Origin of the sequence: Pseudomonas sp. Root401 (assembly GCF_001425105.1) — a bacterium.
GTDB classification, from domain to species: Bacteria; Pseudomonadota; Gammaproteobacteria; order Pseudomonadales; family Pseudomonadaceae; genus Aquipseudomonas; species Aquipseudomonas brassicacearum.
This window is the reverse complement of the sequence record NZ_LMDO01000066.1, coordinates 1-55,397: the sequence shown is the minus strand read 5'-3', so window position 1 is coordinate 55,397 and position 55,397 is coordinate 1. Positions and strand designations below refer to the sequence as shown.

Annotated in this window: 57 protein-coding genes and 1 pseudogene; 24 read left to right on the top strand and 34 right to left on the bottom strand. The window is 60.6% G+C overall.

The features are described 5' to 3' along the window. Positions 1-79: 79 nt before the first annotated feature. Positions 80-421: a Grx4 family monothiol glutaredoxin gene (gene grxD / locus ASC85_RS30095; RefSeq protein WP_018614171.1), complete on the top strand. Its 342-nt coding sequence runs from the start codon at positions 80-82 to the stop codon at positions 419-421. 167 nt (positions 422-588) lie between these two features. On the opposite strand, the gene bfr is transcribed toward grxD, so the two are convergent. After that, positions 589-1,062 (bottom strand): bacterioferritin, encoded by a 474-nt coding sequence (gene bfr / locus ASC85_RS30090; protein WP_003178701.1) that lies wholly within the window; start codon positions 1,060-1,062, stop codon positions 589-591. A gap of 208 nt (positions 1,063-1,270) precedes the next feature. Then, positions 1,271-1,489: a bacterioferritin-associated ferredoxin gene (locus tag ASC85_RS30085; RefSeq protein WP_057452507.1), complete on the bottom strand. Its 219-nt coding sequence runs from the start codon at positions 1,487-1,489 to the stop codon at positions 1,271-1,273. A gap of 313 nt (positions 1,490-1,802) precedes the next feature. On the opposite strand from ASC85_RS30085, the gene ASC85_RS30080 reads away from it, so the two are divergent. Beyond that, on the top strand, positions 1,803-2,405 hold the full coding sequence (locus tag ASC85_RS30080) for a peroxiredoxin (RefSeq protein ID WP_003204949.1): 603 nt from the start codon (positions 1,803-1,805) through the stop codon (positions 2,403-2,405). Positions 2,406-2,595: 190 nt separating this feature from the next. Here the strand turns inward: ASC85_RS30080 and rnt are convergent, their stop codons facing one another. Beyond that, positions 2,596-3,273, bottom strand: coding sequence for a ribonuclease T (gene rnt, locus ASC85_RS30075; RefSeq protein WP_057452506.1), 678 nt, complete (start codon positions 3,271-3,273; stop codon positions 2,596-2,598). Then, positions 3,270-4,316 (bottom strand): dihydroorotase, encoded by a 1,047-nt coding sequence (pyrC, locus tag ASC85_RS30070; RefSeq protein WP_003204946.1) that lies wholly within the window; start codon positions 4,314-4,316, stop codon positions 3,270-3,272. Before pyrC ends, rnt begins: the two co-directional genes overlap by 4 nt. 191 nt (positions 4,317-4,507) lie before the next feature. Between pyrC and ASC85_RS30065 the strand changes: the two genes are divergently transcribed. Continuing rightward, entirely contained in the window at positions 4,508-5,485 is a 978-nt protein-coding gene (locus tag ASC85_RS30065) for a flagellar protein MotY (protein WP_057452505.1), read from the top strand. A gap of 128 nt (positions 5,486-5,613) precedes the next feature. Continuing rightward, entirely contained in the window at positions 5,614-6,831 is a 1,218-nt protein-coding gene (locus ASC85_RS30060) for an argininosuccinate synthase (RefSeq protein ID WP_003204943.1), read from the top strand. A gap of 316 nt (positions 6,832-7,147) precedes the next feature. Here ASC85_RS30060 and ASC85_RS34035 read toward each other — a convergent pair. Next, positions 7,148-7,405, bottom strand: a pseudogene (locus ASC85_RS34035) (hypothetical protein); the annotation flags it as partial. A gap of 470 nt (positions 7,406-7,875) precedes the next feature. On the opposite strand from ASC85_RS34035, the gene ASC85_RS30050 reads away from it, so the two are divergent. Then, positions 7,876-8,502, top strand: coding sequence for a response regulator transcription factor (locus ASC85_RS30050; protein ID WP_057452503.1), 627 nt, complete (start codon positions 7,876-7,878; stop codon positions 8,500-8,502). 55 nt (positions 8,503-8,557) lie between these two features. Here the strand turns inward: ASC85_RS30050 and ASC85_RS30045 are convergent, their stop codons facing one another. The 8 genes from ASC85_RS30045 to metG form a co-directional block, all read right to left on the bottom strand. After that, positions 8,558-8,740 carry a PA3496 family putative envelope integrity protein gene (locus tag ASC85_RS30045; RefSeq protein ID WP_003204937.1) on the bottom strand — a complete coding sequence of 61 codons (183 nt, stop codon included), beginning with the start codon at positions 8,738-8,740 and terminating at the stop codon, positions 8,558-8,560. Between the two features lie 107 nt (positions 8,741-8,847). Then, positions 8,848-9,486: an endonuclease III gene (nth, locus tag ASC85_RS30040; protein WP_057452502.1), complete on the bottom strand. Its 639-nt coding sequence runs from the start codon at positions 9,484-9,486 to the stop codon at positions 8,848-8,850. Further along, the gene (locus ASC85_RS30035) at positions 9,483-10,016 is read right to left on the bottom strand and encodes an Rnf-Nqr domain containing protein (RefSeq protein ID WP_057452501.1); all 534 of its coding nucleotides are present in this window, start codon (positions 10,014-10,016) and stop codon (positions 9,483-9,485) included. Before ASC85_RS30035 ends, nth begins: the two co-directional genes overlap by 4 nt. Next, a complete protein-coding gene (locus tag ASC85_RS30030) occupies positions 10,009-10,620 on the bottom strand; it encodes an RnfABCDGE type electron transport complex subunit G (protein ID WP_057452500.1) in 612 nt (203 codons plus the stop codon). The genes ASC85_RS30035 and ASC85_RS30030 overlap by 8 nt, the downstream gene beginning before the upstream one ends. Then, positions 10,617-11,603, bottom strand: a complete 987-nt coding sequence (locus tag ASC85_RS30025) for an RnfABCDGE type electron transport complex subunit D (RefSeq protein WP_057452499.1) — start codon at positions 11,601-11,603, stop codon at positions 10,617-10,619. Before ASC85_RS30025 ends, ASC85_RS30030 begins: the two co-directional genes overlap by 4 nt. Continuing rightward, entirely contained in the window at positions 11,590-12,609 is a 1,020-nt protein-coding gene (gene rsxB / locus ASC85_RS30020; RefSeq protein ID WP_057452498.1) for an electron transport complex subunit RsxB, read from the bottom strand. Before rsxB ends, ASC85_RS30025 begins: the two co-directional genes overlap by 14 nt. Further along, complete coding sequence (locus ASC85_RS30015; RefSeq protein ID WP_057452497.1) at positions 12,606-13,178, bottom strand: Rnf-Nqr domain containing protein; 573 nt, start codon at positions 13,176-13,178, stop codon at positions 12,606-12,608. The genes rsxB and ASC85_RS30015 overlap by 4 nt, the downstream gene beginning before the upstream one ends. A 130-nt stretch (positions 13,179-13,308) precedes the next feature. Next, positions 13,309-15,354 (bottom strand): methionine--tRNA ligase, encoded by a 2,046-nt coding sequence (gene metG, locus ASC85_RS30010; protein WP_057452496.1) that lies wholly within the window; start codon positions 15,352-15,354, stop codon positions 13,309-13,311. 308 nt (positions 15,355-15,662) lie between these two features. On the opposite strand from metG, the gene apbC reads away from it, so the two are divergent. Continuing rightward, positions 15,663-16,757 carry an iron-sulfur cluster carrier protein ApbC gene (gene apbC / locus ASC85_RS30005; protein ID WP_057452495.1) on the top strand — a complete coding sequence of 365 codons (1,095 nt, stop codon included), beginning with the start codon at positions 15,663-15,665 and terminating at the stop codon, positions 16,755-16,757. 189 nt (positions 16,758-16,946) lie between these two features. On the opposite strand, the gene ASC85_RS30000 is transcribed toward apbC, so the two are convergent. After that, the gene (locus ASC85_RS30000; protein WP_003204919.1) at positions 16,947-17,705 is read right to left on the bottom strand and encodes an SDR family oxidoreductase; all 759 of its coding nucleotides are present in this window, start codon (positions 17,703-17,705) and stop codon (positions 16,947-16,949) included. A gap of 164 nt (positions 17,706-17,869) precedes the next feature. Here ASC85_RS30000 and ASC85_RS29995 point away from each other — a divergent pair, with 164 nt between their 5' ends. From ASC85_RS29995 to groL, 4 genes are all read left to right on the top strand, one after another. Then, on the top strand, positions 17,870-18,601 hold the full coding sequence (locus tag ASC85_RS29995; RefSeq protein ID WP_057452494.1) for a HugZ family pyridoxamine 5'-phosphate oxidase: 732 nt from the start codon (positions 17,870-17,872) through the stop codon (positions 18,599-18,601). A gap of 66 nt (positions 18,602-18,667) precedes the next feature. Beyond that, complete coding sequence (locus ASC85_RS29990; RefSeq protein WP_014339863.1) at positions 18,668-19,144, top strand: FxsA family protein; 477 nt, start codon at positions 18,668-18,670, stop codon at positions 19,142-19,144. 244 nt (positions 19,145-19,388) lie between these two features. Next, positions 19,389-19,682, top strand: a complete 294-nt coding sequence (locus ASC85_RS29985) for a co-chaperone GroES (protein ID WP_003204913.1) — start codon at positions 19,389-19,391, stop codon at positions 19,680-19,682. Positions 19,683-19,732: 50 nt separating this feature from the next. Then, positions 19,733-21,376: a chaperonin GroEL gene (groL, locus tag ASC85_RS29980; RefSeq protein ID WP_053124505.1), complete on the top strand. Its 1,644-nt coding sequence runs from the start codon at positions 19,733-19,735 to the stop codon at positions 21,374-21,376. 212 nt (positions 21,377-21,588) lie between these two features. On the opposite strand, the gene ASC85_RS29975 is transcribed toward groL, so the two are convergent. Then, positions 21,589-22,332 carry a phosphatase PAP2 family protein gene (locus ASC85_RS29975; RefSeq protein WP_057452584.1) on the bottom strand — a complete coding sequence of 248 codons (744 nt, stop codon included), beginning with the start codon at positions 22,330-22,332 and terminating at the stop codon, positions 21,589-21,591. Between the two features lie 310 nt (positions 22,333-22,642). On the opposite strand from ASC85_RS29975, the gene colR reads away from it, so the two are divergent. The 5 genes from colR to ASC85_RS29950 all read left to right on the top strand — a co-directional run bounded on the left by colR (position 22,643) and on the right by ASC85_RS29950 (position 26,333). After that, the gene (gene colR / locus ASC85_RS29970; protein WP_057452493.1) at positions 22,643-23,326 is read left to right on the top strand and encodes a two-component system response regulator ColR; all 684 of its coding nucleotides are present in this window, start codon (positions 22,643-22,645) and stop codon (positions 23,324-23,326) included. Continuing rightward, on the top strand, positions 23,316-24,593 hold the full coding sequence (locus tag ASC85_RS29965) for a sensor histidine kinase (RefSeq protein WP_057452492.1): 1,278 nt from the start codon (positions 23,316-23,318) through the stop codon (positions 24,591-24,593). The genes colR and ASC85_RS29965 overlap by 11 nt, the downstream gene beginning before the upstream one ends. A gap of 126 nt (positions 24,594-24,719) precedes the next feature. Next, on the top strand, positions 24,720-25,388 hold the full coding sequence (locus tag ASC85_RS29960) for a class I SAM-dependent methyltransferase (RefSeq protein WP_057452491.1): 669 nt from the start codon (positions 24,720-24,722) through the stop codon (positions 25,386-25,388). Between the two features lie 4 nt (positions 25,389-25,392). Continuing rightward, the gene (locus ASC85_RS29955) at positions 25,393-26,103 is read left to right on the top strand and encodes a lipopolysaccharide kinase InaA family protein (protein ID WP_057452490.1); all 711 of its coding nucleotides are present in this window, start codon (positions 25,393-25,395) and stop codon (positions 26,101-26,103) included. A gap of 2 nt (positions 26,104-26,105) precedes the next feature. Next, on the top strand, positions 26,106-26,333 hold the full coding sequence (locus ASC85_RS29950; protein WP_013694093.1) for a hypothetical protein: 228 nt from the start codon (positions 26,106-26,108) through the stop codon (positions 26,331-26,333). Positions 26,334-26,674: 341 nt separating this feature from the next. On the opposite strand, the gene ASC85_RS29945 is transcribed toward ASC85_RS29950, so the two are convergent. From ASC85_RS29945 to ASC85_RS29895, 11 genes are all read right to left on the bottom strand, one after another. Then, positions 26,675-29,701 (bottom strand): multidrug efflux RND transporter permease subunit, encoded by a 3,027-nt coding sequence (locus ASC85_RS29945; protein WP_057452489.1) that lies wholly within the window; start codon positions 29,699-29,701, stop codon positions 26,675-26,677. Positions 29,702-29,714: 13 nt separating this feature from the next. Beyond that, positions 29,715-30,863 carry an efflux RND transporter periplasmic adaptor subunit gene (locus ASC85_RS29940; RefSeq protein ID WP_057452488.1) on the bottom strand — a complete coding sequence of 383 codons (1,149 nt, stop codon included), beginning with the start codon at positions 30,861-30,863 and terminating at the stop codon, positions 29,715-29,717. A 155-nt stretch (positions 30,864-31,018) separates the two neighbouring features. Beyond that, positions 31,019-32,116 carry a DUF1513 domain-containing protein gene (locus ASC85_RS29935; RefSeq protein WP_057452487.1) on the bottom strand — a complete coding sequence of 366 codons (1,098 nt, stop codon included), beginning with the start codon at positions 32,114-32,116 and terminating at the stop codon, positions 31,019-31,021. Positions 32,117-32,118: 2 nt separating this feature from the next. Then, complete coding sequence (locus ASC85_RS29930) at positions 32,119-33,183, bottom strand: imelysin family protein (protein ID WP_057452486.1); 1,065 nt, start codon at positions 33,181-33,183, stop codon at positions 32,119-32,121. Between the two features lie 28 nt (positions 33,184-33,211). Then, the gene (locus tag ASC85_RS29925) at positions 33,212-34,639 is read right to left on the bottom strand and encodes a di-heme oxidoreductase family protein (RefSeq protein ID WP_057452485.1); all 1,428 of its coding nucleotides are present in this window, start codon (positions 34,637-34,639) and stop codon (positions 33,212-33,214) included. A 303-nt stretch (positions 34,640-34,942) separates the two neighbouring features. Next, a complete protein-coding gene (locus ASC85_RS29920) occupies positions 34,943-36,283 on the bottom strand; it encodes a sensor histidine kinase (protein WP_057452484.1) in 1,341 nt (446 codons plus the stop codon). 65 nt (positions 36,284-36,348) lie between these two features. Continuing rightward, complete coding sequence (locus ASC85_RS29915; RefSeq protein WP_057452483.1) at positions 36,349-36,786, bottom strand: Spy/CpxP family protein refolding chaperone; 438 nt, start codon at positions 36,784-36,786, stop codon at positions 36,349-36,351. A 251-nt stretch (positions 36,787-37,037) separates the two neighbouring features. Further along, entirely contained in the window at positions 37,038-37,715 is a 678-nt protein-coding gene (locus tag ASC85_RS29910; RefSeq protein ID WP_057452482.1) for a response regulator transcription factor, read from the bottom strand. 7 nt (positions 37,716-37,722) lie between these two features. After that, complete coding sequence (locus ASC85_RS29905) at positions 37,723-38,133, bottom strand: hypothetical protein (RefSeq protein WP_057452481.1); 411 nt, start codon at positions 38,131-38,133, stop codon at positions 37,723-37,725. 107 nt (positions 38,134-38,240) lie between these two features. After that, entirely contained in the window at positions 38,241-38,540 is a 300-nt protein-coding gene (locus tag ASC85_RS29900) for a YciI family protein (RefSeq protein ID WP_057452480.1), read from the bottom strand. A 1-nt stretch (position 38,541) separates the two neighbouring features. Beyond that, entirely contained in the window at positions 38,542-39,138 is a 597-nt protein-coding gene (locus ASC85_RS29895; RefSeq protein WP_003204874.1) for a septation protein A, read from the bottom strand. 87 nt (positions 39,139-39,225) lie between these two features. Here ASC85_RS29895 and ASC85_RS29890 point away from each other — a divergent pair, with 87 nt between their 5' ends. From ASC85_RS29890 to rluB, 5 genes are all read left to right on the top strand, one after another. After that, positions 39,226-40,089, top strand: coding sequence for a PHP domain-containing protein (locus ASC85_RS29890; RefSeq protein WP_057452479.1), 864 nt, complete (start codon positions 39,226-39,228; stop codon positions 40,087-40,089). A gap of 13 nt (positions 40,090-40,102) precedes the next feature. After that, positions 40,103-40,732 (top strand): L-threonylcarbamoyladenylate synthase, encoded by a 630-nt coding sequence (locus ASC85_RS29885; RefSeq protein ID WP_053124883.1) that lies wholly within the window; start codon positions 40,103-40,105, stop codon positions 40,730-40,732. Between the two features lie 132 nt (positions 40,733-40,864). Next, positions 40,865-41,563, top strand: coding sequence for a segregation and condensation protein A (locus ASC85_RS29880; protein ID WP_164488504.1), 699 nt, complete (start codon positions 40,865-40,867; stop codon positions 41,561-41,563). Positions 41,564-41,574: 11 nt separating this feature from the next. Continuing rightward, the gene (gene scpB / locus ASC85_RS29875; protein WP_057452477.1) at positions 41,575-42,534 is read left to right on the top strand and encodes an SMC-Scp complex subunit ScpB; all 960 of its coding nucleotides are present in this window, start codon (positions 41,575-41,577) and stop codon (positions 42,532-42,534) included. 264 nt (positions 42,535-42,798) lie between these two features. Next, positions 42,799-44,034 carry a 23S rRNA pseudouridine(2605) synthase RluB gene (gene rluB / locus ASC85_RS29870; RefSeq protein ID WP_003204865.1) on the top strand — a complete coding sequence of 412 codons (1,236 nt, stop codon included), beginning with the start codon at positions 42,799-42,801 and terminating at the stop codon, positions 44,032-44,034. 273 nt (positions 44,035-44,307) lie between these two features. Here the strand turns inward: rluB and ASC85_RS29865 are convergent, their stop codons facing one another. After that, the gene (locus tag ASC85_RS29865) at positions 44,308-45,273 is read right to left on the bottom strand and encodes a hypothetical protein (RefSeq protein ID WP_057452476.1); all 966 of its coding nucleotides are present in this window, start codon (positions 45,271-45,273) and stop codon (positions 44,308-44,310) included. Positions 45,274-45,370: 97 nt separating this feature from the next. Next, a complete protein-coding gene (locus ASC85_RS32695; RefSeq protein WP_003178782.1) occupies positions 45,371-45,508 on the bottom strand; it encodes a hypothetical protein in 138 nt (45 codons plus the stop codon). Between the two features lie 657 nt (positions 45,509-46,165). Between ASC85_RS32695 and ASC85_RS29855 the strand changes: the two genes are divergently transcribed. Together ASC85_RS29855 and arfB are read left to right on the top strand one after the other, a co-directional pair. Further along, positions 46,166-47,587: an amino acid permease gene (locus ASC85_RS29855; protein WP_057452475.1), complete on the top strand. Its 1,422-nt coding sequence runs from the start codon at positions 46,166-46,168 to the stop codon at positions 47,585-47,587. Positions 47,588-47,907: 320 nt separating this feature from the next. Further along, on the top strand, positions 47,908-48,321 hold the full coding sequence (gene arfB / locus ASC85_RS29850; protein ID WP_018604539.1) for an alternative ribosome rescue aminoacyl-tRNA hydrolase ArfB: 414 nt from the start codon (positions 47,908-47,910) through the stop codon (positions 48,319-48,321). On the opposite strand, the gene ASC85_RS29845 is transcribed toward arfB, so the two are convergent. The 4 genes from ASC85_RS29845 to ASC85_RS29835 all read right to left on the bottom strand — a co-directional run bounded on the left by ASC85_RS29845 (position 48,318) and on the right by ASC85_RS29835 (position 51,196). Further along, the gene (locus ASC85_RS29845; RefSeq protein ID WP_057452474.1) at positions 48,318-49,517 is read right to left on the bottom strand and encodes an MFS transporter; all 1,200 of its coding nucleotides are present in this window, start codon (positions 49,515-49,517) and stop codon (positions 48,318-48,320) included. The two genes, arfB and ASC85_RS29845, sit on opposite strands and share 4 nt — an antisense overlap. Before the next feature lie 102 nt (positions 49,518-49,619). Then, positions 49,620-49,850 (bottom strand): hypothetical protein, encoded by a 231-nt coding sequence (locus ASC85_RS29840; RefSeq protein WP_003204855.1) that lies wholly within the window; start codon positions 49,848-49,850, stop codon positions 49,620-49,622. Positions 49,851-49,887: 37 nt separating this feature from the next. Beyond that, positions 49,888-50,031, bottom strand: coding sequence for a hypothetical protein (locus ASC85_RS32690; RefSeq protein WP_003204853.1), 144 nt, complete (start codon positions 50,029-50,031; stop codon positions 49,888-49,890). Between the two features lie 142 nt (positions 50,032-50,173). After that, complete coding sequence (locus tag ASC85_RS29835) at positions 50,174-51,196, bottom strand: transporter (protein ID WP_018604547.1); 1,023 nt, start codon at positions 51,194-51,196, stop codon at positions 50,174-50,176. Positions 51,197-51,455: 259 nt separating this feature from the next. Between ASC85_RS29835 and ASC85_RS29830 the strand changes: the two genes are divergently transcribed. Next, positions 51,456-53,081, top strand: a complete 1,626-nt coding sequence (locus ASC85_RS29830) for a methyl-accepting chemotaxis protein (RefSeq protein WP_057452473.1) — start codon at positions 51,456-51,458, stop codon at positions 53,079-53,081. Positions 53,082-53,161: 80 nt separating this feature from the next. Here ASC85_RS29830 and ASC85_RS29825 read toward each other — a convergent pair whose 3' ends face one another. After that, positions 53,162-53,467, bottom strand: coding sequence for a PepSY domain-containing protein (locus ASC85_RS29825; RefSeq protein WP_057452472.1), 306 nt, complete (start codon positions 53,465-53,467; stop codon positions 53,162-53,164). 121 nt (positions 53,468-53,588) lie between these two features. Further along, positions 53,589-54,716 (bottom strand): glycerophosphodiester phosphodiesterase, encoded by a 1,128-nt coding sequence (locus ASC85_RS29820; protein WP_057452471.1) that lies wholly within the window; start codon positions 54,714-54,716, stop codon positions 53,589-53,591. A 245-nt stretch (positions 54,717-54,961) separates the two neighbouring features. On the opposite strand from ASC85_RS29820, the gene ASC85_RS29815 reads away from it, so the two are divergent. Further along, positions 54,962-55,288 carry a DUF2025 family protein gene (locus ASC85_RS29815; protein ID WP_057452470.1) on the top strand — a complete coding sequence of 109 codons (327 nt, stop codon included), beginning with the start codon at positions 54,962-54,964 and terminating at the stop codon, positions 55,286-55,288. The last annotated feature ends 109 nt before the right edge of the window (positions 55,289-55,397 follow it).

The window sequence follows — 55,397 nt, the reverse complement described above, 5'->3', positions numbered from 1 at the left end:
GGAGCAGGTTCGGCTTTCCGTTACAATGCGTCACCGTGTCGACAACTTAAGTCGCAAAAGTTTTAAGCCGAGGTGCTCCATGGATATCATCGAAACGATTAAAGACCAGATTGCCAACAACACCATCCTGCTTTACATGAAAGGCTCGCCGAACGCGCCACAGTGCGGTTTCTCGGCCAAGGCTGCTCAGGCTGTGATGGCGTGTGGCGAGAAGTTTGCCTACGTGGACATCCTGCAGAACCCGGAAATCCGCGCCAACCTGCCCAAGTACGCCAACTGGCCAACCTTCCCACAGCTGTGGGTGGGTGGTGAACTGATCGGCGGTAGCGACATCATGACCGAGATGGCCGCTGACGGCTCTCTGCAGGCCACGATCAAGGCAGCTGTGGAAGCAGCAGCGGCGAACAAGACCGAAGCCTGATCCATGAGGTTCTGTTCACTACACCGGTTGTGGTGAACACGAACCCTTGTGGGAGCGAGCAAGCTCGCTCCCACAGTGGATTTAGGTGGGCCTGGAAACCCAGGTAATAAAAAGCCCCGCCTCTCGAAAGAGGGCGGGGCTTTTTAGTGGCTGGCTTTCGGGGAAGCTTACTCTTCACCCATCTGCGATTGCAGGTAGTTCTCAAGACCGACTTTGTCGATCAGGCCCAATTGGGTTTCCAGCCAGTCGATGTGCTCTTCCTCGGATTCGAGGATGTCTTCCAGCAGTTCACGGCTACCGAAGTCGCCAACGCTTTCGCAATGGGCGATAGCGGCCTTCAGGTCGGCGTGGCCGGTGCGCTCGATACGCAGGTCGCACTCAAGCATCTCGCGGGTGTGTTCGCCGATGTGCAGCTTGCCCAGGTCCTGGACGTTCGGCAGGCCTTCGAGGAACAGGATGCGCTTGATCAGCTTGTCCGCGTGCTTCATCTCGTCGATGGATTCGTGGTACTCGTGCTTGCCCAGCTTGTTCAGGCCCCAATCCTCGTACATGCGCGCATGCAGGAAGTATTGGTTGATCGCGACCAGCTCATTGGCAAGGATCTTGTTGAGATGCTGGATGACTGTAATGTCGCCTTTCATGATGAGGCCTGCCCTGTAATAGCTGTGTATAAGGCAGAGTTTGAGCCGCGCATTTACGAGTGTCAAACCTAAGTTATTGAATAATAAATGAAAATTAATCGGAATAAGAATGTTTGTGTTCCGCGTCTGGACGCTAAGCATTTGATTTACAGGCATAAAAAAACCGGACACTGGGTCCGGTTCCTTGAAAACTGTTTATTACGTGCTGTTACGCGGCGCTAAATTCTACCGGGTAGGAGATCGAGGCCTGTGCCGTTTGCACTTTGGCGAGGGTTTCACGAACCACTTCCTTGGCCAGGCAGGCACATTTGCCGCATTGGCTGGCTACGCCGGTGGCCTGGCGGACTTCGCGATAGCTGCAGCAACCTTCGTAGATCGCTTCGCGGATTTGCCCGTCGGTGACGCCAGTGCAGAGGCATACATACATAAGTGAGAACCGTCGCTGGTTGTGACTCAATTGGGATGGATCTTAATGTTAACGAGAATGATTGTCAAAGTGGTTTCTCAAGGTCTTGCGCCAGAACGTTGCCAGGCTGACGAACGGTTTATCCAGGACGACTGGTGCGGCATGAAGCGGGGCGGCGATTTTTCGATGCCACCGAAAAACCGTTGAAGACAGTCCAAATGCGCGGTGTATGATGATCGGCCCTTGCAAGCGGGTTCGTGTCACAGGGCTGTCGCCTGAGGGTGACAGGCTGGCCCGGACCTTGTTTTCACGCTATTACATCAGGAGATATCCAATGAGCGTACTCGTAGGCAAACAAGCCCCAGACTTCACCGTTCCAGCCGTCCTCGGCAACGGCGAAATCGTCGACAGCTTCACCCTGTCCTCGGCCATCAAAGGCAAATACGGCCTGGTGTTCTTCTATCCACTGGACTTCACCTTCGTCTGCCCGTCCGAGCTGATCGCACTGGATCACCGCATGGACGATTTCAAGGCGCGCAACGTCGAAGTGGTCGCTGTTTCGATCGACTCGCACTTCACCCACAACGCCTGGCGCAACACCCCGATCAACAATGGCGGTATCGGTCAGGTGAAATACACCATGGCTGCCGACATGAAGCACGAAATCGCCAAGGCCTATGACGTTGAGTCCGAAGGCGGCGTGGCCTTCCGTGGCGCGTTCCTGATCGACGACAAAGGCGTTGTCCGTTCGCAGATCATCAACGACCTGCCACTGGGCCGTAACATGGAAGAACTGATCCGCCTGGTCGACGCGCTGCAATTCCACGAAGAGCACGGCGAAGTCTGCCCGGCCAACTGGAAAAAAGGCGACAAGGGCATGACCGCTTCGCCTGAAGGCGTTGCTGCTTACCTGGGCGAGCACAGCGACAAGCTGTAAGCGCACACAGGCATAAAAAAACCGGCCCATGATGGGCCGGTTTTTTTATGGGTGTTGTAGGAGCTGTCGAGTGTAACGAGGCTGCGATCTTTCCTCAGCCAGTTGAATCTTGGGTGAAAGCCTAAGATCAAAAGATCGCAGCCTGCGGCAGCTCCTACAGGGCAGTCCCGCCTCGCCACAATGGCTCTCTCTAGTCGTTGAAATCCTGCCAGCCACCCATCTCTTTCCACCGGTTGACGATGCCGCAGAACAGCTCGGCGGTCTTCTCGGTGTCGTAGCGGGCCGAGTGGGCTTCACGGCCATCGAAATCGATGTCGGCAGCCTGGCACGCCTTGGCCAGGACGGTCTGGCCGTACGCCAGGCCAGCCAGGGTCGCGGTATCGAAGCTGGAGAACGGATGGAACGGGTTGCGCTTCATGTCCAGGCGCGCGACGGCGGCGTTGAGGAAGCCCAGGTCGAAGCTGCTGTTGTGGCCGACCAGGATCGCGCGCTTGCAACCATTGGCCTTGAGCGCCTTGCGCACGCCACGGAAGATGTCGGTCAGGGCCGTTTCTTCGCTGACCGCCATGCGCAACGGGTGATCGAGCTTGATTCCGGTGAATTCCAGGGCCGCCGCTTCGACGTTGGCGCCTTCGAACGGTTCGACACGGAAGAAGTAGGTGTGGTCAGGGAACACAAAGCCTTTTTCGTCCATGCCGATGGTGGTCGCGGCGATTTCCAGCAAGGCGTCGGTGGCGGAGTTGAAACCGCCGGTCTCTACGTCGACGACAACCGGCAGATAGCCACGGAACCGAGCAGCCATGGGGTGACGGGCGCAGCCCGAACCACCATTGCCGTCCAGTTCGTCGTCGAAATGATCTTCACTCACGCGTTTTCCTCCAGCAGGCGCCAGCGCAGTTTTTCACCGGCGCGCAGCGGGATGACAGCCAAGTCGCCGAAAGGCAGGCTGGCGGGGGCGGTCCACTCATCGCGGACCAGGGTAATACGATCGGTGTTTACCGGCAGGCCATAGAAACGTGGGCCATGCAGGCTGGCGAAGCCTTCGAGTTTGTCCAGCGCGTTGCGCTGTTCGAACGCTTCGGCGTACATCTCGATGGCGGCATAGGCGGTGTAGCAACCGGCGCAACCGCAGGCCGCTTCCTTGGCATGCTGTGCGTGGGGGGCCGAGTCGGTGCCGAGGAAAAACTTGGCGCTGCCGCTGGTGGCGGCGTCCAGCAAGGCTTCCTGGTGGGTATTGCGCTTGAGGATCGGCAGGCAATAGAAGTGCGGCCGGATCCCACCCACCAGCATGTGATTGCGGTTATACAGCAGGTGATGGGCGGTAATGGTCGCGCCGACATTGGCCGGAGCCTCGTTGACGAACTGCACGGCATCGCCGGTGGTGATGTGTTCGAACACCACCTTGAGCGTCGGGAAACGCTCCACGACGCGGCGCATGTGCTCGTCGATGAAGATTTTCTCGCGGTCGAACACGTCGACGTCGCCCCGGGTGACTTCACCATGGATCAACAACGGCATGCCCACTTCGGCCATGGCCTCCAGCGCCGGGAAAATCTTGTCGATGCTGGTGACGCCGGAGTCGGAGTTGGTGGTGGCCCCGGCCGGGTACAGCTTGGCGGCATGGACGAAGCCGCTGGCCTTGGCCTCGCGGATCTCTTCGGGCTGGGTGCGGTCGGTGAGGTACAGCACCATCAACGGTTCGAAGCGGCTGCCAGCGGGGCGTGCGGCGAGGATGCGCTGGCGATAGCCGTCGGCCTCGGCGGCGTTGCGCACTGGCGGAACCAGGTTAGGCATGATGATTGCGCGCCCGAAGGTGCGCGCGACATCGGCGACGGTATGGGTCAACACAGCACCATCGCGAAGATGAATATGCCAGTCGTCGGGACGCAGCAGGGTCAGGCGGTCGGACATTGGGGGGCTTCCAGGCGGGTCAAACTCTGGGGAATGCTACCGGAAAAGACCGATTCAGGCACCCGCTATCAAGTTCTGGCGCAACTTACCGATAGCTCCTACAGGTGTGCCACGAATCCGTGCAGTGCGCCGGACAGGCGTCATGCCTCCAGCATGCGTCGATCTTTGTGTAAAAGTCAGTGGAGCCTCCCGTGCGCCAGCGTTATCTAGCCTTGCTCAGTGTGTTTGCCAGCCTTCCCGCCATGGCGCTCACTTTCCAGACCCGTCTGGAGAGCATTGAGTGGACGGTCGAAGGCGACAAGTTCGAGTGCCGGCTGAGCCAGCCGATCACTGATTTTGGCAGTGGCGAATTCGTGCGCAAGGCGGGGGAGCAGGCCACGTTCCGCCTCAAGGCTTATAACCCGATGCTCGGTGGCGGCTCCGCAACGTTGCTCGCGGCCGCGGCACCGTGGCAGCCAGGACGCGGCGATATCAACCTGGGCTCGGTCAGGATCGGCAGCGGCGATGTGCTGTTCGACAGTTCCCAGGTACAGGCAGGCCGATTGATCAGCGGATTGATGGAAGGTCGCAGCCCCGTGGTTCGACGCAACACCGAGGATGGGCGCGTTTCTGAAGTCCGGCTGCTGCCCGTGCGCTTCAACAAGGCGTTCAACGATTACCAGGGCTGCGTGGCGAAACTGTTGCCGAAGAACTTTGAACAGATCAAGCAAACCCAGATCGGCTTCCCCGGCGAGGGGATTGAGCTGGACGCTCGGGCCAAGGCTCAGCTGCAGGTCATGCTCGACTTCATCAAGGCAGACCCGAGCGTCAATCATGTCGAACTTGATGGCCATTCCGACAACAGTGGCAACCGCCTGACCAACCGTGAGCTGTCACGCCGCCGGGCCCTGGCGGTCCAGGACTTCTTCAAGGCCAATGGCTTCCAGGAGTCGCAGATTACCCTGCGCTTCCACGGCGAGCGTTATCCCCTGGTGTCCAACACCAACGCCGCCAACCGAGCCAAGAACCGTCGCGTCGTCGTGCGCCTGGAGCGCGTGGCGCCGACTGATGCGCCGGCACCGCAGGCACCCGCCGCGCAGCCCGCGCCCACTGCCGCGCCTGCCAAGGCTCCGGCGCCAACCGCAGCGCCGGCCAAGGCGCCCGCTGGAGCGACGGCCCGGACGTCCTGAGTCGATTTTGACCGTCGCACGCTCGACATAATCTGTCGCTTCGTCGTCATAAGCTGTCGCGCCCCTGTAAATTATCCGCGCTGGACGTTAGACTTCCCGGCTTTCCGTACAACCCGTGGAGTGATGGCATGGCGGACGTAAACAAGGTCGTTCTGGCGTATTCCGGCGGCCTGGACACTTCGGTGATCCTCAAGTGGCTGCAGGACACTTATAACTGCGAAGTGGTGACCTTCACCGCTGACCTGGGGCAGGGCGAGGAAGTTGAGCCTGCACGCGCCAAGGCCCAGGCCATGGGCGTCAAAGAGATCTACATCGATGACCTGCGCGAAGAATTCGTCCGCGACTTCGTGTTCCCGATGTTCCGCGCCAACACCGTTTACGAAGGCGAGTACCTGCTGGGTACCTCCATCGCCCGTCCGTTGATCGCCAAGCGCCTGATCGAAATCGCCAACGAAACCGGCGCCGATGCCATTTCCCATGGCGCCACCGGCAAAGGCAACGACCAGGTGCGTTTCGAGTTGGGTGCCTATGCCCTCAAGCCGGGCGTGAAAGTCATTGCCCCATGGCGTGAATGGGACTTGCTGTCCCGTGAGAAACTGATGGACTACGCCGAGAAGCACGCGATTCCGATCGAGCGCCACGGCAAGAAGAAATCCCCGTACTCGATGGATGCCAACCTGCTGCACATCTCCTATGAAGGCGGCGTGCTGGAAGACACCTGGACCGAGCACGAAGAAGACATGTGGCGCTGGACCGTCTCCCCGGAGAAGGCTCCCGATACCCCGCAATACCTGGAATTGACCTATCGCAACGGCGATATCGTCGCTCTGGACGGCGTTGAGATGAGCCCGGCCACCGTGCTGGCGACCCTGAACCGCATCGGTGGCGAACACGGCATCGGTCGTCTGGACATCGTCGAAAACCGTTATGTGGGCATGAAGTCCCGCGGCTGCTACGAAACCCCGGGTGGCACCATCATGCTGCGCGCCCACCGGGCGATCGAGTCGATCACCCTGGACCGCGAAGTGGCTCACCTCAAAGACGAGTTGATGCCCAAGTACGCCAGCCTGATCTACACCGGCTACTGGTGGAGCCCAGAGCGTCTGATGCTGCAACAGATGATCGACGCTTCCCAGGCTCACGTGAATGGCGTGGTCCGCCTGAAGCTGTACAAGGGCAACGTGATCGTCACCGGGCGCAAGTCCGACGAGTCGCTGTTCGATGCCAACATCGCGACCTTCGAAGAAGACGGCGGTGCCTACAACCAGGCTGACGCGGCCGGCTTCATCAAGCTCAACGCCCTGCGCATGCGCATCGCAGCGAACAAGGGTCGCAAGTTGTTCTGACCCTGGTGACATGAAAGCGGCCTGCCATGAGCAGGCCGTTTTTTTTGCTCCTCTTTTTTGTGGCCTTTGCTGCGGCGCTGCCCTCGGTCGCTCATTCATCCTGCCCGTGCGTTGCCAGCCCTGCGTTGCTGTAGATGACGTACACGACGATGCTGGCTTGCTTCAAATGTCTTGATCGACAGGCCTCGATCCGGCGTTTCGATTGGCTGCATTCGATACAACGGCTGTCTGGTTCGCGCCTGCGTCGATGAAGACGTATGACCAGCAGTTCCTTGACGTCCTCTGCCCGACGTAGCTGTCGTTTGCGTCGACAGGGCGAATCATCCATGGTCTTTATGAAATGTTTGCTCTTGCGAAAATCCGAAGGCGAATACAAGGAACGATAATTGAAGTTAAGCGTTATGAAAAAAAGCAGCAATAGATAAAAAGGAAAGCTGATCAGGAACCAGAGATAATATTCACGATCCTGGTCATCCAGAAAGGGCAGGGAAATCGCTGCGGAAGTTTCGGATAAAGTTGCGAATATGGCGATGAGGGTCATGGGGTTGGTTATGCTCTTCAAAGGTTTGTTCATGGTTAATGCTCATGGAATATTTGTGCTCGGAGAGTGAGTTGGAAAGTGGCAGTCCATGCCTGATGAAATATAGGCGCAGTCGCAATGGCTGCGCATGTTGGGTATTAGGCATTTGAGTGTGTTTTATATATGAATTTCCCTGCCTTAAGTGAGTGGAAGTCAGTTTTAACAGTAAATAATTCAGTTACTTTCTATGAGTGAAGCGCTTTCCAGTGGGCTAGCCGCAGGTGGGTATGGCGGTGAAAGCGCGCATTGTTCATAGGGTTTCGGGATTGTTAAGAACGGTCATTCCTTCCCTGTAAAAAAATCCATGACACATTTTTTTTGCCGCGATTTGTAGGAATTTTCTGTATAGCTTGTAGGTTCTGTCTCTCGATGCGAGCGTTCAGGGGGGGGCAGCATGCCAAGGTAGAAATGACTAGGCTATTGTGCGTGCTCTAAAAATTCGAACAGCGAAGTTGGATTTGCCCATGAATAAAGTGCTGATCGTGGATGATCATCCCGTCATTCGTCTTGCTGTACGTTTGCTGATGGAGCGTCATGGTTATGAAGTCGTTGCCGAAACCGATAATGGCGTCGATGCGTTACAGTTTGCTCGCGAACTTATGCCCGATATTGTCATTCTCGATATCGGTATTCCGAAGCTGGACGGATTGGAAGTCATTGCTCGCCTGACGACCATTCCTTCACCCATGAAAGTGTTGGTGCTGACTTCCCAGGCACCGGGACATTTTTCGATGCGTTGCATGCAGACAGGGGCGGCCGGGTATGTATGCAAGCAACAGGATCTCACCGAGTTACTGAGTGCAATCAAGGCGGTACTGTCCGGTTACAGTTACTTTCCCAACCAGGCATTGCATACGGTGCGGTCGAGTCTGGGTAATGCCAGTGAGTCCGATATGGTCGATCGATTATCGGGGCGGGAAATGATGGTCTTGCAGCAACTGGCGCGCGGAAAGACCAACAAGGAGATCGCCGATGGAATGTTCTTGAGCAACAAGACCGTCAGTACTTACAAGACGCGCCTGTTATTGAAGCTCAATGCCCGTTCGCTGGTCGACCTGATCGAGCTGGCGCAGCGCAATGGCTTGGTGTGAGTTTTCGGGTTACGCGTACTCAGTAAAAAGCCTCCATCAGGGAGGCTTTTACGTGTCAGAGGTCAAAGTCATAATCGGCCAGTTGTTTCTGCAGGCGACGCTCTTCCAGCAGGTTGTCAATGGTGCGGCGCTTGCTCAGGTTGGTTTTCGCCACTTCCACGACCACGGGTTCGACGTCGTCGGCTTCAGCGGCGATGAATTCGTCTTCTACATCCAGTTGTTCTTTGCCAGCACTCATGGGTTCGACTCCAGGCTAAGACTGCCATTGGCGCTCCTTATATCGATAAACCACGGGCGGGTAAAAAAGATTTTTTCAATCGATGGATCGATAAAAGCAATAGCGCCTCAATCGTCGGAGGTCTTGTGCTTGTATTCGCATAAATCTTCGATTCGGCAGCTGCCGCAGCGAGGCTTGCGCGCCAGGCAAACGTAACGGCCGTGAAGGATGAGCCAGTGATGGGAGTCCAGCAGGAATTCCTTGGGCACAAATTTCATCAATTTCTTCTCGACCTCCACCACGTTTTTGCCGGGGGCCAGCCCGGTGCGGTTGCTGACGCGGAAAATGTGGGTGTCGACCGCCATGGTCAACTGCCGAAACGCGGTATTGAGCACGACGTTGGCGGTTTTGCGGCCGACTCCGGGAAGGGCTTCCAGCGCTTCGCGCGTCTGCGGGACTTCACTGCCGTGGCGCTCGATCAGCAGGCGGCAGGTCTCGATCACGTTCTTGGCCTTGCTGTTGAACAGCCCGATGGTCTTGATGTATTCGGACAGTCCTTCGACGCCCAGGGCATGGATTGCCTCTGGCGTATTGGCCACCGGGAACAGTTTGGCCGTGGCTTTGTTGACGCCGACGTCGGTGGACTGGGCTGACAGGATGACCGCGATCAGCAACTCGAACGGCGAGGAATAGGCCAGTTCGGTTTTCGGTTCCGGGTTGTCCTCGTGAAGGCGACGAAATATTTCCAGGCGTTTTGCGGCGTTCATGGGCGCGGCGTTTCCTCAACGGATGAATGGGGTTTGGCGGCCGTCCAGGCCTGTCGGGCCGCCAGCAGCAGCCCGAGCAGAATGAACCCGCCAGGGGCGAGCAGGGCCAGGGGCAGGCCGCTGCCGATCAGCCCACGCACGGCGCCCAGGCTGATCATCAAGAGGCCAAACAGCCCGGCCAGCCTGAGGCGTCCGGGCCAGCGGGATTCAACGAAGAAACCCTCATGCTCCAGCGCGACGCAGCTCAGGGCGATCCAGCCAGCGTAGAGGCTCAACGGTCGATACAATTCCAGCGCCCAGGCCTGGACGACAAGGCCCGTGCAGGTGGCCAGGGTCGTGGCCAGCACGATGGAGGCGAGCAGCCGTTGACAGGCTGTCAGACGTTGCCGGACAAGCCCCATTGCCAAGCCATGGCTGAAAAGAACCAGGGCCCAGGCCAGCCATAACCCCAGCGCGCCAACCAGCGAATCGCTCGCGCCAACCAATGGAACGAGCAGCAGGCCGTGTGTCAGCCCCCATGGCTTATTCATTGGCCGCCACCCCCATCAACTGACTCTTGTGCTCGTCGAAATAACGCAGCGCATCGTGAACAGCCTGGAGCACTGCCCGGGACGTCACTGTCGCGCCTGCCAGTTGATCGAACTGGCCCTGGTCCTTTTTCAAGGCCCAGCCGCTGTCATCAGGTGCCTGGCGTGATTTACCCGTGAAGGTCTGCAACCAGGCGTTCGGCCAGCCGGCAATCGCCGCGCCCAATCCGGGTGTCTCGGATTGGCGCAGGGTCTTGACCCCCAGCAACCGGCCCTGTGGATCGATGGCGACCAGCAATTCGATGCGGCCTTCATAGCCCAGCGCCTGGCTACGCAGCAGCACGGCGCTGGGTTGGCCGCTGCGAGTCGCCAGGTAGCCGCCCAGCAGCGTGCTATGGGCCAGGGGCACCGAGGCGGTGACAACGGGGTGCGCCAACGGCTGGTTATCATAGTGGTCGGTGGGTAGCACCTCGAGCAAGGCTCTGTTGGCCAGGGCTTGCTGCTGGGCCTCGATACGCCCGGCGGTGCCGAGGTGCGTGAGGTAAGTGGCACCCATGCCCAGGCCGATCAACAAGGTCAGGATTGCCACGCCGAGGGGATTGTTCATGTCAGTGGCCGCCGTTGTCGCGCCTCGGCAAACCGGTCCAGTGCCGGCACGCCGAGGTTCATCAGTAACACCGCGAACGCCACGCCGTCCGGGTAACCACCCCAGGTGCGTATCACATAGACCAGCAATCCCATGCCCGCGCCAAACAGCAGGCGGGCGAGAGGGGCCTTGGCACCCGAGACCGGTTCGGTCGCGATAAAAAACGCGCCGAGCATGGTTGCGCCGCTGAGCAGATGAAACAGCGGCGAGCCGTGGGAATCGGAGCCCGATCCGTTCCAGCACAGCAGGCTGACGATGGACAGGCTCACCAGCATGCCCACTGGTGCATGCCAACTGAACACCCGTTGCTGCAGCAGAAACAGACCGCCCGCGAGGAAGGCCAGGTTGACCCATTCGACACCCCGGCCACCGAAACGCCCGAACGCCGGATCGTTGGCGAACAGTTCATCGACGGTCAGGCTCGTGTTGATTCGCAGGCTGTCCAGTGCGGTCGCCCCGGCCCAGGCATCGGGCGCCGGATGAGCGCCGAATACCTGCTGCAAGCCTTCAGACAGACCCATGCCGTGGAGCGCCGGCCAGTGACTCATCTGGGAAGGAAACGCCACCAGTACCAGGGCGTAACCGAGCATTGCCGGGTTGAACGGGTTGCTGCCGACGCCGCCCCACAGGTGCTTGCCCAACAGCAAGGCGCAGGCCGCCGCCGTGACGGTCAGCCACCAGGGGCAATAGGCCGGCAAGGCCAGGGCCAGCAGTGTGGCGCTGACCAGCGCGCTGCCATCGTTCAGCTCGGGTTTGAGTGGCCGGCGTCGCAAGCGCAGGATCAACGCTTCGACCGCCAGCGCCGTGACACCGGACAACAGCAGGTTGAGCGCCACGCCCCAGCCATGGAACCACAGCAACGCCAGCACGCCGGGCAGCGTCGCCAGCAACACTCGCGTCATTGCTTGGCGCAGCCGTTCGTCCACTGGCTCAAGAGGCGGCATGGGCGTCCACCTGGCGTTCGGCATCCCTCACGGCTTGTTCCAATGCCTGCAGTTGTTCATCCGATGCCGTAGCTGCCCGGGCTTTGCTGAGTTCGGCGCGGCGCATCGCCAGTTGGATCTTGGCCCGCTTCAGCTCGGCGTTTTGCGTCGGTGCAGCGGCTGGCGCAGCCGCGGGGGCGGCTTTTTCCAGTTGGCTCAGGGCCTGTTCGGCCGCTTCGAACTGGCGTTGCAGCACGATCAGTTGCGATTGCTGCTCGAAGGTTGGCGGGTGGCCGAACGCTTTCAAGGATTTGTTCAGCTGTGCCCGGCTCATGGCCAGGTCGACCTTGGCTTTTTTCAAGGCGGCATCGGCCGTGGCGGCTTTTTGCGCGCGAACGCGCTCCAGTGCGGCTTGTACGGGATCGAGTGCCGGGGCCTGGGTTTGGGCCTGGGTTTGGGCCGCCCGTTGGGTCCGAGCCAGGCGTTCGGCCTGGCGCTGCTCTTCTTCGCGGCGCAGGCGCGCATTGCGTTGCTCGAAGCGGTGCCGGGCATGATTGCGCTTGGCGGTTCGCGCCTGTTGTTCTTCGGTGCTGAAGGCCAGGCCGCCGACGATCGGCAGCACGTTTGCCGTCGGCAGAGGGTGCATTTCAATGCAATCGACCGGGCAGGGCGCCACGCACAGATCGCAGCCTGTGCATTCGTCGATGAGGACGGTGTGCATCAGCTTGGCGGCGCCGACAATCGCGTCCACCGGACAGGCCTGGATGCACTTGGTGCAACCGATGCATTCGGCTTCACGGATAAAGGCGATTTGCGCCGGGGCTACGCCGCGGCTGGTGTCCAGCTCCAACACCGGTATTTTCATCAGCTCGGCCAGGGCGGCGATGGTTTCGCGCCCCCCGGGCGGACATTTATTGATCGGCTCGCCCTGGGCGATGCCTTCGGCGTAGGGCTTGCACCCGGGGTGGCCGCACTTGCCGCATTGGGTCTGCGGCAGCAGGGCGTCGATACGTTGAATCAGGCTCATGTTTTGACCAGCCCACGCAATCCGAGAAAGGCCACCGCCATCAGTCCGGCGCTGATCAACTGAATCGGCAGGCCCCGAAAGGGCAGGGGAATATCATTATTGAAGGTGCGCTGGCGCAGATCGTCGAACAGGCCCAGCACCAGCCAGAACCCCAGCCCGGCACCCAGGCTCAGGGCGATGGCGTGGCCCAGGCCCCGGTCATCCTGGCCGTTGAGCAGCGTGACGCCAAGTATGCCGGCATTGCCCAGCAACAGCGGCCACAGCCCCTCGAACGGCATTGCCGGCCGCCAGCGGGCCAGCAGGCGCAGCAAGGGGCCGATCAGCAATACGCTCAAGGACAGCCAGGCCAACAGGCGCAGCGAGACCAGGTTGGTCGGCACCAGCAGCCCATGATCGACCAGATAACCCAAGGTGCCAACGATCAGCATCAGGCATGCCGTCGCCAGGCCCAAGGCGTGTACCTGCTTCCTGCCGTTGGCCGCCAGCAGCGGATCGACGCCCAGCGGCCAGTGCAACACCAGGTTGTTGATCAGGGCAGCGCTGAACAGCGTGAGGACGATTTCGGTCATGGGTGTGTTGGCGACAAAGGGCCTGTTACAAGATTAGGCATTATCCGGTACGCCGGGGGCATGGGCCAGATATGAAAATCCCACAGCCGCCTGCAAGGCGACTGTGGGATCGGTGCAGCAAGCGGTCGCGTTACTTGATCCGCTGGCCCGGCTTGGCGCCGCTGTCAGGGCTCAACAGGTAGATTTCCTCGCCGCCGGGGCCTGCCGCCATCACCATGCCTTCGGAGATGCCAAAGCGCATTTTGCGCGGCTTGAGGTTGGCGATCATCATCGTCAACCGGCCTTCGAGCTTGGCCGGGTCCGGGTAGGCACTCTTGATACCGGAGAACACGTTGCGTTGCTCGTCGCCGATGTCCAGGGTCAGGCGCAGCAACTTGTCGGCGCCTTCGACGGCCTCGGCCTTGACGATCAGCGCCACGCGCAGGTCAACGGCGGCAAAGGCGTCGAAGTCGATTTCCGGCGACAGCGGGTCCTTGGCCAGTTCGCCGTTCCCGGCAGGCGCACCGGTGTCGGTCTGGCTGGCGGCCAGGTCTTCCTTGGAGGCGTCGGTCATGGCTTGCACCTTGGTTGCGTCGATACGGGTCATCAACGGCTTGAACGCGTTCAGCTGATGGTTGCTCAGCAGCGTCTGGTGATCGTTCCAGGTCAGTGGCGCGACGTTGAGGAACGCCTCGGCATCGGCAGCCAGCAGCGGCAGCACCGGCTTGAGGAAAATCACCAGTTGGCGGAACAGGTTGATGCCCAGGGCGCAGATCGCCTGGACTTCGTCCTGTTTGCCTTCCTGCTTGGCCAGGGACCAGGGCGCCTTGTCGGCGATCCAGGCATTGGCACGGTCGGCCAGGGCCATGATTTCGCGCATGGCACGGGCAAAGTCGCGGGACTCATAGGCTTCGGCGATGCTTGGCCCGGCCGCCAGGAAGGCGTCGGTCAGTTCCGGCGCGGCATTGCCGGCGACCAGGACCCCGGCGTTGCCCTTGTGGATGAAACCGGCGCAACGGCTGGCAATGTTGACGACCTTGCCCACCAGGTCGGAGTTGACCTTCTGCACGAAGTCTTCGAGGTTCAGGTCCAGGTCGTCGACGCCGCGGCCGAGCTTGGCCGCGTAGTAGTAACGCAGGTATTCCGGGGACAGGTGGTCCAGGTAGGTCCGGGCCTTGATGAAGGTGCCGCGGGACTTGGACATTTTCTGGCCGTTGACGGTCAGGTAGCCGTGGACATTGATGCCCGTCGGCTTGCGGAAACCGGCGCCTTCAAGCATTGCCGGCCAGAACAGTGCGTGGAAGTTGACGATGTCCTTGCCGATGAAGTGATACAGCTCGGCGGTGGAGTCCTTGCCCCAGAACGCGTCGAAGTCCAGCTCCGGCGTGCGGTTGCAGAGGTTCTTGAAACTTGCCATGTAGCCGATCGGAGCGTCCAGCCACACGTAGAAATACTTGCCGGGCTCGTCGGGGATCTCGAAGCCGAAGTACGGCGCATCGCGGGAAATGTCCCACTGTTGCAGGCCGGCATCGAGCCATTCGGCGATCTTGTTGGCGACGGCGTCCTGCAGGGTGCCGCTGCGGGTCCAGGCTTGCAGCATCTGCTGGAAGTCCGGCAGCTTGAAGAAGAAATGCTGGGAGTCCTTGAGCACCGGCGTCGCCCCGGAAATCGCCGATTTCGGGTCTTTCAGGTCGGTTGGTGCGTAGGTGGCGCCGCATTTTTCGCAGTTATCGCCGTACTGGTCTTCAGTGCCACATTTCGGGCAGGTGCCCTTGATGAAGCGGTCGGCCAGGAACATTTTCTTTTCCGGGTCGAAATACTGGGTGATCGAACGGGTGGCGATGTGCCCGGCGTCACGCAGCTTCAGGTAGATCTGGCTCGACAGCTCACGGTTTTCTTCGGCGTGAGTGGAGTGGAAGTTGTCGAAGTCCACCAGAAACTCGGCAAAGTCGGCGCTGTGTTCAGCCTGGACGTTGGCGATCAGTTGTTCCGGGGTGATGCCTTCCTTTTCTGCGCGCAGCATGATGGCCGAACCGTGGGCGTCGTCGGCGCAGACATAAATGCATTGGTTGCCGCGATGCTTCTGGAAGCGCACCCACATATCGGTCTGGATGTACTCCAGCATATGGCCGAGGTGAATCGAACCATTGGCATAGGGCAGGGCGCTGGTGACGAGGATCTTGCGTGGCTCGGACATGGGGCTCGGCTACTTGATGAAACGGAGGTCGGCCACTATAAAGCGCTGGGAAATATATTTCACCCCACCAGCCTGTTTCCCACCGAATCCGTGGCGAGGGAGCTTGCTCCCGCTGTAGGAGCTGGCGAAGCCTGCGATCTTTTGTTCTTGATTTTTTCGCTTGAGATTTCGATTGCCTGGGGAAAGATCGCAGCCTCGTTGCACTCGACAGCTCCTACAGCGCCGAGCGGAAGCAAGCTCCCTCGCCACAAAAGCATGCGCGGCGTAGGATAGCGGCCTGTTTTCAAGTCTTGCTATCGGAGTTGCCCATGAGCGCCGTCAATCGCGCAGCGGTGGAAGCCGTCCTTCGCCAGTACACCGACCCCTACCTGAACCAGGACCCGGTCAGCGCCGGATGCGTGCGCGCCATCGACATCCAGGGCGATCGCGTCAGTGTCCAGCTGGAAATCGGCTACGCCGCCGATCTGTTCAAGAGCGGTTGGGCGCAGATGCTGCAAATGGCGATCGAGGCCCTGGACGGGGTCAGCGCCGCCAAAGTCGACATCACCAGTGTGATCGCCGCCCACAAGGCCCAGACGCAGGTGCCTGGGCTGGCGAACGTCAAGAACGTGATCGCCGTGGCCTCGGGCAAGGGCGGCGTGGGCAAGTCCACCACCGCGGCCAACCTGGCCCTGGCCCTGGCCCGTGAAGGGGCGAAGGTCGGGATTCTCGATGCAGACATCTACGGTCCGAGCCAGGGCATCATGTTCGGTGTTGCCGAGGGCACCCGGCCGCAGGTCAAGGACCAGAAGTGGTTCGTGCCGATCCAGTCCCATGGCGTGGAAGTCATGTCCATGGCCTTCCTGACCGACGACAACACACCGATGGTCTGGCGCGGGCCGATGGTTTCCGGTGCCTTGCTGCAACTGGTCACGCAAACCGCGTGGGGCGACCTGGATTACCTGGTGATCGACATGCCACCGGGCACTGGCGATATCCAGCTGACCCTGGCGCAGAAAGTCCCGGTGGCCGGTGCGGTGATCGTCACCACGCCTCAAGACCTGGCCCTGCTGGATGCACGCAAGGGCGTGGAGATGTTCCGCAAGGTCAACATCCCGGTACTCGGCGTGGTGGAGAACATGGCCGTGCACATCTGCTCGAACTGCGGGCATGCCGAGCACCTGTTCGGCGAAGGTGGCGGGGAAAAACTGGCGACCCAGTACGGCGTCGAATTGCTCGCTTCGCTGCCGCTGTCGATGCTGATCCGCGAACAGGCCGATGGCGGCAAGCCGACGGTCATCGCCGAACCGGACAGCCAGATCGCCATGGTCTATCAGGAACTGGCCCGTCACGTGGGCGCGCGGATCGTGTTGCAGGAAGCGGCCATGCCGGCGATGCCGAACATCACTGTCAGCGACGATTGATCAGCTGAAATGCAATCTAATGTGGGGAGCAAGCCTGTAGGAGCAAAGCCTGTGGGAGCATAGCTTGCTCGCGATAGCGGTTTTAAAGCCAACAGAGATGTTGGGTGTGACGCCGTCATCGCGAGCAAGCTATGCTCCCACAGGCTTTGCCCCCCACAGGCTCGCCCCCACATGGGTTATGCAGTGGGTTTAGATCCGCAACCCGCCATCCATCTCCAGGATCCGGCCGGTGTAATAGTCGTTCTCGAAGATATACGCCGCCGAATGCGCAATCTCCTCAGGCTTGCCCATACGCTTGAGCGGAATCCCCGAGGTCATTTTTTCCAGGGCCTCGGGCTTCATGCCCAGGGTCATCTCGGTTTCGATGAACCCCGGTGCGATGCCGGCGACACGGATGCCGTAGCGCGCCAGTTCCTTGGCCCAGGTCACGGTGGCGGCGGCCACACCGGCCTTGGCGGCCGAGTAGTTGGTCTGGCCGACGTTGCCGGCGCGGGAGATCGACGAGATATTGATGATGGCGCCGCTGTTCTTCAGCTCGACCATTTTCGCCGCCACTTCACGGGTGCACAGGAATACACCGGTGAGGTTGACGTCGATCACGGCCTGCCACTGGGCCAGGCTCATCTTGGTCATTTCGCCGTCCTTGACCTTGAGCAGCAGGCCGTCACGCAGGATCCCGGCGTTGTTGATCAGGCCGTGGATCGCGCCGAAGTCCTCGGCCACCCGGGCGACCATGTCGCTGACCTGCTCCTCATTGGCCACGTTGCACAGGTACGCCCGGGCTTCGACGCCCTTGGCTACACACGCGGCAACCGCCTGGTCGAGTTTTTCCTGGTTGAGATCCACCAGGGCGAGCTTCGCGCCTTTGCCCGCGAGATACTCGGCCATGGAGCGGCCCAGGCCCTGGCAACCGCCGGTGATAATGATTACTTTGTCAGTGAGTTGCATGCTCATGTCCAGGTGGCGCAGCGATGGAGGGGACCCTTTGGGATGTCTCTCGATTTGCGACGGTGTAGCCCGGTTGCACACGAGAACTGTCCTATCGGTGTACCGGAACATTACTCCAGTCACCTGACCGTTTTCTAGACGGATTTCATTAAAGGAGTCATAAGTTGAGCGTTGAAGCTGCCAAGCATGCCCGGGAACTACTGCTCAAGGAGTACCGTGGAGTGCTCTCCACTCATTCCAAATCCATGCCCGGCTTTCCGTTCGGCTCCGTGGTGCCCTATTGCCTGGACGAACAAGGCCGGCCACTGATCCTGATCAGCCGTATCGCCCAGCACACTCACAATCTGCAGAAAGACCCCAAGTGTTCGATGCTGGTGGGCGAGCGGGGCGCCGAGGATGTGCAGGCCGTCGGGCGCCTGACCTACCTGGCCGAGGCCCGCAAACTCGAAGACAGTGGCGCCATCGAGGCTGCCGCCGAGCGTTACTACCGCTATTTCCCTGACTCGCAGAACTACCACAAGGCCCATGATTTCGATTTCTGGGTGCTCGAGCCGGTGCGCCATCGCTACATCGGCGGCTTTGGTGCCATTCACTGGATCGACCAGCTCACCCTGGCCAATCCCTTCGCCGGCAAAGCCGAAGCCAGCATGGTCGAGCACATGAATGCCGATCACGCCAAGGCCATCGCCCATTACGTGGAATTGACCGGCCTGCCGAAAAGCGAACCGGCACAACTGGCGGGCATCGACAGCGAGGGCATGCACTTGCGCATTGGCCAGGGCCTACACTGGCTGGCGTTTCCGACGCCTTGCAACACGCCGACACAAGTGCGCGAAGCCTTGGTTTATCTGGCTCACGCCGAGCAATGGCCAAAAAATGCGGAAGTCGACGCTTGAATTCACGAAAGGGCGACGTCATTTAGGGTTTCATAGCAAGGCATTCTTGCGTTGAGGAACCATTTGATGCGCCCTTTTTTGTTGCTCTTTCTGCTGTTCCCGGTGTTGGAGCTGTTCGTATTCGTCAAGGTCAGCGGTGCGATCGGGTTTTTCCCGGCGTTGCTGCTGGTCATTCTCGGCTCGATGCTCGGCGTGTTCGTGCTGCGTATCGCCGGCCTCGCCACGGCATTGCGTGCCCGTGAAAGCCTGAACCGCGGCGAGTTGCCCGCCCAGACCATGCTCGAAGGCCTGATGCTGGCCCTGGGTGGCGGCCTGTTGATCCTGCCAGGCTTTATCAGCGACGTGCTGGGCCTGGTCATGCTGTTGCCGTTCACCCGTCGGCTGCTGGCCAATAAAATGCGTCAGCGCGCCGAAGAGCAGGCGATGCGTCAGCGTGCTTTCGCCGATGACCTCCAACCCCGCGGCGGTCCGGCACCGCGCGAGCCTGTGGGCCGCGAGCCCAACGTGATCGAAGGCGAATTCGAACACCGCGATTCCAAGTAATATCCTCGCCACGGCGCCTTCGGGCGCCGTGTTCGTTTTGGCGGCATGGAGTAAAAAATTTTCTGTCCCCGCCCTTGTAATCCACTTGTACGCCCTTATGTAACGGTCACCGCAAGGTTTCCGGTGGTGACACCGGACAGACTTCCGCGGTTCGACTGACGAACCGCACCCGGCTCCGCCGGCTTTGTTAAACCCGCCGGGACTACACCGGCCGATGAAAACCAAAAATTAGGAGAGATCGACAATGAAGCTTCGTCCTCTGCATGACCGCGTCGTCATCCGTCGCAGCGAAGAAGAGAAGAAAACCGCTGGCGGTATCGTCCTGCCAGGTTCGGCTGCTGAAAAAGCCAACCACGGTGAAGTTCTCGCTGTAGGCCCAGGCAAGGCACTGGAAAACGGTGAAGTACGTGCGCTGGCCGTGAAAGTGGGTGACAAGGTTGTGTTCGGCCCTTACTCCGGCAGCAACACAGTGAAAGTCGACGGCGAAGACCTGCTGGTAATGAGCGAGAACGAAATCCTCGCTGTCCTCGAAGGCTGATTCCCCCGCCCATTTTCCCGTTACTACAAAGTATTTAAGGAATATCGATCATGGCTGCTAAAGAAGTTAAATTCGGCGATTCCGCCCGCAAGAAAATGCTCGCCGGTGTCAACGTCCTGGCTGACGCAGTAAAAGCGACCCTCGGCCCGAAAGGCCGTAACGTGATCATCGAGAAGAGCTTCGGCGCTCCGACCATCACCAAGGACGGCGTTTCCGTAGCCAAAGAAATCGAGCTGAAAGACCGCTTCGAAAACATGGGCGCGCAACTGGTCAAAGACGTTGCCTCCCGTGCCAACGATGACGCTGGCGACGGCACCACCACCGCTACCGTCCTGGCTCAATCGATCGTCAACGAAGGCCTGAAAGCCGTCGCTGCCGGCATGAACCCGATGGACCTCAAGCGCGGCATCGACAAGGCGACCATCGCCATTGTCAAAGAACTCAAGGCCCTGTCCAAGCCATGCGCTGACACCAAGGCAATCGCTCAGGTCGGCACCATCTCCGCCAACTCCGACAACTCCATCGGCGACATCATTGCCGAAGCCATGGAAAAAGTCGGTAAAGAAGGCGTGATCACCGTTGAAGAAGGCTCGGGCCTGGAAAACGAACTGTCGGTCGTAGAAGGCATGCAGTTCGACCGTGGCTACCTGTCCCCGTACTTCGTCAACAAGCCGGACACCATGACCGCCGAACTCGACGGCCCGCTGATCCTGCTGGTGGACAAGAAGATCTCCAACATCCGCGAAATGCTGCCCGTGCTGGAAGCCGTTGCCAAAGCCGGCCGCCCACTGCTGATCGTGGCTGAAGACGTTGAAGGCGAAGCCCTGGCGACCCTGGTCGTGAACAACATGCGCGGTATCGTCAAGGTTGCTGCCGTCAAGGCACCAGGCTTCGGTGATCGTCGCAAGGCCATGCTGCAGGACATCGCCGTACTGACCGGCGGTACCGTTATCTCCGAAGAGATCGGCCTGAGCCTGGAAAGCACCACCCTGGAGCACCTGGGTAACGCCAAGCGCGTGATCCTGTCCAAGGAAAACACCACCGTGATCGACGGTGCTGGCGTTGAGGCTGACATCCAGGCTCGCGTGACTCAGATCCGCGCACAAGTGGCCGAGACTTCGTCCGACTACGACCGTGAAAAACTGCAAGAGCGCCTGGCCAAGCTGTCCGGCGGCGTTGCAGTGATCAAGGTTGGCGCTGGTTCCGAAGTTGAAATGAAAGAGAAGAAAGCCCGCGTTGAAGACGCCCTGCACGCGACCCGCGCAGCCGTCGAAGAAGGCGTGGTACCTGGCGGCGGCGTGGCACTGGTTCGTGCCCTGCAAGCCATCAGCGAACTCAAAGGCGACAACGATGACCAGAACGTGGGCATCCAGTTGCTGCGTCGCGCTGTAGAAGCCCCGCTGCGCCAGATCGTTGCCAACTCCGGCGACGAGCCAAGCGTTGTGGTCGACAAGGTCAAGCAGGGTTCGGGTAACTACGGTTACAACGCTGCTACCGGCGAATACGGCGACATGATCGAAATGGGTATCCTGGACCCAGCCAAAGTGACTCGTTCAGCTCTGCAAGCGGCTTCGTCGATTGCCAGCCTGATGATCACCACCGAGGCGATGATCGCTGAAATCAAGGAAGACGCTCCAGCTGGCGGCGGTATGCCAGACATGGGTGGCATGGGCGGCATGGGCGGCATGATGTAAGCCAGCCTTACCCCTGTAGCGAAAAACCCCGCCTGCGAAAGCTAGCGGGGTTTTTTATTGCCTTGGGTTTGCCCCTGCATTGAGCTGGGCCCGACTGTCTCTGTGGGAGCAAAGCTTGCTCGCGATTGCGGTGGGTCAGCTTGCCAGGATGTTGAAGCTGCCATCGTATTCGCGAGCAAGCTTTGCTCCCACAGGGTTTGTCCGAGGCGCTTTCAGGCGTTGGAGGGCTGGCTCAACGCTACGTGATCAGTCATGACGGCCGGTCGGTACAGGATGTAGTAGTAGCACCCCAGGCAGATCAGCCAACAGAACACCGCGGTCCACACGTTGTGGGAAAAGAAGTGGGCCCCTTGCATCATCCGCCCCAGGGAGAACACCGTTCCCAACGTGAACGCGAATATCAGAGCCTGGCGGGCCAGCCGCGGGCGGCGGTCGCGCAGGACGAAGAACAGCGCAAACAACGTGAACCCGGTAGCGGCGTGACCGCCGGGCCAGCATCGACCGGGTTTGTCCGTGGCCGGGCGCGGGCTTAGCAGCTCACTGTAGGTTTCCTTGCCACCGAATTCCTTCAGGCTCCAGGGGCATTGCACCGCCGTCACCGCTTTCATCGGCGTGACGAAGGACGTCGCCAGTGCCAGGGACAGCACCAGGCAGCCCAATTCCCGTTTGAACGGTTTGAGCCGGGTGATGAAGAACGAGCTGATGAATCCCAGGATCGCCAGCACGGAGAACACGATGACCAACTCTTTGGCTCGATCGTGCAGGATGTCTTCGAGGAAAAAGCTGTGGCGGCCGATGAATCCACCCGCCATCGGGTCGTAAAACAGCTTGGCCGCGTCCATGTCCAGCGTGGTCAGTTCCAGCAACACCAGCGTCGCTGCGACAACGGCGGGCAGGCCCAGGGCAACCCAGAAATTCAGGGGCCTGGAAGCGGGGCGGATGGCGGTGGAAACCATGGCAGTACCTTTGACGGAGGTTTTCGTAAGCAGCGCGTTGCGCAGTCTGGTCTGCATTGCGTCGGGACGGTGTGAATGTTGGGTGAAAAACTCGTCAATGCCTACACAGTCCTGTTCCTGAGTTCACTGGATCTTTGTGGGAGCGAGCTTGCTCGCGATAGCGTCGGCACACCCAACATTGATGGCGGCTGATCCACCGCTATCGCGAGCAAGCTCGCTCCCACAGCCGATACAACCCTAGCCGTCAGCCAAACTTGGCCGTAAGCTGCGCGGGCCGAGATGGCCGTTAACTGTGTACACAGAGGTGCCCATGCGAATTCTATTGGTCGAAGACAACCGCGATATCCTGGCCAACCTGGCCGATTACCTGGGGCTCAAGGGCTACACCGTCGATTGTGCCCAGGACGGTTTGTCGGGGTTGCACCTGGCCGCGACCGAACACTACGACCTGATCGTGCTCGATATCATGCTGCCGGGCATCGACGGCTATACCTTGTGCAAGCGCCTGCGTGAAGACGCCCGGCGCGATACACCCGTGATCATGCTCACCGCCCGGGACCAGTTGGACGACCGGCTGCAGGGCTTCAAGTCCGGGGCCGATGACTACCTGATCAAACCGTTTGCCCTGTCGGAACTGGCGGCGCGGATCGAAGCCGTCATGCGTCGGTCCCAAGGTGGTGGCCGTCGTGCCTTGCAGGTCGGCGACCTGACCTACGACCTCGACACCTTGGAAGTGACGCGTGAAGGCAAGCTGCTCAAGCTCAACCCTGTCGGCCTCAAGCTGCTGGCGGTACTGATGCAGAAAAGCCCTCACGTGCTGCGTCGCGAAATCCTCGAAGAAGCGTTGTGGGGTGATGATTGCCCGGACAGCGACAGCCTGCGCAGCCACGTACATCAACTGCGCCAGGTGATCGACAAGCCGTTCGACAAGCCGTTGTTGCACACGGTACACGGCGTCGGCTATCGCTTGGCCGAGGGCCGCGATGGAGTTTAAGCAGAGCCTCGCCCAACGGATCATCATCGCCTTTGCGCTGATGAGCGCATTGGTGGCTGGCGCTTTCGCCATGGGCATCGTGGCGACGGTCCACCTGGTAGAAGAAAAACTGATCTCCGCCGGGCTTGGCGGCGATCTGCAGCGCTTGCTGTTGATGGACAGTGTCTCGGACTGGAACCATCGCCCGGAACCCGACCAGTTGTTTTATTTCAGCGGTGGCCCAGGTGACTTCGAGTTGCCCAAGGATCTGCGCCATCTGGAGCGTGGTTTCCACGAAGTGTTTCGCGAGCAGTTGTCATATCACGCCATGGTCGAGATCGTTGACGGCCGGCATTACGTGTTGCTGCAGGACCAGAGCGACTTCGAGGAGCGTGAGAGGGTGCTGTTCGCTGTGGTGCTGGTGGGCTTTGTGCTCAGCCTGGCGCTGGCGGTATTTTTGGGCTGGGTCCTGGCACGCCGGGTGATGGCGCCGGTGGTTCGCCTGGCCCGGCAAGTGCGCCATCGCGACCAGCTCCTGGGTCTGGCTCCGCCGCTGGCCCCGGATTATGCCGCCGATGAAGTGGGTGAACTGGCCGTGGCGTTCGACGCGACGCTTGGGCGATTGCGCCAGGCCCTGACCCGCGAACGATTGTTCACCAGCGACGTGAGCCACGAATTGCGCACACCGTTGATGGTCTTGGCGACCTCCTGTGAATTACTGCTGGAAAACCCGGCATTGGACCAGCGTGGTCGCACCCAGGTCGAACGCATCAACAGGGCCAGTGAAGAGATGCGCGAGCTGGTGCAGACCTTCCTGATGCTTGCCAGGGCCCAGCGCGAAGACAACGGCATGTCGCCTCGGCTGAACCTTGCACAGGTGGCTGAAAATCTCCTCGGAGTATGGCGCGGCCCCATCGAATCCAAAGGCCTGACGCTGATCTTCGAACCGGGACAAACCCTCGACACCCTGTATAACGCCACGTTCCTCACCGCCGTCATGGGCAACCTGCTGCGAAATGCCTTGCACTACACCGACCAGGGGTTCATCCGTCTCTCGTTGACTGCCACCGGCTTCGTGGTCGAGGACAGTGGCGTGGGCATCCCGGAGGAGAAGCGCGAGGCGATGTTCGAGCCATTCGTGCGCGGCAACGAAAAGCGCGGTGAGGGGCTGGGGTTGGGGCTGTCACTGGTGCAACGGATTTGCGAAAACCAGGGCTGGACGGTGAGCCTCAGTACGATGGAGCCCAACGGTTGCCATTTCGAGGTGGAGCTGAATCCGAAGGCATGATCGCCAGGTTGGAAAAATCCTGTAAAGATTCGGTCATGTACATGACAAAGTTTTCACAAAGTGATGACCTGACCCTGACATACCAATTCATAAGGTGGGGGCTATCCAGACTGGAGGCCCCCATCGATGCCCGACCCTATCAAACTCGATTTTTCCGAGAAATATGACGAGCAGCACGCCAAGAAATATTTTCATAAGCATCGAGGCAGCTTGAGTCGCCGTCTTTCCAACCTACGAGACCAGCAACTGGCCCGCCGCGCATTAGCACTCGTGGGCGACCCCGGCCTGGTGTTGGACCTGCCATGCGGTGCCGGGCGATTCTGGTCCCTGTTGGCCGAAAAACCGAACCGGGTCATCATCGGCGCAGACAATTCCGAGGCCATGCTCAAGACCGCAATGGAGGCTCAACCGGCCGATGTGGTGAAACGGGTACAACCCTTGCACACTTCTGCGTTCGACATCGCCTTGCCTGATAACGCCGTCGACAGCATTTTTTGCATGCGCCTGTTGCACCACATCGGTGAACCCGCCCATCGACTGGCAATTCTTAGGGAATTCCAGCGTGTCAGCCGCGACAGCGTGATCGTTTCGTTATGGGTCGATGGCAATTTCAAGGCCTGGAAACGCAAGCGCCAGGAACGCACTCGTGGGCAAAAAGACTACCAGAATCGATTTGTGTTACCGGTTGCTACAGTAGAGGAGGAGTTTCGGCAGGCAGGGTTTCGCATTCAGGAACGACTGGATTTTCTACCGCTCTATGCCATGTGGCGAGTTTATGTATTACGCAAGAGGTAAAGGCATGGGTGTGCAGGCAGTAGAGGCATCAACGATTCACCCCGGTGACTTTGAACATTTCTGGAGTCAGCAGGGTGAGTGGGTGGAAGAGCCCAATGTGCGTCGCGGCGGTGAAAGCGGCGTGCAACGGATCAAGAGCAAGGACGGCAAGCTGCTTTATGCCAAGCGTCAGACCGGACATATTTATCGCAGCTGGTTGTACCCGTTCGGTCGACCGACCGTGCTGCGCGAGCAAGACGCACTCCTGGCGTTGACCCGATTGGGTGTTCGCGTCCCCCAGCTCATTTTCTGTGGCGCCCAGCGGGACCCGGTTCACAAGTGGCGTGCGTTGCTGGTGACACAGGCGCTGGAAGGTTTTGAAGAGATCGAGCACTGGTATGCCGGGGGTGGCCGCGAGCGCCATGGCGAAGCCGTGCATGATCAAGTCCTCCTGACACTGGCTGAGAACCTGGTCCGCATGCACAAGGGCCGTTGGCAACATGGCTGTATCTACATCAAGCATGTCTTTGTGCGCGTGACCGGAGAGGGCGAGGCGGCCAAGGCTGAAGTGGCTTTGCTCGATTTTGAGAAGTGTCGCCAGCGTCTGACTGCACAACGTGCGGCATCCCATGACCTGAAGCAGTTGCGGCGCCACTCGTCGTTCAGCGACGCTGACTGGAAAAAACTCGTCTACTTTTACGAGGCGGCGTTTGGCAGCGCTATCAAAGGTTTATAGCGATGAAATTAGAAATTGCTAGAGGTTTGTTTTTGGTCGGAGCCCTGGCAGTTGCATCGATGGCGGTGGCTGTGTGGGAGCAGCCACGCTCGCAGATCCTCAGTGCTTCCAATGCTGATGCGCATTGTCCTTTGCCGCGCGTGGCAAAGGTCAGCGAGACGATCCGACCGGACAATGACCTGCTGCTGTTCATGTTCAGCCTGTCCCAGGGGATGAGGCCGCAAAGTTGAGAGACATGAAGCCAAAATAAAGGCCTCGCTTGTGCGAGGCCTTTATTTTTGTTTTGGTTTTTTAGAAGGCCACTACAAGCCTCCAGTCAAACACCCAACCCGTGGCGAGGGAGCTTGCTCCCGCTGGAGCTGTATGGGCGGTGTAGGAACTGTGCAGGAGCTGTGTAGGAGCTGTCGAGTGCAACGAGGCTGCGATCTTTCCACAGCCAATTAAGTCTAGAGCGAAAGATCAAGATCAAGATCAAAAGATCGCAGGCTTCGCCAGCTCCTACAGAGCCGAGCGGGAGCAAGCTCCCTCGCCACAAAAACATCCCGTACCAGCAAGTTTGCTTGAACACTCCTCAGGCCTTGTCCGGCTTGGCCAGCAGCGTGTAGACGCAAGGCAACACGAACAGCGTGAACAAGGTACCAATCGACATCCCGGTGGCGATCACCATGCCAATGTCGAAGCGGCTCACCGCGCCGGCACCGGTGGCGAGGATCAACGGCACCATGCCGAACACCATTGCTGCGGTGGTCATCAGTACCGGCCGTAGACGAATCGACGCAGCTTGTTCCACGGCTTCCCGCGGTGTCAGGTTCTGTTCCCTGCGCAGCTGGTTGGCGAATTCGACAATCAGGATCCCGTGCTTGCTGATCAGGCCAATCAGCGTCACCAGCCCCACCTGGGTATAGATGTTCATGCTCGACCAGCCGAGGAACAACGGAATCAAGGCGCCACAAATCGACAGCGGCACGGTCACCAGGATCACCAGCGGGTCCCGGAAGCTTTCGAACTGCGCGGCCAGTACCAGGAAGATGATCGCCAGTGCCAGGGCAAAGGTCACCCACAACGCGCTGCCTTCCTGTACGAATTGGCGCGAAGCCCCGGCGTAATCGAAGGCGAACCCCACCGGGGCTTCCTCCCGGGCGATCTGACGGACAGTCTCGATCGCCTCGCCCATGCTCACGATGGGAAAGCCCGAAATGGTCACCGCATTGAGCTGCTGGAACTGGTTCAGTTGTCGCGGTCGCGCCCGGTCGCTGACCTTGATCAGGGTCGACAGCGGGAGTGATTCACCCTTGGTATTTTTCACGTAGTAATTGTTCAACCAGTCCGGGTTGTCCCGGAAGGGGCGTTCGACCTGGGCAATGACCTTGTAGCTGCGTCCCTCGAGCGTGAAGCGGTTGATCTCGGCTTCACCCAGCAGTGTCGCCAGGGTACCGCCCAGGTCCTGCATCGAAACGCCCATCTGGGCGGCCTTGGCGCGATCGACATCCACCACGACTTCGGGTTTGTCGAACGCCAGGTCTATGTCCATGAAGGCGAACTTGCCGGATTCCAATGCGCGCTTTTTGACCCGGTCGGCAATCTCCAGCAGCGTCGCATAATCCTTCGGCGAGTTGATGACGAACGCAAATGGCAAGCCTTCACCGGTGCCCGGCAGCGAGGGCAGGTTGAAACCGAATATCTGCAAGCCAGGCACGCTTTCCAGCTTGGCCTGGACCTCTGGCAGGATTTCCATCTGGGTGCGGCTGCGTTCGTTCCAGGGCTTGAGCAGGAAGCCGCCGATGCCCGACTGTACGCCGTTGTAGCCGTTGATCTGGAACGAGGAGTAGTACTCCGGGAACTCCTTGAAGATGGTAATGAAGTGATCGGTGTACGTGTTCAGGTAGTCGAGATTGGTTGGCTGCGGGGCGCTGGCCATCATGAAGATGATGCCCTGATCCTCGTCGGGAGCCAGTTCGGACTTGGTGAACATGATCAGCACCGGGATCAGCAGCAGGACGATCACGGCGAACACCAGTACCACCGGCCGGGTATTGAGCGTGCCGTGAAGCATGCGCTGGTAACGGCTCTTCAAGCGTTCGAAAACCATGTCCAGCCGATGGGCCAGCCCCGAGGGGTTCTCATCGTGGCGCAGGAGCATGGCGCACATCATCGGTGACAAGGTCAGGGCGACGATCCCGGAGATCACCACTGCCCCGGCCAGGGTCAATGCGAACTCCTTGAACAAAGCGCCCGTCAGGCCCTCGAGCAAACCGATCGGTGCGTACACCGCCGCCAGGGTGATGGTCATCGAGACCACCGGCATGGCGATTTCCCGGGCGCCTTCTATTGCGGCGTCGAATGGGGTCTTGCCTTCCTCGATGTGCCGGTGAATGTTCTCCACCACCACGATGGCGTCGTCCACCACCAGACCGATGGCGAGCACCATGGCCAGCAGGGTCAGGAGGTTCATCGAGTAGCCCATCAACTGCATGAAGAACATCACGCCGATCATCGACAGCGGGATGGTCACCACCGGGATGACCACCGAACGCAGGGCGCCGAGGAACAGGAACACCACGACAATGACGATCAGCACCGCCTCGAACAGGGTTTTCACCACTTCGTCGATGGAGGCCTGGATGAAAAGGGTGGCGTCGTAGGCGATCTCGGCCTTGAGGTTGGCCGGGAGCTGGGCCTCCATGTCCGGCATGATCTTGCGCACTTCCTTGATCACATCCAGCGGGTTCGCACCGGGCGTGGCCTTGATCCCGATGTACACCGAGGGCGTGCCACCAAAGGAACTGATGGAGTCGTAGTTCTCGGCGCCCATTTCCACGCGGGCCACGTCCCGTAGCAACACGCGGCTGTCGCCGTCGGTCTTGAGCGGGATCGCGCCGAAGGCCTCGGCGGACTTGAGTTCGGTGTTGGCGTTGATGCTGGTGACCACATACTCGCCTTTCACTTCACCGGCGGCGGAGAGGAAGTTGTGCTGGCGTACGGCATTGGTCACGTCGGCGGCAGTCAGGCCGAAGCCGGCGAGCTTGACCGGGTCCAGCCACAGGCGCATGGCGAAGACCTGGTTGCCGAGGATCTCTGCCTCTGCCATGCCTGGCAGGGTCGCCAGTTTGGGCTGGATCACCCGTGACAGGTAGTCGGTGATCTGCGGGTTGTTCAGTTCCTTGCTGAAGAAGCTGATGTACATCAGTGCCGAGGCATCGGCGGCCTCGCGGCTGAGAACTGGGTCCTCGGCATCCTGGGGCAGCTGGTTCTTGACCTCGTTGGCCTTGGCCAGCAGTTCGGTAAAGAGCCGGTCGCTGTTGGAGCCGATGCGCGCATAGACCGAAATCACCGAGAAATTCTGGCGGCTGACCGAGGTCATGTAGTCGATGCCCTCGGCACTGGCCAGGCTCTGCTGCATCGGCTGGGTGATGTAGCCCTGGATGGTTTCGGCATTGGCCCCGGGGTAGGCGGTGGTCACCGTGATCAGGGCGTTCTCCATTTGTGGATACTGACGCAGGGGCAACTTGCTCCAGGCCTGGAAGCCCAGCAGCACGATCAACAGGCTGACCACGGTGGCGAGCACCGGACGGCGGATGAATGGATCGGTAAAAGCCATGGGGGTTCCTTGATCAGTCCACGCGCGTTGGGCTGTTCTGTTCGGTCAGGGTCTTGTCGTCGCTGATGGCGATCGGCGTGCCGTTGTCGAGTTTGAGCTGGCCGGCGATCACGATTTGCTCGCCGCGCTGCACGCCTTTGGTAACCAGCACCTGCCCGTCGCGTCGCTCGCCGGTTTCTACGGAACGCCGTTCAGCGATCAGGACCGGCTGGCCCTTGTCGTCTTTCTCGACACCGCCGTCGGCGGTTTTCTTCTGGGTCACCACGTACATGGAGTTGCCGTAGAGGGTGTAGGTCACGGCGCTTTCCGGCACGACGATTCCGGCGGCCACGTCCGGCAGGATCACCTGCAGGTTGGCGAACATGCCGGGCAGCAGCTTGCCGTCGGGGTTGGCCAAGGTGGCACGCACCAGCACGTTGCGAGTGCTGTCCTCGACCTTGGGGTTGATCGCGCTGATGGTGGCGACGAAGTTTTGCCCGGGATAGGCCGAGACACTGACGTTGACCGACTGGGCAACGGCGAGCCTGGGCACGGTTTGCTCGGGGACGTAGAAGTCTACGTAAAGGCTGCTGAGGTCCTGCAGGGTGGCGATCACCGTGCCGCTGGCCAGGTAGTCGCCGACGTCCACCTGGCGAATGCCGATGGTGCCGCTGAATGGCGCCAGGATCTGCTTTTTGGCCAGCGAAGCCTTGAGCTGGTTGACCGTGGCCTGGTTCTTCTTCAGTTGTGCCGAGAGCCGGTCGAATTCGCCCTTGGAGATCGCCTGGCTGCCCACCAGTTGTCGGCCGCGACCGAAATCCAGTTGCGCCAGGCCAAGGTCGGCCTCGGCGGTTTCCAACAGGGCGCTTTCGACTTCACTGTCCAGTTGCAGGAGCGGTTGGCCAGCCTTGACCTTCTGCCCGGACTGGAATTGCACCTTCTGCACGGTCCCGGCGATTTCCAGGCTCAGGTCCACGCCTTGCAGCGCCTTGAGGCTGCCAACCGTGGGCAGGCGAGCTTGCCAGGGTTGCTGGGCGGCCGTGGCGACGGCCACGCTGACCGGCGGTTTGGGTGCAGAAAACATCTGGATCTGCTGGTAGACGGAGAAGGCCTTGTAGCCGGCGAGCAACAGCACCACCAGCAGGACAACACCCAACATGATCAGCATGCGGCGTCGCAGCATGTTCCACTTCCTTGGAAAAGAGCTGAGAGAAAATACAGATAGGCGGGCACATTACTCTGAGTGTGCGGGCTATTCCAGATGCTGGCGGGCTGGAGGCGCGTGGGATTTTTCTGAAAAAACAGGGAGCTCGGCACCGAGGTGCTTCGCTCCCTGGCTCAGGCCAGATGCAAATGGTTGTCCCAGAGCCCTGCCGGCAGATCCAGTGGTTTTGCAACCAGTTGTGTCTGCCGGCAATCGTAATAGCGGCAACGCCCTTGGCCCGACGTCACGACAAAACCGTCGGCCACCGCGCCCACGCCGGCGCAGTCCGGCAGCGGCGCATCCAGGCGTACTTCGCCAGTGTCCAGGTCCCAGATGAAGAAGCGGTTGCCACGAGGTGCGGTCAGGGCCACCAGGCGCAGGTCGCTGTGCACCGCGACGCTGGCGGTGTAGTGCCCCATGGCCTGCAATTGCTCTTCGGGCACCGGGAACGCCTGGAAAGGCTGGCCCGGCCGCTTGATCGCCAGCAGTTGCGAGGACTCGTGGGCAGCACCCATGAACTGCTGGCCGGAGACGATGGTGCCGTCGCTGGCGATGCCCAGGTGGCGCACGCTGTTCATCGATTGGGGGAGGGTTTCCTTGCTCAGCAGGGTGCCATCGCGTTGCATCAGCACCAGGCTCGGCTCCATGGCGTCGAGGTTCATTTCGACCCGGCTTTCGGCCTCGGTGCGAATGCCGCCATTGGCCACCACCAGCGTTTCGCCATCGGGCATCCATGAGACCTGGTGCGGCCCGATGCCATGGGTGGACATCTCGCCGCTGTGCACCAGTCGTTCGCCTTCGAAACGGTACACGCCCAACAGGCCGCGTCCCGGGTCGGTGGTGTCGTTCTCGGTGGCATACAGCCATTCGCCGCTTTTGTGGATCACCGCATGGCCGTAGAAATGCCGGTTCGGCAACGAAGTGATGGTTTGCAGCAGCGTCCCGTCGCGCAGGTCGATCAGGTAGCTTTCGGTACCTGGACGACGGGCGACGAACAGCGCAATCGGCTGTGTCGGATGATTGATGATGTCATGGCAACGCTGGCCGACCTGGGTGGCGAACACCCGGGTGCCGTCCAGTCGATAGCCGACGGCGTAGTGCTTGCCGTCGCCGTCGTCCCGTGCCGAAAGCAAGAGTGGGTGCTTGTCCTTTTGCTTGAACAGCGTCCAGCCGCCCAGGGTGACGGCGCCGAGCAGCAAGCTGCCCAGTGCCAGAACCTGACGTCGAAACATGATCAGTCACCGTCGTTGGCATTGAAGCCCAGTTGAATGCCCAGCGCCTTGGCCAGTTCGCCTTCGTGCAGGCGATGGACGACGTTGAGGCTGTCATACAAATCGTTGAGTTGCTGGCGCCCGGCATCATCGTTGAGCATTTCGGTCAACGAGCGCTGGCTGCTGGCGAACAACTTCAAGGAGGCATCGTAGGCGGCATCGATCTTGTCGGCCAGTGGCTTCTGGTCGCTTGGCAACAGGCCGCGCAGGCCCTTGTTGTCCACGCCTGCCCAGACGGTCCTGGCCGCGCTCAGGCTGGCTTCCAGGCCTTGCAACGACGACTGGCTGCGCCAGGCATCGGCCTGGAACGGCTGTGGCACGCCTTTGCTCTGGCGGCCCATCGGAGTGCCGAGTTTTTTCTTCAGCGTGTCCAGGGCGGTGACCTGGACCCGCAGCAGGTCAGCGATGGCCTCGTGGGAGTCGGCGTAGCGCTGGTTGGGGAATTTGCTCATCTGGGCGAGCATGCCGTCGTTGGTGTTCCAGCCCGACAGGATCTCTTCGGCCAGTTGTTTCTGGCGTTCGCCGATGGCGGTGAGCAGCGGGCAATACTTGGCTTTTTGCGCACTGTCGGCCATGTCGATCTTGGCGTCGAACAGCAGGTATTCATAAGCCGAGAGGCCCTGGACCACGACGCTGGACTTGGCCAGGCCGGCGGCGTCGATCTGTGGCTCGCTGTTGACCAATTGCTCGACCTGACGGCCCACCAGGTTTTTCTTGTCCGGCCAGAACTGCACCTGCCAGGCGCGGTTGCCCTCGGCCAGCGGACCGATCAGCAGCGGTTGCAACTCGGCCCAGGCTTTTTGCGCCTTGAGGAAATCGGCGCGGGCGGTTTCCAGGTTTTCCTTGCCTTGGCAGAACGCCAGGGCACTGGTCGCCAGTTGCCGGTCGGCATCGACCCAGCGGCTGTAGGTCGGCAGGATCACTTGCTTGGCGATGGCGGCCGAGGTGACTGCTTGTGGATCCTGGGGCGAGCAGGCACCGAGGGCGATGGCGGCGAGGCTGGTGAACAACAGCTTGGGACGGAACATGTCGTGCTCCCACTTCTGGAAAAGGCGTTTAAAGGGAATTCAGGAAGGCCAGCAACGCAGCGCGCTGCTCGGCATTGAACGCTAAAACCTGGCGCTGCGCCGCTTGTGCTTCGCCGCCATGCCACAGCACCGCTTCGAGCAGGTTGCGGGCCCGGCCGTCATGCAGGAACTGGGTGTGGCCGTTGACGGCTTCGGTCAGGCCGATGCCCCACAGCGGCGGGGTTCGCCAGTCACGGCCGCTGGCCTTGAATTCGCTGCGGTTGTCCGCCAGGCCTTCGCCCATGTCGTGCAACAGCAGGTCGGTGTAAGGGCGGATGACCTGGTTCGCCAACTCCGGTTCGGCGGCGTTGGCGGCGGTGGTGTACTTGGGTGTGTGGCAAGACTGGCAACCGGCCTGGAAAAACAGATTCTTGCCCGCCAGCACCTGGGGTGAATTCACCTCGCGCCGGGCCGGTACGGCGAGGTTGCGGCTATAGAACAGCACCAGTCGCAGGATGTTGTCGCTGACTTCCGGTTCGCCATCGGGGCCGTTGCCGCTGGGTGCGCGCTTGCAGTCGACCTGGGTCTCGGTGCAGTCGTCAAAGGGCCGCAGGCTTGTGGTCAGGCCCATGTCGCCGGAGAACGCGTGGACGTTCTGCTGGTTGAGGTTGGGCTGTCCGGCCTTCCAGCCGAACCGTCCCAGGACGGTTTTTTGCTGGGCATCGTCCCAGACCTGGTTGGGACGCCCGGCGATGCCGTTTTTCTCCCGGGCCTGGGCTTCGGCGTTCGCTAGGATGGCTTCATCGGGGATCGCCTCGAGCAGCCCCAGGCCGATCATCGGCGGGGCGACGCGGGCGGAAAAACGCGTGTCCGGGTGCATCGGCCCATAGGCCAGTTGGGTGATCTGCAGGTCCGGCTTGCGCAGTTCCACGACGGTGCCGTCCTTGAAACGTACCGGAACCGGGGTGTAATCGACCCGCACCTTGCCTTCGGGGGCGACGCCGGGCACGGACATGTCCTGCAATTGCCCACCGTAAACCGGTTCCGGCACCACTCCCAGTTGCTCGATGACCTTGGCGTAGGCCGGTGTGTCGGGAATCGACAGGCGCACCAGCATCGATACTGCGCTGGTCGCGTCCGGCGTTGGCGGGTGGCCGCGACCGTCCTTGACGTGGCAGTTCTGGCAGGCGTTGGTGTTGAACAAGGGCCCGAGGCCGTCCCGGGCAGTGGTGGTCGAGGGGGCGATCACCCAGGGGCTGCGGAAGAAACTGTTGCCGACGCTGAAATCCACGCGCCGCGAGGGCGACAGGTTGGCCGAGGGCAGGGAAAAGGCGTTCTGGTCCGTCTTGCGTACCGTCGCAGCGCCACCGGAACGGGCTTCACCGGGTTCGGCCTGGGTAAAACGCGGGGCATCATCGCAGGCGCTCAGGCCGAGGGCCATGACCAGCGCACATAAACGAAGAGGCAACGACGGCATCGGGCGTCCTGAGAGATGAGTGAAAACGAGGGCGCAAAGTCTAACAGGGCGAGGCAGTTTGAATAAGAGGAATTATCGTTTGCTTTGAAGGAGGGCTGCATGATTCTGACGCTGCGTAGGAGCCGTGTAGGAGCTGTGTAGGAGCTGTGTAGGAGCTGTCGAGTGCAACGAGGCTGCGATCTTGTCCCAGACAATTGAATCTGGAGCGAAAGATCAAAAGATCAAAAGATCAAAAGATCAAAAGATCAAAAGATCAAAAGATCAAAAGATCGCAGCCTTCGGCAGCTCCTACAGTGTACGGCCTCAAGGCTGGACGACAGCCCCCGGCACCAACGGCAGCTCCAGCGTTGCGATGAACCCGCCGCCAGGATGATTGCCCAGCACCAGCGTGCCGCCATGGCGTTCGGCGGCGCGGCGTGCGATGGCCAGGCCCAAGCCATGGCCGGCGGCGGTCTGGCCGGGGGCGCGGTAGAACGGTTCGCCCAATTGTCCCAGGTGTTCGGCCTCCACCCCAGGCCCATGGTCGCGCACGCTGATCAGGATCCGGTCGCCCTGGCGCGCCGCGCGCATCTCGATCGATTGCCCGGCCGGATTGAAGCGCTGGGCGTTGCGCAGCAGGTTGTCCACCGCTCGCTCGATCATGGTCGGCCAGCCCTTGAGGGTCAGGTCCGCCTCGGTTTCGAGCTGCACGGTTTGTTCCGGTGAGGCCAGTTGCGCATCTTTTTGCAGGGTGACCAGCAAGCCGTTGAGTTCCATCTCTTCGGCGCTGGCGTTGTCGGCATCGACCCGGGCCAACACCAGGATTTCACTGATCAGCGCTTCCAGGCGATCGCATTCGCGGGTCAGGCGTGGCCAGAGCCTTTCACGTTCCTCGGGGCTGGCCCGCTCAGCCAAGGCCAAGGCAATGCGCAGCCGGGCCAGGGGCGAGCGCAGTTCGTGGGACACGTCGCGCAGCAGTTGTCGCTGGCTGGTGATCAAGCTTTGCAGGCGCGCGCCCATGCGGTTGAAGTCAGTGGCCAGTACGCCGAACTCATCCCGTCGGTTGGCCAGCTTGGCGAGGCTGTTCTGCTGATAGGCGGCCTGGCCCAGGTCATGCACCGCGCCGCGCAGGCGACTCAGCGGGCGAGTGATGGAAAGCGTCACCAACAGGCTGAACAACGTCAGCACCACCAGCGCGATCCCCAGCGCACTGAGGGGCCAGAGCAGGCTGTCGCGGTGCCAGGCGTCCAGTTCGGGATGGGGGATGCGGTAAATGAACAGGTACGTGTCACCGGTTTTGGCGCTGGTGAATTCGTCGGTCAGTCGCCGCCAGGGCAGGCGTCGCTCGTTGTTGTTCTGCCGAGCTTCGAAGGCCGCGGCGCGATGGGGGAAGGTGCCGCGCACCACCGGGTCGCCGCTTTCGTTGAACACCTGGACGTCGATGTGATACTGGCGCTTGCGCTGTTGCAGGATATCCTGGGCGGCGTCCTCGCCCTGGCTTTCGTAGGTTTGCGTCCACTCTTCGGGCAGGGTATTGAGACCCGGGTGGCGGCTGAGGATCCAGGCGTCCTGATTGAGCATGTGACCCATCAGGATCGAAAGCCCTGCAACCAGGGCGATGGCCAGCCAGAAACTGGCCAGGATGCGCCAGAACAATGAACGCACGGTAAATCCTCGAAAACAAAGAAAGCCCAACGGCGACTTGCCGTTGGGCTGGGGGCTTCAGTGCATTATTGCGCTTTTTGCGGCTGTTGCGCTTTCCAGGCCTTGAACTCAGCCCACTCGGCGCGACGCTCGGCCTGTTTTTTCTGGATCGCGTCGAACTCTTTCTGCTGCTCAGGCTTCAACAGCCCGCGGATCTGGGCATCGACCTTCTGATGCCGGGCCTCCATTTCGTCCTGCATGGCTTTCTGGTCGGCTGGCGACAGCTTGGCCAGGTACTTGTCTACCAGTTCGCGTTGTTCGTGGCGCTGTTCGCCCATGATCCGGCGAATCTGCTGGCGCTGTTCGCGGCTCAGGTCCAGTTGGCTGTACGGGCCTTTGTCGTGCATCTGGCCGCCGTGGCGTGGGCCGTCCATGGGGCCCATCGGGCCGGCGCCTTCGGGCATGGCCATGGCGACGGTCGGCAGGGCGGCAGCGAACATCAGAGCGATAAGGGTCTTGCGCATGGTGTGTCTCCTTGTCTCATTCCCGGTCAGTTCCGGATGAGTGCAGATTACGGAGATCAAGGTCAGCGGCGGTCAGGGGTGGGTAAAGCTTGGGTAAAGACGGTTTGGTGCGGACCTGACAAATCTGCAGGGCCGGACACAAAGCCCTGTGGGAGCAAGGCTTGCCCGCGATGAAGATAACGCGGTCTCTGAGGAACCGAGACGCCTGCATCGCGAGCAAGCTTTGCTCCCACAGCCCAGCGGCGCAGTGCTTAGAGGCAGTAGTAGTAACCACGGCTACGCAGCGCCACGATGCGCGGGCGGCCGTCGGGGTGGGGGCCGATTTTCTTGCGCAGGTTGCTCACGTGCATGTCGAGGCTGCGGTCGTACAGGGTCAGCTTGCGGCCCAGGGCGATCTGCGCCAGTTCCTGCTTGTCCAGCGGCTCGCCCGGCTGCTTGAGCAACGCTTCGAGCAGGCGGCTTTCGGAAACGGTGAGGGTCTGTTCCTGTTCATCGATGCTGACCACGCCGCGCACCGGGCTGAAAGTCAGGTCACCCAGTTCGATCTGGCTGGACACGGCTGTCGGGTGGCTGCGGCGCAGCACGGCGCGCAGGCGGGCGGTCAGTTCACGTGGGTCGCAGGGCTTGGCCAGGTAGTCATCGGCGCCCAGTTCCAGGCCGAGGATACGATCCAGCGGTTCACCCCGGGCCGACAGCATCAGCACCGGCAACTCCGGGTGATCGTTGCGCAATTGCTTGAGCAGTTCCAGGCCACTGCCGTCGGGCAGCATCACGTCCAGTACCACGGCTGCCGGGGCGGTTTCGGCCAGGGCCTTGCGGGCACTTTGGCCATCGTGACAGGCCCGGACCTGAAAACCTTCCTGGCTCAACCAGCTTACGAGGAGCTCACATAGCTCCTGGTCATCGTCTATCAGTAACAGCTCGCTCATGACTCACTCAATTTAGCCATTGCCGACGTTGTCTACGTCCACCGCTGGCAAAGATACCGCAGAGCAGGGCCAATAGCGCTACCCCGGCACCGATGACAAACCATTGCTGTTGATCGGTCAACAGGCGTGGCAGGGGGCTGGCCTGGGCTTCCTTGAGTTGCAGCTTCAGGCGCTGGTTCTCCTGACGCAACCGGCCCAGCAATGCGCTCTCGCGTTCGTTGTCGGCGCTGTGCAATTGCTTGCTCAGTTCTTCGCGCTGGCGTTCGCTGTCTTTCAAGCGTTGCTGCAGTTCGGCGATCTGGCCGCCGGCACTCAGGGACAAAGGCGTCGAATGACTGCCCTCGGTGCTCTCCTCGCCATGGGCGGGTGCCCCGATCGCCAACGTGACCAATAACAGGCACAACGGACCTTTGCGCATTGCAACTCCTGAATTCCAATCGAGATTAGACAGGTTGTCGGCAGGCAAATGAGAAAGATGAGCAACTGGGGGCAATGAGCCGTGAAGGCTCATCGCGCCAGGGGCGTTTACGGCATGACTTGCTTGAATGGCTTGACCACGACATTGGCATAGACGCCGGCCGCAACGAACGGGTCGGCCTCGGCCCATTGCTGCGCAGCGGACAGGGAGTCGAATTCGACCACCATCAGGCTGCCGCTGAAACCTGCGGCGCCCGGGTCATTGCTGTCCACCGCCGGATGCGGGCCGGCCAGCACTACGCGGCCTTCGTCCTGGAGTTTTTGCAGGCGCTCCAGGTGCGCGGGACGAGCGGCCTGGCGTTTTTCCAGGGAGTTGGCGACGTCGGTAGCAATGATTGCGTAGAGCATGTCAGTCCTCGGTTTTTGGCGTGGTGGGGTCGGCATCATGCAGATGACGGGACAGGTAGATACCCTGGCCAATCAGGAACAACAGCGTCATGCCCAGGCTACCGAAGACCTTGAAGTCGACCCAGTACTCCTGGAACGTGAACGCAACGAACAGGTTGGCGGCGCCGCAGAACAGGAAGAACGCGATCCAGGCGATGTTCAACCGGGTCCAGATCAGTTCCGGCAGGTTGATGGCATGGCCCATGATGCGCTTGATCAGCAAGCGGTCACCGATGAAGTGGCTGCCGATGAAGGCCAGGGCGAACAGCCAGTTGACCACCGGGGCCTTCCACTTGAGGAAGGTTTCGCTGTGGAACGCCAGGGTCAGGCTGCCGAACACGAGGCAGGCGATCAGGGTCAGCCACTGGCTCTTCTCCAGCTTGCGCTGGGACACGAACAGTGCGCCGTAAACCACCAGGGAGCTGATGATCAGCACTGCAGTGGCGCTGTAAATACCGCCTACAGTCAAGGAGTGACCGGCGAAGTCGACGGCCCGGGGATCAAGTTTGTAGACGATGAAAAACAGCAGGAGCGGGATGAAGTCGATGAATTGTTTCACAGTGGCAGCCAGAAGCAGGATGTGGCGGCATAATAACAAACATCCTTGGCCGCGATAGGGCCAGCTGATTTGAGGTAACAAACTCTCGTGAATGTTGATTTGCACTGCCATAGCACGGCCTCCGATGGCGCCCTGGCGCCTGCGGTTCTGGTGGCGCGGGCGTTCGAGCACGGCGTGCGAGTCCTGGCCCTGACCGATCACGACACCCTCGAAGGCCTCGACGAGGCCCGCAGCGCCGCCACGGCGCTGGGCATGCAGCTGGTCAATGGGGTCGAATTGTCGTGTACCTGGGGCGGGGCAACCATCCACGTGCTGGGCTATGGTTTCGATGTGAATGCGCCCGCGTTGGTCCAGGCCATCGCACAGCTGCGCGACGGTCGCTGGCTGCGTTCCGAGGAGATCAGCCGCAAGCTGGCCCTCAAGGGCATGCCCGGTGCGCTGGACGGCGCCCGGCAGATCCAGCAGGCGCTGGGCGACAGCGGTAACGCACCGGCCCGGCCACACTTTGCCGACTGGATGGTGCGCGAAGGGTTCGTCAAGGACCGCGCCGAAGCGTTTCGCAAATGGCTGGGGGCCGGCAAGCTGGGGGACGTCAAGCAGCACTGGCCGACGCTGGAAGAAACCGTCGAGACCCTGCGGGCCGCTGGCGCCTGGGTCAGCCTGGCACATCCATGGCACTATGATTTCACTCGCAGCAAGCGCCGCCGCCTGGTCGCCGACTATATTCAAGCAGGGGGCCATGCCATTGAGGTGGTCAACGGCCATCAGCCTGCCGAGCAGGTCGGCAGCCTGGCGATCCTGGCCCGTGAGTTCGGCCTGCTGGTCACCGCCGGCAGTGATTTCCATGGCCCTGGGGGCTGGTCCGAGATTGGCGAATACCGCCCGTTGCCGGAAGATCTGCCACCACTATGGTGTAGATTCAAACATGATCCCGTTACCGCCGCCGTCTGAACAGGTAGAACACGTGAGTCAATTTTTCCAGATTCATCCGGAAAACCCGCAAGCGCGCCTGATCAAACAGGCCGTGGAAATTATTCGTGGCGGTGGCGTGGTGGTCTATCCCACTGATTCGTCCTACGCCATCGGTTGCCAGATCGGCGACAAGAATGCCGTGGAGCGGGTAAGACGCCTGCGTCAACTGGACGACAAGCACAACTTCGCGCTCATCTGCAGCGACCTGTCGCAGTTGGGCCTGTTCGCCAAGATCGACACCGGCACCTTCCGCCTGCTCAAGGCGCATTTGCCGGGGCCGTACACCTTCATTCTCAATGCCACGCGGGAAGTCCCGCGGCTGTTGCTGCACCCGAAAAAGCGCACCATCGGCCTGCGGGTGCCGAGCCATCCCATTGCCCTGGCGCTGCTGGCGGAACTGGGTGAGCCGCTGATGAGCGTGACGCTGATCATGCCCGGCGAGACCGAGCCGTTGACCGATCCCTATGAAATGCGCCAGATCCTCGAGCATCAGGTGGACCTGATCATCGACGGCGGTTTCGGCGGCATGTCGGCGTCCACGGTGATCAACCTGGCCGATGGCGAGCCCCAGGTGGTGCGCGTCGGTTGTGGCGATCCGACGCCGTTCATGGTCGAGGCCTGAATGTCCGCCGTGGAAACCGCCGTGGACCGTACAGACAGCCAGGCCGGCGCGCAGCAGGAGCTGCCGTTCGCCATGGTCTATGGCCAGGCGGTCATGGAAATGCCCCTGGACCTGTACATTCCGCCGGATGCGCTGGAAGTGTTCCTCGAAGCCTTCGAGGGCCCGCTTGACCTGCTGCTGTACCTGATCCGCAAACAGAACATCAACATCCTCGACATCCCGGTGGCGGAAATCACCCGCCAGTACATGGGCTACGTCGAGTTGATGCAGTCAGTGCGCCTGGAACTGGCGGCCGAGTACCTGGTGATGGCGGCCATGCTCGCCGAGATCAAGTCGCGGATGCTGCTGCCGCGCTCGGCAGAGGTCGAAGCGGAAGAAGACGACCCGCGGGCCGAACTGATCCGCCGGTTGCAGGAGTACGAGCGCTTCAAGGCCGCAGCCGAAGGCCTCGATGGCTTGAACCGGGTCGGGCGCGATGTGGTGGTGCCCAAGCTCGATGCCCCCGAGGCGCGGGCGCGCAAGTTGCTGCCGGATGTGAGCCTGGAAGAGTTGCTGATGTCCATGGCCGAGGTCCTGCGCCGGGGCGATATGTTTGAAAGTCACCAGGTCAGCCGCGAAGCGCTGTCCACCCGCGAGCGCATGAGCGATGTGCTGGAGCGGCTCAAGGGCGGCGGCTTCGTGCCGTTCGTCGAGCTGTTCACCGCCGAGGAGGGGCGCTTGGGGGTCGTCGTGACGTTTATGGCGGTCCTGGAATTGGTCAAGGAATCCTTGGTCGAGCTGGTGCAGAATGAGCCGTTCGCAGCGATCCACGTGCGGGCACGAGCCGAATAACGAGCAAATCAATGAATCTGACTGAACCCCGCGAGCTGGCCCCCTTGCTTGAAGCTTTCCTGTTGGCCTCGGGAAAGCCGCAATCGATGGAGCGCCTGTTCGAACTCTTCGAAGAAGGCGAGCGACCCGAGCCGGCCGTATTCAAGAAAGCCCTGACGCTGTTGGGCAAATCCTGCGAGGGGCGGGCCTTCGAGCTCAAGGAAGTGGCGTCTGGTTATCGCCTGCAGATCCGCGAGAAGTTCGCGCCATGGGTCGGGCGCCTGTGGGAGGAGCGGCCGCAGCGCTACTCCCGCGCCATGCTCGAAACCATGGCGTTGATTGCCTACCGCCAACCGATCACCCGCGGCGAGATCGAAGATGTGCGCGGCGTGGCGGTCAACAGCCATATCGTCAAGACGCTGCTGGAGCGCGAGTGGATCCGCGTCGTCGGCTATCGCGATGTGCCGGGCAAACCGGCGATGTTCGCCACCACCAAGGCCTTTCTTGATCACTTCAACCTGAAGAACCTCGATGATTTGCCGCCGTTGGCCGAGCTGCGGGAGCTGGAACCCGAACCGATGCTGGAGTTCGACGACGCCCCGGTGCCCCAGGGCCTGCAGGAATTGGCCGATGCCAGTGCCGAGCCTGAGGAACCAAAGGAAGAGACCAGTTTCCACTCGTTGTTGCTGGAGCTGGACACCATGGAGGAGGGCTTGAAGACCGATTTCGACGACCTGCTGCGTGAGGGGCCGGGGCCTGAGGGTGAGACGGATGAGTTGCTGGAGCCTGACAGCGAGTCGGAACCAGAGCCAGAGCCCGAGCCCGAGCCGGAAGAAGACATCCTCGGCGTTGCGCAAGCCCGGGAAAAACTGCTGGCCGCCGTCGCCGCCCTTGAACCACGCGAACCCGAGCCGGAACTGAGCGACGAAGAAGCCGAAGCCCGGGCCTTGGCCGAAGCGATCGAGAACGAACGGCGCCAGTTCGACGACTGATCCAACTGGTTTGCAAACACTGACTGATCCACCGCCGTCCCCTGTGGGAGCCTCATTAAGTCGTGCGGTGCGTCATGAGTTCCACCAAACCGGGCGCCACCGGTCGGCGGAAAAAGCGCCGGGCGAGCGGCGATCAGCTAGTCTCTGATGCGCAATCGCCTCAACGAGCGTATGATTCGCGACCCTTTGGCGATCCCTTCGTCGAAGACCCGTTTTCAAAGCGTCAGGCCAAGCCTGGCTCGACCACACCGGGAGGTGCCCAGAATGAAAGACCAAGACCAGAACGACAGCCAGGAAATCGGCCCAGCAGGCGAGAAGCTGCAAAAAGTCCTCGCCCGTATCGGCGTCGGTTCGCGCCGCGACGTGGAAGCCTGGATCACCCAGGGCCGGATCAAGGTCAATGGCAAAGATGCCACCTTGGGCCTGCGTGTCGACATGCACGACGCCATCACCATCGATGGCAAGGTGATCAAGCGCGAAGAGGCCGCCGAAACGGTGCGCCGCGTGATCATGTACAACAAGCCCGACGGCGAAATCTGCACCCGTGACGACCCGGAAGGCCGTCCGACGGTGTTCGACAAGATGCCGCGTCCGAAAGAAGGTCGCTGGATCAACATCGGTCGCCTGGACATCAACACCACTGGTTTGCTGATGTTCACCACCGACGGTGAACTGGCCAACCGTTTGATGCACCCGTCCTACGAAATGGATCGCGAATACGCCGTGCGTGTGCGTGGCGAAGTCGACGACGAGATGATCGAGCGCCTCAAGGCCGGCGTTGTGCTGGAAGACGGCCCGGCGCGTTTCACCGACATCAAGCAAGCGCCCGGCGGTGAAGGCTTCAACCACTGGTACCACTGCGTGGTGATGGAAGGTCGTAACCGTGAAGTACGTCGCCTGTGGGAATCCCAGGGGCTGGTGGTCAGCCGCCTCAAGCGCGTGCGCTTCGGTCCGGTGTTCCTCAATTCCGACCTGCCGATGGGCCGCTGGCGCGAAATGAGCCAGTACGAAGTCGACATCCTGGCAGCCGAAGTGGGCCTCAAGCCGGTGGCCATGCCGCAGATGACTGCCAAGAGCAAGGACAAGCTGGAGCGGATGCAGCGTAAATCCTCGCGCCCGATGGGCAAGACCGAGCGCGTGCGTACGCTGCGTCCGGCTGCCGAAGGCGCACCGACCGGTCCGCGTCCTTCGCGCGAGCCGCAGATCGAAGGCGAACGCCCGGCCCGCAAGCCTGCCCCTCGTCAGGACGGTGAACGTGGTCCACGCACGCCGCGCCCGGCCAACGGTCGGACTGAACGTGGTGAAGGGCGCGGTGCTCCGGCTGGTCGCGGTACGCCAGTCGCCGATCGTCCGGCCGACACCAAGCGTCCGGCCAAGCCCGCGCCGAAAAAGCGCCCGGGTATCGTCCTGGCCGACCGCGATGCGCCATCGGGTAAACGCCGTGGTGCACCGGCAGGTTCGGGACAGCGTCCGGGGTTTGGGCGTCGTAAGCCGGAGTGAGGCAGCTGTGAGCTTCTAGCTGCAAGCTGTAAGAAAAAACGCCAACCGTTGGGTTGGCGTTTTTTTGTCTGGCTTTAGTGATGCAGTGCCTTTGAGTCCGCCATCGCGAGCAGGCTCGCTCCCACAGTTGATCTTCAGTGAATGAAAGACGTGCGTCCGACGCTATCCCACTGTGGGAGCGAGCCTGCTCGCGAAGAGGCCAGCAATCACACCGCTATCGAAAGGTTATCCCGCTCTTTCTTGCCGCTTGAAGCTCGCAACTTGAAGCTGCCCCTAAAGCACAAAACGCCCATCAAACATCGGTTCCTTGTCCAGCGCCAACATCCCCTTCTCGAAAATCAGATCCAGGTGATGGCTGCCCTTGGCCCCGCCGCCGAGCCCCAGGTGCAGGCCGCAGTGGCGCTCCTCGAACCCTGCATTGCGGGCATACAGGCTCTTGACCCCTTCGTTGGTGCCAATCCCCAGTTCCTCGATACGGCGGTTGGACGGGTTGGCGTCCAGGTATTTGTTGAAGTCGTGCTCCAGGCCCGGCACGTCGGTGGCGATTTTCTGGATGGTGGAGTCTTCGATCCACAGCTCCAGCGGCGATTGCAGTACGCCGTATTTGCGCGCGAACGGGATGGTGCTCAGGAAGGTGCCGACGAAATTCACTCGGCCATTGATGGTGTCACTGTGGGTGGCGATTTCGCCGGGGGCCAGGTCGTAGTTGCCGAGGCCGTTGATGTCGGTCCATTTCTTCACACTGCCCAAGGCGGTGTCGAAATACGAACCGTGGTCATCCTGGAAACTCAGGGTCGTCGCCTGGGACATGCGCCGGATCAGGTGACTGTTGAGCCCGGCGATACGCTGGGGAATCACGCTGAAAGTGTCGTAGAAATAGTCGCCGTAGTCCTTGAACAGCAGCGATTTCTTCCAGTTGTCGGCCATCACGCCTTGCAGTGCGCGTACAAAGTCCGGGCCGTCGGGGCGAGGGCTGGGCAGGGTGGAGGAGTCGTAGAAAAAAATATACAGATCGCTGTCGGCAATGGCCTTGGACAGGCGCTCCGTGGGTTCAAGGTCCAGGCGCATGGCACTGAACCGGAAGGGCGAGCCGCTGCCGGCCTGTTCGGCGATGGCGCCGGTCAGCGCTTCGTAGTCAGCGGTATGGCCGAGCAACACCTTGGCGGGCTGGATGCCGGCCAGGGCGGGATGGTGTTCGAGGTAGTAAAGGAAATGTGAGATGGCTCGTTGTGTGTCCATGCTTATTCTTCCCTGACAAGTTCATTAAACGTCCCTGACAACCGGCAAAAGTGGCGGAGTCGACCTGCCGGATCGACTCCGCCGGGCGGTGCCTACCCTACAGAGGCCACATCGCCGTGCCGAATGGAACGACGGCATCGGCCTGCATCATTTCAACGGCGGCTTCATGGGTTGGGGCTTCAAACCATTCGTCCAGTTGCAGTTCGGTTTCCAAGTCTTTGTCCAGTGCTTGCATAGTGAATCTCCTAGATGACTTTTACGGAAATAAGCGGCTCGATTCGGCGAATGGAAACAGGCCGGCAACGGCACCGCAGAACTTGTCGGCACGATGCCTGGGCAAGTCGCTGAAAACCTAGTCGAGGGATTTTTGGATTGCAAAAAAATAATTTATTTTTTTTGTTTGAACTTTTTGTTCCATTTTCAGCGACGGCATTAGTCATTCAAAAACAGCCGCCTGGGTGGTTTTTTAAATAGGTAGCTACCTACCGTCAATTTGCAGTCAGCCCACGGAAACTTCCTGCTTGGAAAGTTTGCGTTACGCACCGTAAAGGAATGCTGACGATTTTTGCCTTGTGAACGGGCCTCTATCGGCGTTTCGGATGGTTGTAAGAAAAAGCTGCCGAGGGCCCCGGTTTGACGAGTTTTCTGATACTTCGCAGCGCTTGTTTCAGGCCATGGGGAAGGGTCAGATGCGCGCCATACCTGAAGTGCGGGGTAAGACGCTGATCCGGTGGTGTCTGGCAGCAGGAGGGCCGCAGTGTACAATGCGCGGCGTTTTACTGTGACCCTTAGCGTACCCACGCATTTTCAAGGTTATCCGCCTTGTTCACTCCGCCACGTCATAAGCGTGTCGGGTTCGATTTCGTCACAGATAAAAACAAATAGGTGACGCATGACCGTTGTAGAAAATACGCATTCGGGCGAGCTGAAACGCGGCCTGAAAAATCGCCACATTCAACTGATCGCCCTCGGTGGCGCGATCGGCACCGGCCTGTTCCTCGGCTCGGCGGGGGTGCTGAAATCAGCCGGCCCGTCGATGATCCTTGGCTACGCCATCTGCGGCTTCATCGCCTTCATGATCATGCGCCAGCTGGGTGAAATGATCGTCGAAGAGCCGGTGGCCGGTTCCTTCAGCCACTTTGCCCATAAGTACTGGGGCGGTTTCGCCGGGTTCCTGTCGGGTTGGAATTGCTGGATTCTCTACATCCTGGTGGGCATGTCCGAGCTGACTGCAGTCGGCAAGTACATCCATTACTGGGCCCCGGACATTCCGACCTGGGTCTCGGCGGCGGCGTTTTTCATCCTGATCAACGTCATCAACCTGGCCAACGTCAAAGTCTTCGGCGAGGCCGAGTTCTGGTTCGCGATCATCAAGGTCGTGGCGATTGTCGGCATGATTGCCCTGGGCAGCTATTTGCTGGTCAGCGGCCATGGCGGGCCGCAAGCGTCGGTGACCAACCTGTGGTCCCACGGCGGGTTTTTCCCCAACGGCGTCAGCGGGCTGGTGATGGCCATGGCGATCATCATGTTCTCCTTTGGTGGCCTGGAAATGCTCGGTTTCACCGCAGCCGAGGCCGACAAACCGAAAACCGTGATCCCCAAGGCCATCAACCAGGTGATCTACCGAATCCTGATTTTCTACATCGGCGCGCTCGTGGTGCTGTTGTCCCTGACCCCTTGGGACAGCCTGCTGACCACGCTCAACGCGTCCGGCGATGCCTACAGCGGCAGCCCGTTCGTGCAGGTGTTCTCGATGCTGGGCAGCAACACCGCCGCGCATATCCTCAACTTCGTGGTGCTGACCGCCGCGCTGTCGGTGTACAACAGCGGCACCTATTGCAACAGCCGCATGTTGCTGGGCATGGCCGAGCAGGGCGATGCGCCCAAGGCCTTGTCCAAGATCGACAAGCGCGGCGTGCCGGTGCGTTCGATTCTTGCTTCGGCTGCCGTAACGTTGGTGGCGGTGTTGCTGAACTACCTGATCCCGCAGCATGCGCTGGAGCTGCTGATGTCGCTGGTGGTCGCGACCCTGGTGATCAATTGGGCGATGATCAGCTACTCGCACTTCAAGTTCCGCCAGCACATGAACCAGACCCGCCAGACGCCGCTGTTCAAGGCGCTGTGGTACCCGTATGGCAACTACATCTGCCTGGCGTTCGTGGTGTTCATCCTGGGCGTGATGTTGTTGATTCCCGGCATCCAGGTATCGGTCTATGCGATTCCGGTGTGGGTGGTGTTCATGTGGGTGTGCTACGTGATCAAGAACAAGCGCAGTGCCCGGCATGAAATGGCTGTGGCGGCTGCTGCCAAGTAAGCAATCCTGAAATACAACAAACCCGGCCAAGTGCCGGGTTTGTCGTTTCAGGCAAGACACAAATCCTGTGGAAGCAAGAACTCTGGGAACAAGGTCTGTGGGAGCAAGGCTTGCCCGCGATGCAGTCACCTCGGTGCAGCTGATGGACCGAGGCGATGCCATCGCGGGCAAGCCTTGCTCCCACAGACCAATCCCACAGACCAGTTCCACAGACCAATCCCACAGACCAATCCCACAGACCAGTTCCACAGGTCAGGCTCTCGCAATCTTCATTCCGGCTGTTTCGGGTATCCTGTGGGTCCTGATACCGGACACTTTCCATGCTGGTCATTTCCAACACCGTGCACATCCCGGACGCCGAGATCGAGCTGACGGCCATCCGCGCCCAAGGGGCAGGGGGGCAGAACGTCAACAAGGTCTCCAGCGCCGTGCATTTGCGCTTCGACATTCCGGCCTCGTCGCTGCCCGAGTTCTACAAGGAGCGGCTGCTGGCCCTGCGCGACAGTCGCATTACCAGCGACGGTGTATTGATCATCAAGGCCCAGCAGTACCGCACGCAGGAACAGAACCGCGCCGATGCCCTGGAGCGTCTGACCGAACTGATCCTCAGCGCCACCAAGGTCGAAAAGAAGCGCCGTCCGACCAAGCCGACCCTGGGTTCGAAAAAGCGTCGCCTGGAATCCAAGACCAAGCGCGGCTCGATCAAGGCCGGGCGCGGCAAGGTGGACTTCTAGCCTTTCTCCCGTTCCTGGCGATGCCTTGGCGCCTGTCGGTACAGGTAGACGCTCAATGCCAACCCGCCCAGGGCCGCCAGTGCGGCGAATAGAAAGATCGAGGCAAAGCCGAAGCCGGCGGCAATCGCACCGGCCAGTGGTCCGGTGATCCCCAGCGACAAATCAATGAACAGTGAATAAGCGCCCACCGCCGCCCCGCGGCTGGAGGCCGGCACCAGGTTGACCGCTTCCACGCCCAGCGCCGGAAACACCAGGGAAAAGCCGAAACCGCTCAACGCCGCGCCCGCCAGTGCCCAGTGGGCATCCGGGGCGAGCCACAACAGCAACAGGCCCAGGGTTTCCACCGACAGGCAGGCAATCGCCACGCGAAAGCCGCCCAGACGGTTGATCAGGTTGCCGAACAGCAGGCGCGCGCCGATGAAGCTGGCGCCGAACAGGCTCAGGCACAGCACGGCGTTGTCCCAGTGCTGCGTGGCGTAGTACAGGGTGATGAAGGTCGCGATGGTGCCAAACCCGATGGAACCCAGGGCCAGGCCGCAGCCGTGTGGCAGCACACGTCCCAGCACGTGCATGAACGGCAGGCGTTCGCCCGTGACGATGGGCGCGGCGGTTTTGCGCCAGGCCAATGCCAACCCCAGCAAACCGAGCAGGATAATGCTTACGCCCATGCTCCACAGTCCCAGCGCATTGACCAGCCACACCCCCAGCGGTGCGCCAATCGCCAGCGCGCCGTAACTGGCGATACCGTTCCAGGAAATCACCTTGGCGGTATTCGCCGCGCCGACCCGGCCGATGCCCCAGCCAATCGAACCGGAGCCCACCAGGCTTTCCGCGCTACCGAGCACCAGGCGACCGATCAGCAGGCTGATCAGGCTGAACGTTGGCAGGTGGGGCGTCCAGGCCGACACCAGCATGAACACGCCGCTCAGCCCGCAGCCGGCGAGGCCGAACATCACCGCACGCTTGCTCCCCAGGTTATCGATGATTCGCCCGGCGTAAGGACGACTGAGCAAGGTAGCCAGGTATTGCACGCTGATCACCAACCCGGCGATCACCGCGCCGAAGCCCAGTTCGCCGTGGACGAACCCGGGTAGCACGGCAAGCGGAATGCCGATATTCAGGTAGCCGATGAATGTGAACAGGACGATGGAAACGACTTGCAGCGTGACCGCCAGGGGGCGCTGGGAATCTGACATGGGGTAAAGGTCCACGGAGCAGCAGGATAGGTAGGCTGCTTATGATAACGGCGACCGTGGGGTCAGGGCGGGGAAAAGTAAAACTATTTGCCCAATGGTGGTTCAGCTGCCGTTCTCACCGCTGACCAGGCGTGTGGTCACCAGTGCGGCGATGGCGTTTTCTTCGCTGCCAAAGCGCGCCAGCAGGGCTGCTTGTTTCTCGGCAGGAAGGCGGGTCCAGATCTCGACCATTTTTTCGGCAGTGCCGATCAGCACGCTGGCCTGGGCTTCGCTGAATGGAGGGGTGTCATCGGTCATGGAGGGCTCGGGATTCAGGCAGTGTGGAAAGCGCATCTTAGCGCTTTCCACACGGTCTGGTGGTGCGGGTCAATCAGTCTTCGCTGTCGGCCTGGCGGCGTTCAGTGGCTTCTTTGGGCTCGGGTTGCTGGGCGTCTGCTTGCCCCCCGGCTTGTAGCGTGGTCGTCTGCTCAGTGTCGTGCAGGCTTGGGAAGGGGAGATTAGGGATCTCGTGCATATCGCGCTCCTCGCAAAGTCTGTGGATAGATCTGGTAGATCCGCGCTTTTACAAAGCCTGGGCAGGATACAGCAGGAGAAATGACAAAAAGACTTTTAAATCCCGTCGGGCCGACAAAAGGGATTGTCTAGACACGTCATGTTCAATAGTCACGTCGCTTGCGAAATGCCCAGCGGCCGGCAATCAGCGTGAAGGTTGCGACCAGCGCCACCAGGATCCAGAAGCCTTCGGGATCGCCGGCAAGCGGCACGCCACCGACGTTCATGCCAAAGAAACCGGCAATGATGTTGATGGGCAACGCCAATACCGTGACCACCGTCAGGGTGAACAAGGTGCGGTTGCTTTGTTCGTTGAGGTTGGCGGCGATTTCTTCCTGGAGCAGCTTGATCCGTTCACTCAACGCGGTGAGGTCGTTGATGATCAGGGCGAACTCCTCGGTGGATTTGCGCAGTTCCTTGACGTCTTCTTTCTGCAACCATTGCGGCGGGCGGTTGAGCAGACGTAGCAATGAACCCGGCTCCAGGGCCAGCAAGCGCTGCAAGCGCACCAGCACCCGGCGGTTGCTGCCCAGCTCGGCGCGATTGGTGGACAGGCGCGATGACAGCAACTGATCTTCGACCTGGTCGACGCTCAGGCTGGTCTTGCGCACGATCTGGGTCAGCACTTCGCCCTGGTCGCGGAGCAAGTGCACGAGTAATTCCACTGGCGAGCGAAAGCACTCGCCGGCCTTCACCGACGAGCGCAGCTTGTCGACCGAGTGCAGGGGTTGCAGCCGCGCGCTGACGATCAATCGACTGTGCACGCAAACCCACAGTGTGGAGACATCCGAGGACACCATGTTGCTGAGGTTGAACACGACATCGTTCACCACGGCCAGCAACGCCGAGTCGACATGCTCGATGCGGGTCGAGCGCGAACCTTCGTGCAAGGCTTCGAAAAACTCCTGGGGCAGGGCCAGGTGACCTTTCATCCAGCGCTCGCACGCAGCGTGGGCCAGGTTCAAGTGCAGCCAGAGGAATTCATCCGAGTCTTGCGGGTGTTGCAGGCTCCGTAAGGCCTGGGCCGAATCAATCTCCTGCCCGCGTTCGCCGGGGCGGAAACGAAACCCGTAAAGCAGGCCGAACAGGTCCGGATCACGGTGGCTTTGATCGATGCTGTGGTTCATGAAGTCTCGCTGGCGGGAAGTGCCTGTGGCGGCTACAGGTTCACTTGAACGCCATCTTCGCAAGCTTTCTTGATGGTTTTGTGACAGCTCTATCCGCGCCGTCAATCCGGGCGTTACCGGCAGTCGGCAAGGTTCAAGAATGTCCCAGGCAGGCCGATGGTTAGTGCATATCCCCCCGTATTGGGGGGGGCGACGCGGTGTGTTGCGGACATGGAGGTCGGGACGTCGTTCCTGTTCTCCTTGCTTAGAGATTGCTCCCATGATTCTACAAAAATCCCTTCGAGCCCAGATTCTCGCCCTGTTGAGCGGCAGCCTGCTGGCGATGTTGCTGATCGCCCTGGCGTCCTTTCATTTCCTTTCCAATGGTGTCCAGAACTATCGCAACCTGATCGATGGACCGTTGCGTGCCTCGCAATTGATCGACGAGGCCAACCTGCAGTTCAAGGTGCAGGTGCAGGAGTGGAAAAACGTCCTGCTGCGCGGCAAACAGCCGGCGGACCTGGATAAATACTGGAAGCAGTTCGAGGAACGTCAGCGTGATGTCCAAGACATCCTTGGCCAATTGAGCGGGCGTGAAGGTGTGCCGGCGCCAATCAAGACCCGCATCGTGGCCCTGCGCGATGAGCATCGTCAGTTGGGTGCCGCCTACCAAAAGGGTCGTGACGCATTTGTCGCCTCCGGTGGCGATGCGGCGGCGGGCGATGCGGCGGTCAAGGGCGTGGACCGTGCGGCCAGTGAGCAAATGAGCGCGCTGGTGGTGGAGCTGCGCAAGCTGGCCATCGAGCAATCGACGCTGATCAGTGCCGGTGCCGATCGCACGATCATGCTGGGCACGGTGATCATGTTGGTGTCGGGCGTGCTTATCGGGTTGTTCAGCCTGTGGCTGGTCAATCGCAACCTGGTTCAACCGATCCGTAACCTGATCGACTATGTGACCCGACTCAGCCATGGGCGTTTCGCCGAGCGTGTGACGAGCAATCGTCAGGACGAGCTGGGCAACCTGGCGGTAGCGGCCAACACGTTGCGTGATTTCCTTGCCGAAACCTTTACCCGCCTGCAACGCAGTGCCACGGAACTGGACAGTGCCAGCGGTGAGCTCAATGCCATCGCCAGCCTGATGAGCCAGGGCACCAGCGAGCAATTCGAACGCACCGATCAGGTGGCGACGGCGATGAACGAAATGTCCGCCACGGCCCAGGAAGTGGCCCGTCATGCCGCCGACGCGGCGCAGGCGGCCGATGACGCCGATCAATCGGCGCAACAGGGCGGGAAGGTCATGCAGGGGACCATCCACACCATCACCCGGATGCGCGGCGAGATCGCCAACACGGCCACGGTCATCCGTCAGTTGGAAACCGACAGCGGGCGTATCGGCAAGGTGTTGGAGGTGATTCGCGGGATCGCCGAACAGACCAACCTGCTGGCCCTCAATGCTGCCATCGAAGCCGCGCGGGCCGGTGAGGCGGGGCGCGGTTTCGCGGTGGTCGCCGATGAGGTCCGCAGCCTGGCCCAGCGCACGGCTTCGTCGATCATAGAGATCAACCAGATTATCCAGACTGTACAAACGGGTGCGGTGGACGCGGCCCACGCCATTGAGAGTGGACAGTCGCGCAGCGAAGAAAGTGTGGAGCAAGTGACCCAGGCCGGTGTGATGCTCGAACGCATCACTCAGGCTGTCGAAGCGATTCGCGACATGAATCGCCAGATCGCCACTGCAGCCGAAGAGCAGACTTCCGTGGCCGAAGACATTTCCCGCAACCTGACTGAAATCACCTGCATCGCCAGCACTAACCTGGACAATGTGCAGCGCACCGAAGCGGCCAGTCGGGATTTGCACGGCTTGTCGGGACAGTTGAATGAAGTGACGGCGCGGTTGAGTGCCTGACGGTCGTTCGCGACAGGTATTGATAAACGCAAAAGAGCCGCGCAACCCTAAGGTTGCGCGGCTCTTTTTTTGCTGATGGATCAAGTGTCTTGCTTGTTGCTCAAGACTTTGCCGGTCGTGGCATCGAAATCAACATCAAACTCTTTGCCGTCGGCGGTTTTCAATTCGACTTCATATTCATAACCGTTGAAGTGGTTATCCAGGTCGGTGTCGGTGATGGTGGCGCCCGGGTGCAACCTCAACGCCTCTGCGTTCATCGATTCCAGGGGCTTGATCTTGTTTTCCTTGACCAGTTGAGGAATCTGATCGACGCGAACATCCGCCTGGGCCAGGCCAGCGGTGAGGGTCAGGGCGGCAGCGGTAAACAGGGCAGTCAAAGTTTTCATAGGTCTTTCCTTGGTGTCGTTAAAGGGTTATTCGTTTAAGTGGGCTCAGATTATCTGTGGCAACTTAATTCACCCTTAATTCGGAAAACTTGCTGTGACTGCATCGATCCGGTCCCGACTTTCAGTAACCGTTCTTCTCCAATAGTTGCGCCACACTGCCTGTTTCGGGACGCTTGAAGTACTTGAGCAACTCACTGGCCCGATTGGTGAAAATGCCATCCACGCCGGCATCCATCACTTTCTTGAAGTCCACCGGCTCATCAACAGTGTAGACATGCACCAGCAGCCCCTGGTCATGGGTGTACTGGTTCATCCACGGCTGCACCAGGTCCGCGTAACTCTGGCTGCCGCCATGGGTCAACGCCGCGGATGGCCCAGTACCAATGGCGCCCTGGGCCTTGGCGTACTGAATCCATTTTTCGAATTCAGCCTTGTCCTTGGGTTCCTGCTTGGCGTAATAGGCGGCCTTGTCCGTTTCGCCGGACTCGGCAAAAGGCACCTTGGACTTGGGCTCGATGTTGCCTTCGCCCACCCACAACAACAGGATCTTTGGCACCTTCGGCATCTCTTTGTGCAGCAGTTCGAGACTGCTCTTTTCAAAGGTCTGCAAGACCACTTTGCCTTTGCCCTGGCCGACACCCGTGGCGCGCTTGGCCAGTTTCGACCCGGCCGGGCTCAGCCAACCGCGGTCCTGCAGTTTGTCCTTCAGGTCGCGCTCGATGCCGGGGAACAGCTTCGGCTCCTTGGTTTCGATGTACAGCCCGGGTTTTTGCTGCGGGTTGCCCTCGGCGATATTGATCACTTCATCCAAGGTGAGGATTTTCAGGCCGGCGAACGAAGGGCGCGCGCGGTCCGGGTATGCGGTGTTGAACCAACTGCCGGCATCGAGGGTTTTGAGTTCCGCCATGGTGAATTCGTTGGCGGTGCTGTCCTTGCGCTCGGGAAACTTGGCCGCGACATCCGTGGTGCGCAGCAGGCTGTCGTCATGCAGGACGAACAACACGCCGTCCTTGCTGCGTTGCAGGTCCAGTTCCAGGTAGTCGGCGCCCAGGTCGCGGGCCAGCTTGTAGGCGGCAGCGGTGGATTCCGGCGCGTCGAACGAGGCGCCGCGGTGGGCGATGACCGCCGGGTGCGGAATGCCCTGAAGGGCTGCCAGGGCCTTGGGGCTCGGGGCCTCGGAGGCTTGGGCCTGGCCGAAGCCGAGCAACAGGCTCAGCATCAAGGCGGTGCGGGTGAAGGTGACAGGCATGCTCGAAATCCTTTCGTAGGTGTGTGCAAAAACCTATCTTTTAACAACTGAACGCTGTCGGCGCTATCGTCATACCGACATAAACCTGTGCAAAGAAGATTTTTCCCACGCATTTCCAGGCCGCTTTGCAGTACCCTTGCCGCATCAGTTTCCCCGGAAGAGGGAAACCTTAAATCCTGTGTCCGCTTGCCCTGCGTGTAAACCATTGATCAGACGTCCCGAGGGACGTATCCATGAGGTTTACCATGCGCACCACTTCGACATTCATCTGCCAGGCCGCCGACCAGCTCAAGGGTTTTGTCGGCTTGAACCGCAAGACCGGCCAGTACATCGTGCGGTTCAGCGAAGACGCTTTCGGCATGGACGTGGCCGACGACGGCATCATCCCCACCTGCGAATTTGTCTGGGCCCCCGTGGCAGACGGCACCATGGCCTTGAGTCGCGAGCGCATCCAGTTGCTGCTGGACCAGAACATCGACGACCGGATCAACCTTTGCGAACCTTTGCGGGTGTACATGGCCCGCAGCGACCTGCCGGAAATCATCGCGGTGCGGCAGTTGGTGGAAGGCTGAGCCCCCTGTGGGAGCAAGGCTTGCCCGCGATGGCGGTGGCACATTCAACATCGCTGCAAGCTGACCCACCGCCATCGCGAGCAAGCTCAGCTCCCACAGAGGATTTGTG

Coding starts and splice junctions, on each gene's coding strand:
- grxD (WP_018614171.1), top strand. CDS start 80: ATGGATATCATCGAAACGATTAAAGACCAGATTGCCAACAACACCATC.
- bfr (WP_003178701.1), bottom strand. CDS start 1,062: ATGAAAGGCGACATTACAGTCATCCAGCATCTCAACAAGATCCTTGCC.
- ASC85_RS30085 (WP_057452507.1), bottom strand. CDS start 1,489: ATGTATGTATGCCTCTGCACTGGCGTCACCGACGGGCAAATCCGCGAA.
- ASC85_RS30080 (WP_003204949.1), top strand. CDS start 1,803: ATGAGCGTACTCGTAGGCAAACAAGCCCCAGACTTCACCGTTCCAGCC.
- pyrC (WP_003204946.1), bottom strand. CDS start 4,316: ATGTCCGACCGCCTGACCCTGCTGCGTCCCGACGACTGGCATATTCAT.
- ASC85_RS30060 (WP_003204943.1), top strand. CDS start 5,614: ATGGCGGACGTAAACAAGGTCGTTCTGGCGTATTCCGGCGGCCTGGAC.
- ASC85_RS30050 (WP_057452503.1), top strand. CDS start 7,876: ATGAATAAAGTGCTGATCGTGGATGATCATCCCGTCATTCGTCTTGCT.
- ASC85_RS30045 (WP_003204937.1), bottom strand. CDS start 8,740: ATGAGTGCTGGCAAAGAACAACTGGATGTAGAAGACGAATTCATCGCC.
- nth (WP_057452502.1), bottom strand. CDS start 9,486: ATGAACGCCGCAAAACGCCTGGAAATATTTCGTCGCCTTCACGAGGAC.
- ASC85_RS30035 (WP_057452501.1), bottom strand. CDS start 10,016: ATGAATAAGCCATGGGGGCTGACACACGGCCTGCTGCTCGTTCCATTG.
- ASC85_RS30030 (WP_057452500.1), bottom strand. CDS start 10,620: ATGAACAATCCCCTCGGCGTGGCAATCCTGACCTTGTTGATCGGCCTG.
- ASC85_RS30025 (WP_057452499.1), bottom strand. CDS start 11,603: ATGCCGCCTCTTGAGCCAGTGGACGAACGGCTGCGCCAAGCAATGACG.
- rsxB (WP_057452498.1), bottom strand. CDS start 12,609: ATGAGCCTGATTCAACGTATCGACGCCCTGCTGCCGCAGACCCAATGC.
- ASC85_RS30015 (WP_057452497.1), bottom strand. CDS start 13,178: ATGACCGAAATCGTCCTCACGCTGTTCAGCGCTGCCCTGATCAACAAC.
- metG (WP_057452496.1), bottom strand. CDS start 15,354: ATGTCCGAGCCACGCAAGATCCTCGTCACCAGCGCCCTGCCCTATGCC.
- apbC (WP_057452495.1), top strand. CDS start 15,663: ATGAGCGCCGTCAATCGCGCAGCGGTGGAAGCCGTCCTTCGCCAGTAC.
- ASC85_RS30000 (WP_003204919.1), bottom strand. CDS start 17,705: ATGCAACTCACTGACAAAGTAATCATTATCACCGGCGGTTGCCAGGGC.
- ASC85_RS29990 (WP_014339863.1), top strand. CDS start 18,668: ATGCGCCCTTTTTTGTTGCTCTTTCTGCTGTTCCCGGTGTTGGAGCTG.
- ASC85_RS29985 (WP_003204913.1), top strand. CDS start 19,389: ATGAAGCTTCGTCCTCTGCATGACCGCGTCGTCATCCGTCGCAGCGAA.
- groL (WP_053124505.1), top strand. CDS start 19,733: ATGGCTGCTAAAGAAGTTAAATTCGGCGATTCCGCCCGCAAGAAAATG.
- ASC85_RS29975 (WP_057452584.1), bottom strand. CDS start 22,332: ATGGTTTCCACCGCCATCCGCCCCGCTTCCAGGCCCCTGAATTTCTGG.
- colR (WP_057452493.1), top strand. CDS start 22,643: ATGCGAATTCTATTGGTCGAAGACAACCGCGATATCCTGGCCAACCTG.
- ASC85_RS29965 (WP_057452492.1), top strand. CDS start 23,316: ATGGAGTTTAAGCAGAGCCTCGCCCAACGGATCATCATCGCCTTTGCG.
- ASC85_RS29960 (WP_057452491.1), top strand. CDS start 24,720: ATGCCCGACCCTATCAAACTCGATTTTTCCGAGAAATATGACGAGCAG.
- ASC85_RS29955 (WP_057452490.1), top strand. CDS start 25,393: ATGGGTGTGCAGGCAGTAGAGGCATCAACGATTCACCCCGGTGACTTT.
- ASC85_RS29950 (WP_013694093.1), top strand. CDS start 26,106: ATGAAATTAGAAATTGCTAGAGGTTTGTTTTTGGTCGGAGCCCTGGCA.
- ASC85_RS29945 (WP_057452489.1), bottom strand. CDS start 29,701: ATGGCTTTTACCGATCCATTCATCCGCCGTCCGGTGCTCGCCACCGTG.
- ASC85_RS29940 (WP_057452488.1), bottom strand. CDS start 30,863: ATGCTGCGACGCCGCATGCTGATCATGTTGGGTGTTGTCCTGCTGGTG.
- ASC85_RS29935 (WP_057452487.1), bottom strand. CDS start 32,116: ATGTTTCGACGTCAGGTTCTGGCACTGGGCAGCTTGCTGCTCGGCGCC.
- ASC85_RS29930 (WP_057452486.1), bottom strand. CDS start 33,183: ATGTTCCGTCCCAAGCTGTTGTTCACCAGCCTCGCCGCCATCGCCCTC.
- ASC85_RS29925 (WP_057452485.1), bottom strand. CDS start 34,639: ATGCCGTCGTTGCCTCTTCGTTTATGTGCGCTGGTCATGGCCCTCGGC.
- ASC85_RS29915 (WP_057452483.1), bottom strand. CDS start 36,786: ATGCGCAAGACCCTTATCGCTCTGATGTTCGCTGCCGCCCTGCCGACC.
- ASC85_RS29910 (WP_057452482.1), bottom strand. CDS start 37,715: ATGAGCGAGCTGTTACTGATAGACGATGACCAGGAGCTATGTGAGCTC.
- ASC85_RS29905 (WP_057452481.1), bottom strand. CDS start 38,133: ATGCGCAAAGGTCCGTTGTGCCTGTTATTGGTCACGTTGGCGATCGGG.
- ASC85_RS29900 (WP_057452480.1), bottom strand. CDS start 38,540: ATGCTCTACGCAATCATTGCTACCGACGTCGCCAACTCCCTGGAAAAA.
- scpB (WP_057452477.1), top strand. CDS start 41,575: ATGAATCTGACTGAACCCCGCGAGCTGGCCCCCTTGCTTGAAGCTTTC.
- rluB (WP_003204865.1), top strand. CDS start 42,799: ATGAAAGACCAAGACCAGAACGACAGCCAGGAAATCGGCCCAGCAGGC.
- ASC85_RS29865 (WP_057452476.1), bottom strand. CDS start 45,273: ATGGACACACAACGAGCCATCTCACATTTCCTTTACTACCTCGAACAC.
- ASC85_RS32695 (WP_003178782.1), bottom strand. CDS start 45,508: ATGCAAGCACTGGACAAAGACTTGGAAACCGAACTGCAACTGGACGAA.
- ASC85_RS29855 (WP_057452475.1), top strand. CDS start 46,166: ATGACCGTTGTAGAAAATACGCATTCGGGCGAGCTGAAACGCGGCCTG.
- arfB (WP_018604539.1), top strand. CDS start 47,908: ATGCTGGTCATTTCCAACACCGTGCACATCCCGGACGCCGAGATCGAG.
- ASC85_RS29845 (WP_057452474.1), bottom strand. CDS start 49,517: ATGTCAGATTCCCAGCGCCCCCTGGCGGTCACGCTGCAAGTCGTTTCC.
- ASC85_RS29840 (WP_003204855.1), bottom strand. CDS start 49,850: ATGCGCTTTCCACACTGCCTGAATCCCGAGCCCTCCATGACCGATGAC.
- ASC85_RS32690 (WP_003204853.1), bottom strand. CDS start 50,031: ATGCACGAGATCCCTAATCTCCCCTTCCCAAGCCTGCACGACACTGAG.
- ASC85_RS29835 (WP_018604547.1), bottom strand. CDS start 51,196: ATGAACCACAGCATCGATCAAAGCCACCGTGATCCGGACCTGTTCGGC.
- ASC85_RS29830 (WP_057452473.1), top strand. CDS start 51,456: ATGATTCTACAAAAATCCCTTCGAGCCCAGATTCTCGCCCTGTTGAGC.
- ASC85_RS29825 (WP_057452472.1), bottom strand. CDS start 53,467: ATGAAAACTTTGACTGCCCTGTTTACCGCTGCCGCCCTGACCCTCACC.
- ASC85_RS29820 (WP_057452471.1), bottom strand. CDS start 54,716: ATGCCTGTCACCTTCACCCGCACCGCCTTGATGCTGAGCCTGTTGCTC.
- ASC85_RS29815 (WP_057452470.1), top strand. CDS start 54,962: ATGCGCACCACTTCGACATTCATCTGCCAGGCCGCCGACCAGCTCAAG.